Below are 57671 nucleotides of genomic sequence, written 5' to 3'. Positions count from 1 at the left end.
CAGCAACCGCACGCCCTCGACGACATAGTCCGGCTGGTCGATCGGGTCGGCATCGATGAACACCAGGTCATAGGACTGGTCGGCGAGCCGGGTGAGCACCTCCTGGGCGCGGCCGCCGATCAGCCGGGTGCGCGACGGTCCGACGCCGGCGTCGGAGAACGCCTGCTTGGCGATCCGCAGGTACTCGGGCTCGATGTCGATCGTGGTCAGCACGCCGTCGTCGCTCATGCCCGACAACAGCCAGAGCCCGCTGACGCCGGCGCCGGTGCCCACCTCCGCGACGGCCTTGCCGCCGCTGAGCTTGGTCAGCAGGCTCAACAGCGCCCCGACCGCGGGCGTCACCGCCGCGGCGCCGATCTCCTCGGCGCGTTCGCGGGCGGCCGCCAGGAGCGCGTCCTCGGATATCGACGCCTCGGCGTGCGCGACCAGCGATTCGGCTCGACTCGGGGCCGCCGGGGCGGGGGTTTTTTCGTCGGTGCCGTCCATGCCCGCAGCGTATTCCAATTCGCCGCGCACTCGGGCAGGCGCGCCTTAGCCGGGCCGCCCCGACACGCCCGGAGCCCGGGGCGCGACGCAGCTCACTGTCCGACGGATTCGCCCTGCTCAACGCTTGTAACGATATGGTTTCTCAGCCAAACCTCAGATTGCTCCTATGCCCCGCATACGCCGATGGGTGACGGTATGCATATGGAACGCGGGGTGCGGGGGACCGGGAATACAAATCGCCGGAATGGGAATACACGCTGGGAACTCCGCGTTGACGCGGTCGACGAGCTGTCGGACTTCGACGGCAGGCCAATTCTGGAGGATCCAATCACCACAGCGCTTTTGAGCCCGACCACCATGTCGCACGCCCAGGACTGCCGGGACGACGAATGGGTGGAGCCGACGGACGCGTTGCAGGGCACCGCGGTGTTCGACGCGACCGGGGACAAGGCGGCCATGCCGTCGTGGGACGAGCTGGTGCGCCAGCACGCTGATCGCGTGTACCGGCTGGCCTACCGGCTCTCCGGCAACCAGCAGGACGCCGAGGACCTGACCCAGGAGACCTTCATCCGGGTTTTCCGCTCGGTGCAGAACTACCAGCCCGGAACCTTCGAGGGCTGGCTGCACCGCATCACCACCAACCTGTTCCTCGACATGGTGCGCCGGCGCGCCCGCATCCGCATGGAGGCGCTGCCCGAGGATTACGACCGGGTGCCCGCGGACGAACCCAACCCCGAGCAGATCTATCATGACTCGCGGCTCGGGCCCGACCTTCAGGCCGCGCTGGATTCGCTGCTGCCGGAATTTCGCGCCGCGGTCGTGCTGTGTGACATCGAGGGCCTGTCCTACGAGGAGATCGGCGCCACGCTGGGCGTAAAGCTCGGCACCGTGCGCAGCCGCATCCACCGCGGGCGCCAGGCGCTGCGCGACTACCTGGCCGCGCACCCACAACGCGGCGACGCGGCCCAGGCCAAGTCGGCTTAGCGGCCCGCACTTCCAGATCGCAGTGAATTTGGCTGCGAATCGTGGGGTTTTGCGGGCCGTACAGGGGGTGTCGGGGGCCCGGCCGCGCTACATTCGAATTATGCGCGCCTTAGATTTCTTAGAGGTCCTTGAAGGGATGCGGTGATGGTCGACCGCGGAGAGGTGTTCCGCCGCGCGTTCTCCTGGCTTCCCGCACAGTTCGCCTCCCAGAGCGACGAGCCCGTCGGCGCACCGCGCCGGTTCCGTTCCACCGAGCACCTGTCCATCGAGGCGATCGCGGCGTTCGTCGACGGCGAGCTGCGGATGAATGCGCACCTGCGGGCCGCGCATCACCTCTCCCTGTGCCCGGAATGCGCGGCCGAAGTCGAGGATCAGAGCCGGGCGCGGGCCGCGCTGCGGGACTCGCACCCGATCCGCATCCCCAGCAACCTGCTCGGGCTGCTGTCCGAGATCCCGCACTATCCGTCCGACGACGACAAATCCGAGCGTGATACGCGCGAACAGCGTAAGCGCCGATAGTCACCGCACCCGTGGATACTAGGGTGGACATGCACAGTGCCGCCGCGCCGCAGCGCGCCTCGTAAGCGGCCTGTCTCGAGCGCTCGAGAAGAGAATCCAAAGGGGTAACGTGACCTCCGACGGCAACGACACCGGAAACGCGGACAGCAGGGGCGGTAACCGCCTGGCGCCGCGTCCCATCTCACGGCCCCCGGTCGACCCCGCATCGCGTCAGTTGTTCAGCCGTCCCGCCGGGCAGCAGGGTTCCTTCGTCGCCGATCGCGTGCGCCCGTCGAAGTACCGCGACGAGGGCGAATTCGCGCCCCACGAGCAACCGGCCGACCCCGTCCTCGAGGAGGCCTTCAGCAAGCCGGTCGGCACCATGGACACGCTGCAGCGGCACCCGATCGATGCCGGCGCGCTGGCGGCCGAGCAGGACGGCGCCGAGCCGGAGGGCGCCGAAGACCCCTGGCGCGACCCCGCCGCCGGGGCCGCCCTGGGAACCCCGGCGGTGGCGCCGGCGCCGCCGCCGGGCGTGCCGGGTTACACCGGCAAGCTCGGGGTGCGCGACGTGTTGTTCGGGCGCAAGGTGTCCTACCTGGCGCTGGCCGTCCTGCTGTCGATCGCGTTGGTGGTCGGCGTGATCGGCGGCGTGATCGGCCGCAAGACGGCCGAGGTCGTCGAGGCGTTCACCACCTCGAAGGTGAGCCTGGCGACCAACGGCAACGGCGAGTCGCCGGCGGGCCGGTTCGCCAAGGTGGCGGCCGCGACCGCCAATTCCGTGGTGACCATCGAGTCGAAGAGCGACCAGGAGGGTATGCAAGGCTCCGGCGTCGTCATCGACGGCCGCGGCTATATCGTGACCAACAACCACGTGATCTCCGAGGCCGCCAACAACCCGAGCCAGTTCAAGACGACCGTGGTGTTCAACGACGGCAAGGAAGTCCCCGCCAACCTGGTGGGACGCGACCCGAAGACCGACCTGGCCGTGCTCAAGGTCGACAACGTCGACAACCTGACCGTGGCCCGGCTCGGCGACTCCGACAAGGTGCGCGTCGGAGACGAGGTGATCGCCGCCGGTGCGCCGCTGGGGCTGCGCAGCACCGTGACCCACGGCATCATCAGCGCCCTGCACCGTCCCGTCCCACTGTCGGGGGAGGGCTCGGACACCGACACCGTCATCGATGCGCTGCAGACCGACGCCTCGATCAACCACGGCAACTCCGGCGGCCCGCTGATCGACATGGATTCCCAGGTGATCGGCATCGACACCGCGGGCAAGTCGCTGTCGGACAGCGCCAGCGGGCTGGGCTTCGCGATCCCGATCAACGAGGCCAAGCAGGTCGCGCAGACGCTGATCAAGGACGGCAAGATCGTGCACCCGACGCTCGGGGTCAGCACCCGCTCGGTGAGCAACGCGATCGCCTCCGGCGCGCAGGTCGCAAACGTCAAGGCGGGCAGCCCCGCGCAAAAGGGCGGCATCCTGGAGAACGACGTGATCGTCAAGGTCGGCAACCGCAAGGTCGCCGACGCCGACGAATTCGTCGTCGCCGTCCGGCAGCTGACCATCGGGCAGGACTCCCCGGTGGAGGTGGTCCGCGACGGCCGGCACGTCACGCTGACGGTGAAACCGGAGCCGGACTAACGATGTTCTCCAACCTCAGTTGGGAGCACATCCTGGTGCTCGTCGTGGTCGGGCTGGTCATCCTCGGGCCGGAGCGCCTGCCCGGCGCCATCCGCTGGACGTCCACCGCGTTGCGGCAGGCGCGCGACTACCTCAGCGGGGTGACCAGCCAGCTACGCGAGGACATCGGGCCCGAGTTCGACGACCTGCGCGCCCCACTGTCTGAGTTGCAGAAGCTGCGCGGCATGACCCCGCGCGCCGCGCTGACCAAGCACCTCCTGGATGGCGACGACTCGTTCCTGACTGGGAACTTCGACCGGCCGGTGAACGGCGCCCCGCCCGCGGCGGCGCCTGCGCCGCGGCCCGTCGAGGGCCCCGTGCCGTTCGATACCGACGCGACCTGATCCCCTTCGGCGCGAGCGCCCGCAAATGCACGCCTATGACGGCGTGTCGGCGTACAAACACGGTCGCTCGCCGGCAGTGAGTCAGCGGCGCGTGGGGTCCAGCCCCAGCGACACCCCCGCCAGGCCGCGCTTTCGCGACGACAGGGCGTCGGCCACGCCGCGCAGTTCCTTGCCGACCGGGGAGTCCGGCGCGCTCAGCACGACCGGGACACCAGAGTCGCCGGCGGCCACCAGCGACGGGTCCAGCGGGATCTGACCCAGCAGCGGCACGTCGGCGCCGACGGCGCGGGACAACCGCTCGGCGACCTGCCGGCCGCCGCCCTCGCCGAACACCTGCATCGTGGTGCCGTCGGGCAGCGTCAGCCCGGACATGTTCTCCACGACGCCGACGATGCGCTGGCGGGTCTGCAGGGCGATGCTGCCGGCCCGTTCGGCGACCTCGGCCGCGGCCAGCTGGGGGGTGGTCACGACGAGGATCTCCGCGTTGGGGATCAGCTGGGCGACCGAGATGGCGACGTCGCCGGTGCCCGGGGGCAGGTCGAGCAGCAGGACGTCCAGGTCGCCCCAGTACACGTCGGCCAGGAACTGCTGCAGCGCCCGGTGCAGCATCGGCCCGCGCCACACCACCGGGGTGTTGCCCTGCGTGAACTGGGCGATCGAGATGACCTTCACCTCGTGGGCGATGGGCGGCAGGATCATCGACTCGACCTGCGTGGGCCGGTCGGTGGTGCCCATCATCCGTGGGATGGAGTGGCCGTGGATGTCGGCGTCCAGCACGCCGACCGACAGTCCGCGGGCGGCCATCGCCGCGGCCAGATTGACCGTGACGGTGGACTTGCCGACCCCGCCCTTGCCGGACGCGACGGCGTAGACCCGGGTCAGGGAGCTGGGCTGGGCGAAGGGGATGACGGGCTCGGCCGCGTCACCGCGCAGCTGCTTGCGCAGCTCGGTGCGCTGCTCGTCGTTCATCACGTCCAGGCTGACCTTGACCGCGCCGGTGCCCGGCACGTCGGCGACCGCGGCGGCGACCCGCTCGGTGATTTCGGTCTTCTTCGGGCAGGCGGCGGTGGTCAGGTAGATCCCCACGTGCACCGCGCCGTCGGCGTCGACGTCGACGCTCTTGACCATCCCGAGTTCGGTGATGGGACGGCGCAATTCGGGGTCGATCACCTTCCCCAGGGCGGTGCGGATGGCGGCAGCTAGATCGGTGGTCATCACCACCGAGTCTAGGCGTGCGCAGTCGGACCGGTTAGCCGGCCGGACCGGGCGCCCTGGGCGCGCCGGCGGGACCCGGGCCGGCCGGACCGGCGGGCGGGGCCGCGGGCATCGCGGGCGGGGGCGGCGGCGCGAACGCCGGCTGCCCGAAAGGCGCCGGCGCCGTCGGGCTTTGGGGGCCGATGCAGATCACGGTGCAGCCGGGCAGCTGCGTGGGCGCCTGCTGCGGCGCGGGCGACATCCACGGGTACATCGGCTGCTGGCCGGTGGGCGGTGTCCCGCTCAGGTCGATCAGCGGCGTCCGCGCGAAGAAGTCGTCCGACGGCAGGCCGATGACGTTCATCGGCAGGTTGGGCCCGAGGCCCTCCGGGTGGTCGTCGTGCGCGTTGCCGAGCGGCGGCGGCGGTCCGGTCATCGGCGGCAGGTCGACGGGGACCACGCCGGTGGCATAGGCCGCGGCCCAGCCCAGCACGTTCTGCGCGTAGGCCATCGAGTTGTTGTAGCGCAGGATCGCGGACATGACCTGCGCCGGGTCGCGCAGGTTCAGCCCGCCACTGCACAGGTAGCGGGCGGCCGCCAGGGTGGCGTCGAACAGGTTCTGCGGGTCGGCGGTTCCGTCGCCCTTGCCGTCGGCGGCGTAGCGCGCCCAGGTGCCCGGCAGGAACTGCATCGGCCCCATCGCGCGCGCATAGGTGGGGCGGTTGCCGGTGCTGCTTTGCAGGATGACCTCGTTGCCGGGCAGCGTGCCGTCCAGCGCGGGGCCGTAGATCGGGACGACGGCGGTGCCGCGCGCATCGACGGCGCCGCCACTCGCGTGGCCGGATTCGATGCGCCCGATCCCGGCGAGCAGGTTCCAGCTGACGCCGCAGCCCGGGGCGGCGACGGCCATCTTCTGTTCGGCGCTGCGGTACGCGGCGAGCGCGACGGACGGAATGCCAAGCGCGCCGGGCGCACTCACGACCATCGGGGGAGGCGGCGCGGACGGGGCGGCCTCGGCGATGTGGAACGCCGTCGGCGCCCGGTCGATGGCGAAGACGACCGGCCCGGTGGTGTCGGGCACGGTCGGCGACACCGCGGCCACCGGAAAGATCGCGGCGTCGCGCACCGGCATGACCTGGCTGTGCACCGGCGGGGTACGCCCGGGAAGGGTGGGGGCCGCGCCGCCGACCGCTCCGGCGAAGACCAGGGGAGTGATGACGGCAACGCCGAAAGCCGGCGATTTTGTCAGGCGTGCACGCTGCCGCTCGGCCGCGGCGTCGGGGCGTTTACCCCAGCGTGCCCCAATGCGCACTCGACGGTCCTAAGGTCGGGAACTACCTGCTTAGCTTCGTGAACCAGATCACAATACATAACCCCCGTGACGGGAGTGGCGCAATGGGGGATTTGATAATTAGCGGGATTTCTTAGCCGTCGGCTCCCGTTCGTCACCCGCCCCCACGACCTCCCGGTCCGCACCTTCCGGCTGCAACCGCGCAAGCATAGATCGCAGGTCCTCCAGCTCGTCGCGCAGGTAGTCGCGCGTCACGACCTCGCCCACGGCCAGCCGCAGCGCCGCCAGTTCGCGGGCCAGGTACTCGGTGTCGGCCTTGGTCTGGGCGGCGCGCCGACGATCCTCTTCGAGCGCGACGCGGTCCCGGTTCTCCTGGCGGTTCTGGGCGAGCAGGATCAGCGGCGCCGCGTAGGCGGCCTGCGTGGAGAAGGCGAGGTTCAGCAGGATGAACGGGTACGGGTCCCAGCGCAACGCCGCGGCGAACACGTTCACCAAGATCCAGGCAATCACGATGATCGTCTGGATCAGCAGGTAGCGGCCGGTGCCGAAGAAACGCGCGATGGACTCGGTGATCTGCCCGACGGCCTCGGGGTCGACGCGCGGCGAATACCGGCGCGACGTCCGGGGGGTGTACAGCCGTCGCGGTGCCGTGGACTTGCTCACCCGGACCCTCCCAGTCGTCGTTCGATTCGGCCGGTGGTGTCCAACTGCTGCACATCCACTCGCCAGTCGTGCGGGAGCAGATGGTCGAGCAGGTCGTCCACGGTCACCGCGCCCAACAGGTGGTTCTGGTCGTCGAGCACGGGTCCGCACACCAGGTTGTACGCGGCGAGGTAGCGGGTGACCGCGCCGAGCGGGGTCTCCGGCGTCAGCGTCAGCAGGTCGCTGTCGACGATCCCGCCGACCAGCTCGGCCGGCGCCTCGCGCAGCAGCCGCTGCAACGGGATGCAGCCCAGGTAGCGCCCGGTGGGGGTGGCCGTCGGCGGGCGCGCCACGAACACCATGGACGACAGCGCCGCGGTGAGGTCGGGGTCGCGGACCCGGGCCAGCGCCTCGGCGACGGACGTGTCCGGGGTGAGCACCACCGGGTCGGAGGTCATCAGGCCGCCGGCGGTGTCGGGGGAGTGGGTCAACAGCCGGCGCACCGGTTCCGACTCGTCGGGGTCCATCCGGGTCAACAGCATCTCGGCGTCCGTCGGGTTCAGCACGCCCAGCAGGTCGGCGGCGTCGTCGGGATCCATCTCCTCGAGCACGTCGGCCGAACGGTCGGTGCCGAGCTGCGAGAGCACGTCGGCCTGATCCAACTCGGGCAGCTCCTGCAAGACGTCGGCCAGCCGGTCGTCGTCGAGCGCCTTGAGCACCTCGTAGCGGCGCTTGGGCGGCAGCCCGCGGATCGCGTCGGCCACGTCGACCGCCTTACGCCCCTCGAACTGGTCCAGCAGCTGCGCCACCCCCTGGCCCGGCAGCGCCAGCGCCGACGGGGTCAGGCCCTGGACGTTCTGCCAGTCCACGACGTGCACGGGGCCGCGCCGGCCCAGCCGTCGCTGCGTGCGGACGGCGACCCGGGTGACCAACCAGTCGCGCGTGCGGATCTGTTCGATGCCCAGGTCGGTGATGACGACGTCGAGGCCGGCCAGCTCCGGCAGTTCGGGATCGTTGACCTTGACGACGGTGTCGAGCACCTGGCCCATGGCCAGGACCTCGCCCGGCCGCTGTTCGAAGTGGCGCAACGAAACGCTGCCGGTGTTGAGCGTGACGGCGTTGGGCTCGATCGCGGCGACCCGCAGCATCGGGATGAAAATGCTGCGGCGCGTGGCCAAATCGACGACCAGTCCCAGGACCCGGGGCTGCTGGCGGACGATGCTGATGCTGATCACCACATCGCGCACGCGGCCGAAGCTTTCGCCGAGCGGACCCAACACCAGCATTCGCGGGAGCCGCGCGACGTACACCCTGTTGACCGGTCCCATGCCAGAGAGCCTATTCAGGCGCCGCCCGGATGGCAGGCGGCCACGCCCGCTTTTCCGCTGGGCCGCCCTAATGGGAACGGATGCTGAACATCGCGACTATCAAAAACACCACCAGGGTGCCCGCGCCGATCACGATGCCCGTGACGGCCAGGCCGTAGCCCTCCTGGCGGGTCTGCTTGATCTGGCTTAGCGCGACCACGCCCAGCACGATGGCCAGGATCGAGCCGATGCCGCAGCAGAGGAAGCCGGTGAACGACGAGATGAGCGAGGCGATCGCCATGCCGTTGGTCCCGGGCTGGACCCGGTAGTCCGGTGTCGCGTAGTAGCCGCCGGGATAGGATGGCGGCCCATAGCCGGGGTATGGGGGCGGATATGCCGGGGGCCCGTAGCCGGGCGGCGGGTAGGGCGGGGCGCCGTAGCCCGGCGGCATCGGCGGGGGATAGTCGGCGGGATAGGCGGGCGGATAGGCGGGCGGATAACCGGGCGGGTAATCGGGCGGCGAATACGCCGGATAGTCGATCGCGGGCGGATCCCAGGGCGGCGTCCAATCGTCCCGGCCGCCGCCTTGCGGCGTGTTGGCGTCGTCGGCGGGGCCGCCGGGGACTGACATGCTGCTCAACCTAGCAAAACGGCCTCGGGATGAGAGGATGGCCGAGGCGGAGGAGAATGAGCGGCGATGACTAGTCCTTTCCAGCCCGGACAGGTTCCCGGCGCCACGCCCACGGGCGCGGCGGCCGGTCGGCGCGGCGTGCCCTCGCTGCCGACACCGCCCAAGGGCTGGCCCGTCGGCTCCTATCCCACCTACGCCGAGGCGCAGCGCGCCGTGGACTACCTTTCCGACCAACAGTTCCCGGTGCAGCAGGTGACCATCGTCGGCGTCGACCTCATGCAGGTCGAACGCGTAACGGGTCGGCTGTCGTGGCCCAAGGTGCTCGGCGGCGGGGTGATCAGCGGGGCCTGGCTCGGTCTGTTCATCGGGTTGGTGCTCGGCTTCTTCAGCCCCAATCCCTGGGCCGCGCTGGTCACCGGTCTGGTCGCCGGGGTGTTCTTCGGCTTGATCACCTCCGCCGTCCCGTACGCAATGGCCCGTGGCACAAGGGATTTCAGCTCCACCATGCAGTTGGTGGCCGGCCGCTACGACGTGCTCTGCGATCCGCAAAACGCAGAGAAGGCGCGGGATCTGCTGGCGCGCCTGGCGATCTGAATTGGTGGTGAGTCGTCGTGGGCGCGCACGCCGACTAGGCGCAGTCGTCCTGGCGTCGCTCACCGTCGCGTCGTCGGCCTGCGGGGCGCCCGGCTCCGGGCTGGTGGTCAGCTTCTACACGCCGGCCACCGACGCGGCGACGTTCACCGCGGTCGCGCAGCAGTGCACCGCGCAATTAGGGTTCACGGTCCGGCACGTGAGCCTGCCCAGGGGGCCCGGCGAGCAGCGGGTGCAGCTGGCCCGGCGCCTCAGCGCGCACGACCGCGGCCTGGACGTGATGGCGCTGGACGTGGTGTGGACCGCGGAGTTCGCCGAGGCCGGCTGGGCGCTGCCGCTGTCCGACGATCCCGCGGGGCAGGCCGAGACCGACGCCACCGTCGACACCCTGCCGGGTCCGCTCGCGTCGGCGCGCTGGAAGCAGCGTCTCTACGGCGCACCCGTGACGACCAACACGCAATTGCTTTGGTATCGACCGGATTTGGTGGCGGCGCCGCCGGACACCTGGGACGGGATGGTGACCGAGGCCGCCCGGCTGCACGCCGCGGGCCAGCCCGCGTGGATCGCCGCGCAGGCCAACGAGGGCGAGGGCCTGGTCGTGTGGTTCAACACGCTGCTGGTGAGCGCCGGCGGACAGGTGCTCTCCGAGGACGGCCGGCGGGTCACGCTGACCGACACGCCGGCGCACCGGGCGGCCACCGTCGACGCCCTGCGGGTCCTCAAGTCGGTGGCCACCGCGCCCGGGGCCGACCCGTCGATCAGCCGGACCGACGAGGGCACCGCCCGGCTGGCGGTGGAGCAGGGCAAGGCCGCGCTCGAGGTCAACTGGCCCTACGTGCTGGCGTCCCTGCTGGAGAACGCGGTCAAGGGCGGGGTGCCGTTCCTGCCGCTGAACCGCGATCCGGCGCTGGCCGGCAGCATCGACGACGTCGGCACGTTCGTACCCACCGACGAGCAATTCCGCATCGCCTACGAGGCAAGCCGGCAGGTGTTCGGTTTCGCGCCGTACCCGCGGGTGGCGCCGGGCCGGCCGGCCAAGGTGACCATCGGCGGGCTGAACCTGGCGGTGGCCAGCACCACCCGCCACCGCGCGGAGGCGTTCGAGGCGGTGCGCTGCCTGCGCAGCCTGCAGAGCCAGAAGTACGTGTCGATCCAGGGCGGCCTGCCCGCGGTGCGGACGTCGCTGTATTCCGATCCGCAATTTCAGGCCAAGTATCCGATGTACACCGTGATCCGCCAGCAGCTCACCGACGCGGCCGTGCGCCCGGCAACGCCGGTGTACCAAGCGTTGTCGCTGCGGCTGTCGGCGGCGCTGAGCCCGATCACCCGGATCGACCCGGAGCGCACGGCCGACGAACTCGCCGCGCAGGCGCAGCGGGCCATCGACGGCAAGGGGCTGCTGCCGTGACCGCAACCGCTTCGGAGCGGCGGCTGGCCTTCGCTCTGGTGGCGCCGGCGGCGATCCTGATGCTCACGGTGACGGCGTACCCGATCGGCTACGCGGTGTGGCTTAGCCTGCAGCGCAACAACCTTGCCACGCCGGGCGACACCGCCTTCGTCGGGCTGGGCAACTACCAGACGATCCTGACCGACCGGTACTGGTGGACGGCGCTTTCGGTGACGCTGGGGATCACGGCGGTTTCGGTGTCGATCGAGTTCGTGGTGGGGCTGGCGCTGGCCCTGGTGATGCACCGCACGCTGGTCGGCAAGGGCCTGGTGCGGACCGCGGTGCTGATCCCGTACGGCATCGTCACCGTCGTCGCGTCGTACAGCTGGTACTACGCCTGGACGCCGGGGACCGGCTACCTGGCCAACCTGTTGCCGCAGGGCTCCCCTCTTACCCAAGCGCCGCTGACGCAACAGATTCCGTCGCTGGGCATCGTGGTGCTCGCCGAGGTGTGGAAGACCACTCCGTTCATGGCGCTGCTGCTGCTGGCCGGGCTGGCGCTGGTGCCCGAGGACCTGTTGAAGGCCGCGCAGGTCGACGGGGCGGGCGCGTGGCGCCGGCTGACCCGGATCACCCTGCCGATCATCAAGCCGGCGATCGTGGTCGCGCTGCTGTTCCGCACGCTGGACGCCTTCCGCATCTTCGACAACATCTACGTGCTGACCGACGGCGCCAACAACACCGACTCAGTGTCAATCCTGGGCTACGACAACCTGTTCAAGGGCTTCAACGTGGGCCTGGGCTCGGCGATCAGCGTGCTGATCTTCTGTTGCGTGGGCATCATCGCGCTGGTGTACATCAAGGTGTTCGGCGCGGCCGCGCCCGGTGGTGGCGATGGCCGCTAACCCGATGGCGGCTAACCCGCGCGCCGTCCTGTGGGCCGTGATCGACACGCTGGTCGTGGTGTACGCCCTCGTCCCGGTGCTGTGGATCGTGTCCCTGTCGCTCAAACCGTCGTCAACGGTCAAGGACGGCAAGCTGATTCCGTCGTCGGTCACCATGGAGAACTACCGCGGCATCTTCCGGGGCGAGTTCTTCAGCTCGGCGCTGATCAACTCGATCGGGATCGGGTTGATCACCACGGCGATCGCGGTGGTGCTGGGAGCGATGGCGGCCTACGCCGTTGCGCGGCTGGACTTTCCGGGCAAACGGCTGCTCATCGGCGCCACCCTGCTGATCACGATGTTCCCGGCCATCTCGCTGGTGACACCGTTGTTCAACATCGAACGCGCGCTCGGCCTGTTCGACACCTGGCCCGGCCTGATCCTGCCGTACATCACTTTCGCTCTGCCCCTTGCCATTTACACACTGTCGGCGTTCTTCCGGGAGATCCCGTGGGACCTGGAGAAGGCGGCCAAGATGGACGGTGCCACGCCGGGCCAGGCGTTCCGCCGGGTGATCGTGCCGCTGGCGGCGCCCGGGCTGGTGACCGCGGCGATCCTGGTCTTCATCTTCGCCTGGAACGACCTGCTGCTGGCGCTGTCGCTGACCGCCACGAAGGCGGCCATCACCGCGCCGGTGGCGATCGCGAACTTTTCCGGCAGTTCGCAGTTCGAGGAGCCGACCGGCTCGATCGCGGCCGGTGCCGTCGTGATTACCGTCCCGATCATCGTTTTTGTTCTAATTTTCCAACGACGGATTGTCGCCGGGTTGACCTCTGGCGCTGTGAAGGGATAGCGCGATGGCCGAGATTGTGTTGGAAAACGTCAACAAGAGCTACGCCGACGGCGCCGCGGCGGTGAAGGACCTGAACATCACCATCGCCGACGGCGAATTCCTGATCCTGGTCGGCCCTTCCGGCTGCGGCAAGACCACGACACTGAACATGATTGCCGGGCTTGAGGACATCTCGTCGGGCGAGCTGCGCATCGACGGTGTACGGATGAACGAGAAGGCGCCCAAGGACCGCGACATCGCGATGGTGTTCCAGTCCTATGCGCTCTACCCGCACATGACCGTGCGGCAGAACATCGCGTTTCCGCTGACCCTGGCGAAGATGAAGAAGGCCGAGATCGCGCAGAAGGTGGAAGAGACGGCCAAAACCCTTGACCTGACCGAGCTTTTGGACCGCAAGCCGTCCCAGCTTTCGGGCGGGCAGCGGCAGCGGGTCGCGATGGGCCGGGCGATCGTGCGCCATCCCAAGGCGTTCCTGATGGACGAGCCGCTGTCCAACCTGGATGCCAAGCTGCGGGTGCAGATGCGCGGCGAGATCGCCCGGCTGCAGCGGAGATTGGGCACCACCACCGTCTACGTCACCCACGACCAAACCGAGGCGATGACGCTGGGGGACCGGGTGGTGGTGATGCACGGCGGGGTGGCGCAGCAGATCGGCGCCCCCGACGAGCTTTACGAGCGTCCCGCCAATCTTTTCGTCGCGGGGTTCATCGGCTCGCCGGCGATGAATTTCTTCCCCGCCGACCTGACGCAGAACGGGCTGAACCTGACGTTCGGCGAGGTGATGCTGGCGCCCGAGGTGCAGCAGGTGATTTCAAAGCACGACAAGCCGGCGAACGTCATCGTCGGGGTGCGGCCCGAGCACCTGGCAGACGCGGCGTTGATCGACGGGTACCAGCGCATCAGGGCGCTGACCTTCGAGGTCAAGGTCGACATGGTCGAATCGCTGGGCGCCGACAAGTACGTGTACTTCACCACCGCGGGCCCTGCCGTGCGCTCCGCCCAGCTGGACGACCTCGAGGCCCAGGGCGAGGTGCACGAAAATCAGTTCGTCGCAAGGGTTCCCGCGGAGTCGAAGGCGACCATCGGGCAGTCGATCGAGTTGGCCCTCGACACGACGAAGGTCGCCGTATTCGACGCCGACTCCGGGGCGAACCTGACTCTGGCGCCTGCCGAGTGACCCTGGAGCTCGTGCGCGCTCACCTGCGCGACCACTTCTCCGGCGCGGAGCCGGACTCGGCGAGCGTGACGTTCCTGGGCACCGAACCCATTGAGGTGCTGCGCTTTCGCAGTGGTGGACTGGTTCACTACGTGTCGCTGGGCTGCTCGCGCCACCCGATGACCGACCCCTCCGAAGTTGTCGCCGACCCGTTGCGCGGCCCGCGCGCCGAGATCGTCTTGCCGCTGCGGGATCCCGGGCCGGTGACCGGCATTGCCCGCAGTGTGGCGGTGCTGGCGGCGACGCCGGCCGTCGACGGGGTGGTGCTGGTCGCCGACGCCCTGATCGACCTCGGTTCGCCGCTGTGGGCATGGCCGTCGGGCCGGGTGCCGTTCACCGCGGTCTTGTTGGGCGACAGCGGTATTCCCGATCTGTCGCTGGACCCGCCACGCGAACCGGTTCGTTTCCTGTCGGCCACCCCGATCACCGCGACCGAGGCCGCCTGGGTGCGGCTCAAGGGCGCCGAGGCGATGCGGCAGGCCTGGAGCAACGACGGCGTCGACGTGCTGGATCCCAAACGCCCAGCGGCGCAACCCGACTGATTGCTGCCGCCAGCTCGCGAGACAGAGGTTACAGCCAGTTGTTGCGGCGGAATTGGAAGTACAGGACCAGACAGACGACCGCCATGCCGGCCATCACCCCGGGGTACCCCCACGTCCAGTTCAGCTCGGGCATGAAATGAAAGTTCATCCCGTAGATGGCGGCGACCATGGTGGGCACGGCCAAGATACCGGCCCAGGCCGCCATCTTGCGCATGTCGTTGTTCTGCTGCATGCCCACCCGGGCCAGGGCGGCCTGGATCAGCGAGTTCAGCATGTCGTCGTAGCTGTTGATGTGGTCGGCGGCCTCGGACTGGTGGTCGGAGACGTCGCGCAGGTAGCGCCGCACCTCCTTGGAGATCACGTCCTTGTTTTCGATCTGTATCCGATGGAACGCGGACGACAGGGGGTTGACGCACCGGCGCAGTTCGACGACCTCGCGCTTGAGCAGATAGATCGGTTCGACGTCGATCTTGCGCCCGGGGGCGAATGCCACTTCCTCGATGCTGTCGATGTCCGACTCGATCAGGCTGCTCACCTCGAGGTAATGGTCGACGACGTTGTCGGCGATCGCGTGCATCACCGCGTACGGGCCGAGGCGCATCTGCACGGGGTCGGCGTCCAGGCGCTTGCGCACCTCGGACAGCCCGCCGTGCTCGCCGTGGCGGACGGTGACCACGAAGTCCTTGCCGACGAACACCATGATCTCGCCGGTTTCGACGATCTGGCGGGCCGCCGCCACCGATTCATGCGGGACGTAGTTGACCGTCTTCAGCACCAGGAAGAGCGTCTCGTCGTATCGCTCCAGCTTGGGCCGCTGGTGCGCGCACACCGCGTCTTCGACGGCCAGCGCGTGCAGCCCGAAGACGTCGGCCACGTCCTGCATCTCGGTCAGGCTCGGCTCACGCAAACCCACCCAGACGAACGCCTCCTGCCCGAACGCCACGCTCTGCCGCACCCGGGTGAGCGCGGCGGCGTAGGTGAACTTGCCCGGCAGCCGATTGCCGTCGGCGTAGACGGCGCAGTCGACCAGGGTCTCGATGGGCGGTTGCTCGACGGGCTGGGTGCGCGGCTCGCGGGGCTCGTTCGCGAGCGGTCGCAGCACTTCGGGCAGTGCGTCAGGTCCGGGAAACACCTTCACCTCCGATCGCGGCGCGGGGTCGGGAAAGCGGTGCTTAATGCTACGCGTCCTGGTGAAACGCGGCGTGACGACTCCGCGCGCCCCGTGGACCGGAGATTTCGCGCCGACGGCGGTGCGCTAGTTTCGACGTCGACCGCAACTGTCCCGAGGAGTAAATCGACGTGAGCGCAAGTCCTGTCAAGGTCGCCGTCACCGGCGCCGCCGGCCAGATCGGCTACAGCCTGTTGTTCCGCCTGGCCAGCGGGGCGCTGCTGGGCGCCGACCGCCCGATCGAGCTGCGGCTGCTGGAGATCGAGCCGGCGCTCAAGGCGCTCGAGGGTGTCGTGATGGAGCTCGACGACTGCGCGTTCCCGCTGCTGTCGGGCGTCGCAATCGGCGCCGACCCGAACAAGATCTTCGACGGCGTGAACCTCGCCCTGCTCGTCGGCGCGCGGCCGCGCGGCCCGGGCATGGAGCGCGGCGACCTGCTGGAGGCCAACGGCGCGATCTTCACCGCGCAGGGCAAGGCGCTCAACTCGGTCGCCGCCGACGACGTGCGCGTCGGCGTCACGGGCAACCCGGCCAACACCAACGCGCTGATCGCGATGACCAACGCGCCTGACATCCCGAAGGAGCGGTTCTCGGCGCTCACCCGCCTCGACCACAACCGGGCGATCACACAGCTGGCCAAGAAGACCGGTGCCGCCGTCACCGACATCAAGAAGATGACGATCTGGGGCAACCACTCGGCCACCCAGTACCCCGACATCTTCCACGCCGAGGTCGGCGGCAAGAACGCGGCCGAGGTCGTGGGCGACCAGGCCTGGATCGAGAACGACTTCATCCCGACCGTCGCCAAGCGCGGCGCGGCGATCATCGACGCGCGCGGCGCCTCGTCGGCCGCGTCGGCCGCGTCGGCGACCATCGACGCCGCCCGCTCCTGGCTGCTGGGCAGCCCCGAGGGTGACTGGGTGTCGATGGCTGTCGTGTCCGACGGTTCCTACGGCGTGCCGGAGGGGCTGATCTCGTCGTTCCCGGTGACCACCAAGGACGGCAACTGGTCGATCGTGCAGGGCCTGGACATCGACGAGTTCTCCCGCGGGCGGATCGACAAGTCGACCGCGGAGCTGGCCGACGAGCGCAACGCGGTCACGGAGCTTGGGCTCATCTGAACCGATCCAGCAGAAATTAGGCCTACTAATGGGTAGCCCTTACCCTGGTGCGATGCCCGAAACCGCGCACCGGCAGCTGGCCATCGGAGACGACGAGATCTTCGACGCGCACGTAGGCGGGAAGCTTTCGGTGGCGCTCAGCGCGCCGCTGGACACCCAGCGCGCGTTGTCGATCGCGTACACCCCGGGCGTGGCGCAGGTCAGCCGCGCGATCGCCGCGGACCGCACCCTGGCGGCCCGCTACACCTGGTCGAACCGGCTGGTGGCCGTCGTCAGCGACGGCAGCGCGGTGCTGGGCCTGGGCGACATCGGGCCCGCGGCGTCGCTGCCGGTGATGGAAGGCAAGTGCGCCCTGTTCCAGGCGTACGGCGGGCTCAATGCGATCCCGATCGTGCTGGACACCAAGGACCCCGACGAGATCGTCGAAACGCTGGTGCGGCTGCGCCCGACGTTCGGCGCCGTCAACCTCGAGGACATCGCCGCCCCGCGCTGCTTCGAGATCGAACGGCGGGTCATCGAGGCGCTGGACTGCCCGGTGATGCACGACGACCAGCACGGCACCGCGATCGTCGTGCTGGCCGCGCTGATGGGCGCCAGCAAGTTGCTGGGCCGCGATATGTCCTCGCTGCGCGTCGTCGTCTGCGGCGCCGGCGCCGCCGGCGTGGCGTGCACGAACCTCCTTCTGACGATGGGTGTTTCGGACATCACAGTGGTCGACTCGCGCGGCATCCTGCACACGGGCCGCGACGACATGAACGGCGTCAAGGTCGATCTCGCGCGGCGGACCAATCCCGACGGCCTGTCCGGCGGCCTGGTCGAGGCGCTCGAGGGCGCGGACGTGTTCCTCGGCCTGTCGGGCGGCGTCGTCCCCGAGGAGCTGGTCGCCACGATGGCGCCGGGCGGGATCGTGTTCGCGCTGTCCAACCCGGACCCGGAAGTCGATCCGGAGGTCGCGGCCAAGTACGCGGCGGTGGTGGCCACCGGCCGCAGCGACTTCCCGAATCAGATCAACAACGTGCTGGCGTTCCCTGGCGTGTTCCGCGGCGCGCTGGACGCCGGGGCGCGCCGCATCACCGAGAAGATGATGGTGGCCGCCGCCGAGGCGATCTTCTCCGTCGTCAGCGACGACCTCGCGGTCGACCGGATCGTCCCGAGCCCGCTGGACGCCCGGGTCGGGGAAGCCGTCGCCGCCGCCGTCGCGATCGCTTCCGACTCTTCCGTGTGACCAGGCTCGCCGCCGCGCTGCTGGCCGCGCTGCTGGCGCTGGCGGGCTGCGGCGAGCGACGCCCGGCTCCCGAATTGGTGGTCGGGTCCCGGTCGTCGCTTTTGGCCGCCGTCTACGCGGCGGCGCTGCGGTCCTACGGCTTTGCGGCCCGGCCCGAAACCGTTCCCGACCCCATGGCCAAGCTGGATTCGGGCGCGTTCACCGTCGTGCCCGCGTTCACCGGCCAGACGTTGCGGCTGCTGCAGCCCGGTGCGACGGCGATGTCCGACGCGCAGGTCTACCGCGCGATGATCGCGGCGCTGCCCGAGGGCGTGCTGGCCGGCGACTACACCACCGCGGCCGAGGACAAGCCCGTGCTGCTGGTCACGCGGGCCACCGCCAAGGCGTGGGGCGGCCACGACCTCACCGCGGACCTGAGCGCGCTGCCGGCGCATTGTGACGGGCTGGCCGTCGGGGCGGTCGCGGGGTTTACCCCTCCCGCGGCGGTGGGTTCCTGCCGGCTGCCTATGCCGCGCCAATTCGCGTCCGAGGCAGCGCTTTTCGACGCCGTGCGGGGCGGGCAGCCGGCGGGGGGGTGGACCACCACCGCCGACCCGGCGAGCCCGGGCGACCTGGTCGCGCTGGCCGATGGCAAGCCCGCGCTGATCCAGGCGGAGAACGTGGTGCCGCTGTATCGACGCAACGCGCTGAGCGATCGGCAGCTGCTGGCGATCAACGAGGTGGCCGGCGTGCTGGACACCGCGGCGCTGGCCGACATGCGCCGGCAGGTGGCCGGCGGCGCCGACCCGCAGGCGGTGGCGGGCGGGTGGCTGGCCGAACACCCGCTGGGCCGCTAGGGCTTGGGCATCAGGCGGCCCATCACGGGGCCGAACAGCTGCTGGTAATACGGGCCGGCGACCCGCACCATCACGTCCAACAGCTTGGCGTCGGTGCCGACCAGCACCCGGGCCTTCTTCTTGCGGACCGCGTCCAGGATGACCTTGGCGGCGCGTTCCGGACTGGTCCGGGCGAGCCGCTTGTCGAACAGCTTGGCCAGTTGCTCGGGGTCGAGTCCCTCGGCGGCGGTCGCGTTGCGGGCGATCGCGGTCTGGATGCCGCCCGGGTGCACGGTGGTCACCGCGACCGGGTGACGGGCCAGCACCATTTCCTGCCGCAGCGCCTCGGTGAAGCCCCGGACGGCGAACTTGGCCGCGTTGTACGCCGCCTGCCCGGGCACCGAGAACAGCCCGAACACGCTCGAGACATTGATCACATGGCCGTCGCCGGAGGCGATCAGGTGCGGAAGGAACGCCTTGGTGCCGTTCACGACGCCCCAGAAGTCGACGTCCATCACCCGCTCGATGTCCTTGAACTGGCTGACCTCGACGTCCCCGGTGAACGCGATGCCCGCGTTGTTGTAGATCTGGTTGACCTTGCCGAAGTGTTCGGCGACCGAGTCGGCGTAGGCCAGGAAGGCCTCCCGCTCGGTGACGTTGAGCCGGTCCGCCTTGACCGGCGCGCCGATCGCCTTCAGCTTCTCCTCGGTTTGCGCCAGGCCCTCGGTGTCGACGTCGCTGATCGCCACCTTGGCGCCCGAGCGGGCCAGCTCGATCGCCAGCGCCCGCCCGATACCCGAACCGGCGCCCGTGACCACGGCGACCTTCCCCGCGAATCCCTGCATGAGCACCCTCCTCGTGTCGGCTCTCGTCGAGGCTAGACGGTACCCGGGGTTACGGATTACCCCGGCCCCGCGGGGCCGACGGCCGATAACGCTGCCCCTGAACGGCTCCTAAGCGCGAGCGTGCGCAAAATGCCGGCCAAAGCGGCGTGTCGCCGTACAGACATGCACGCTCGCCGTCGAAGGCGGCGAAGGCGGTCGAAGGCGGCGTCAGCGGAACGCGGTGTCCAGGATCTCCTGCTGCTCGACGGCGTGCACCTTCGATGAACCCGACGACGGCGCCGACATGGCCCGCCGCGAGATGCGCTTGAGCCCGGTTAGCTTGTCCGGCAACAGTTCTGGCAGCTCCAGCCCGAAGCGCGGCCACGCGCCCTGGTTGGCCGGCTCCTCCTGCACCCAGAAGAACTCCTCGGCCGCCGCGTAGCGGTCCAGCGTCTCGTTGAGCCGGCGCTTGGGCAGCGGGGCCAGCTGCTCTATGCGCACGATCGCGACGTCGTCGCGGTTGTCCTTGGCCTTGCGCGCCACCAGCTCGTAGTAGATCTTCCCGCTGGTCAGCAGGATCCGCCGGACCGCGCTGCGGTCGCCGATGCCGTCCTCGTAGGTGGGTTCCTCGAGCACCGAGCGGAACTTGATCTCGGTGAAGTCCTTGATGTCGCTGACGGCGGCCTTGTTGCGCAGCATCGACTTCGGCGTGAACACGATCAGCGGGCGCTGGATGCCGTCCAGCGCGTGCCGGCGCAACAGGTGGAAGTAGTTGGACGGTGTCGAGGGCATCGCGATGGTCATCGAACCCTCCGCCCACAGCTGCAGGAAGCGTTCGATGCGCCCGGAGGTGTGGTCGGGGCCCTGCCCCTCGTGCCCGTGCGGCAGTAGCAGCACCACGTTGGACAGCTGGCCCCACTTGGCCTCGCCCGAGCTGATGAACTCGTCGATGATCGACTGCGCGCCGTTGACGAAGTCGCCGAACTGCGCCTCCCACAACACAAGCGCGTCCGGGTTGCCCACGGTGTAGCCGTACTCGAAGCCGACGGCGGCGTACTCCGACAGCGGCGAGTCGTACACCAGGAACTTGCCGCCCGTCGGGGTGCCGTCGAGGTTCGTCGCCAGCAGCTGCAGCGGCGTGAACTCCTCCCCGGTGTTGCGGTCGATGATCACCGAATGCCGCTGGGAGAAGGTGCCGCGCCGGGTGTCCTGCCCGGACAGCCGCACCAGCTTGCCCTCTGACACCAGCGATCCCAGCGCCAGCAGCTCGCCGAACGCCCAGTCGATCTTGCCCTCGTAGGCCATCTCGCGGCGCTTTTCCAGCACCGGCTGAACCCGCGGGTGCGCGGTGAAACCGTCTGGCACGGAAAGGAAAGCGTCGCCGATGCGGGCCAGCAGCGACTTGTCCACCGCGGTGGCCAGCCCCGCGGGCACCGGCTGGTCGGCCTCCACCGACGCGCTGGGCTGCACGCCGTGCTTCTCCAGGTCGCGGACCTCGTTGAACACCCGCTCCAGCTGGCCCTGGTAGTCGCGCAGGGCGTCCTCGGCCTCCTTCAGCGAGATGTCGCCTCGGCCGATCAGGGCCTCGGTGTAGCTCTTGCGCGCCCCGCGCTTGGTGTCGACGACGTCGTACATGTACGGGTTGGTCATCGACGGGTCGTCGCCCTCGTTGTGGCCACGGCGCCGGTAGCACAGCATGTCGATGATGACGTCCTTGTGGAACCGCTGCCGGAAGTCGACGGCCAGCTTGGCCACCCACACGCACGCCTCCGGGTCGTCGCCGTTGACGTGGAAGATGGGCGCCCCCACCATCTTTGCGACGTCGGTGCAGTATTCGCTGGAGCGCGAGTACTCCGGCGCCGTGGTGAAGCCGATCTGGTTGTTGACGATGATGTGGATGGTGCCGCCGACGCGGTAGCCGGGCAGGTTCGCCAGGTTCAGCGTCTCGGCGACAACCCCTTGGCCGGCGAAGGCGGCGTCGCCGTGCATCATCATCGGCACGACGGAGAAGGCCTTTTCGTCGCCCTGGTCCTCGGCGCCGTGGCCCAGCAGGTCCTGCTTGGCCCGGACGAGGCCCTCCAGTACCGGGTCGACGGCCTCCAGGTGCGACGGGTTGGCGGTCAGCGACACCTGAATGTCGTTGTCGCCGAACATCTGCAGGTACACGCCGGTGGCGCCCAAGTGGTACTTGACGTCGCCGGAGCCGTGCGCCTGCGACGGGTTGAGGTTGCCCTCGAACTCGGAAAAGATCTGCGAGTACGGCTTGCCGACGATGTTGGCCAGCACGTTGAGCCGGCCGCGGTGCGGCATCCCGATGACCACCTCGTCGAGGCCGTGCTCGGCGCACTGGTCGATGGCCGCGTCCATCATCGGGATCACGCTTTCCGCGCCCTCCAGCGAGAATCGTTTCTGCCCAACGTATTTGGTCTGCAGGAACGTCTCGAATGCCTCGGCGGCGTTCAGCTTGCTCAGGATGAACTTCTGCTCCGCAACGGTCGGTTTGACATGCTTTGTCTCGATCCGCTCTTCCAGCCACCGCTGTTGTTCGGGTTCGAGGATGTGGGTGTACTCCACGCCGATGTGGCGGCAGTAGGCGTCGCGCAGCAGGCCCAGCACGTCGCGCAGTTTCTTGTATTCGCAGCCGGCGAAGCCGTTGACCTTGAAGATGCGGTCGAGGTCCCACAGCGTCAGGCCGTGGTTGAGGATTTCGAGGTCGGGGTGGCTGCGGAACCGGGTGCTGTCCAGGCGCAGCGGGTCGATGTCGGCCATCAGGTGCCCGCGGTTGCGGTAGGCCGCGATCAACTCCATCACCCGGGCGTTCTTGTCGACGATCGAGTCCGGGTTGTCGGTGCTCCAGCGCACCGGCAGGTACGGGTTGCCCAGCTCGCGGAAGATCTCGTCCCAGAAGGCATCCGAGAGCAGCATCTCGTGGATGGTGCGCAGGAAGTCGCCGGACTCGGCGCCCTGGATGATGCGGTGGTCGTAGGTCGAGGTCAGGGTGATCAGCTTGCCGATGCCCAACTCGGCGATGCGCTCCTCGCTGGCGCCCTGGAACTCGGCGGGGTACTCCATGGCGCCGACGCCGATGATGGCGCCCTGGCCGGCCATCAGCCGGGGCACCGAGTGCACGGTGCCGATGGTGCCCGGGTTGGTCAGCGAAATCGTCACGCCCGCAAAGTCTTCCGCGGTGAGCTTGCCGTCGCGGGCGCGGCGAACGATGTCCTCATAGGCGGTGACGAACTGCGCGAACCGCAATTCCTCGCAGCGCTTGATGCCCGCCACCACCAGGGAGCGCTTGCCGTCCTTGCCCTGCAGGTCGATGGCCAGGCCCAGGTTGGTGTGCGCGGGCGTGACCGCGGTCGGCTTGCCGTCGACCTCGGCGTAGTGCCGGTTCATGTTCGGGAACTGCTTGATCGCCTGCACCAGTGCGTAGCCCAGCAGGTGGGTGAAGGAGATCTTGCCGCCGCGGGTGCGCTTGAGCTGGTTGTTGATGACGATCCGGTTGTCGATGAGCAACTTGGCCGGGACGGCGCGGACGCTGGTCGCCGTCGGCACGTCCAGCGACGCGGACATGTTCTTGACGACGGCGGCGGCCGCGCCGCGCAGCACCTGCACCTCGTCGCCCTCGGCCGGCGGGGGAGCGGCGGACTTGGCCGGCGCCGCGGGTGCCTGCGCCGCCGGTGCGCCGTTGCCCGCGGTGGGCGCGGGCGGTGCCGGCTTGGTCTCGGCGGGCTTGGCCGCCGGGGCCGCGGCCTGTCCGTCGGAGGGGGCCGCGGGGGCGCTCGGGGCCACCTCGGTGGCGGGCTCGGGGTTGTAGTCGACCAGGAACTCGTGCCAGCTCGGGTCGACCGAGGAGGGGTCATCGCGGAACTTGCGGTACATCTCCTCGACCAGCCATTCGTTTTGCCCGAATGGTGAAATGTTGCTCACGGCCCGTGTTCGCCTCAATTCTTTTGTCCTGCAGGCGCGCTGTACGCGTTGCTAGCGGGGCACCTCACTCCCGCGATGGTCCTGGAACGTTTCCGCCCCAATAAAGGCTAACCGTTCGCGGGAGATTCGCGAGAGGGACCGGGTCAGGCGGCCGTTAGCCGGCTTCGTGGATCGGCGGCAACAGCCGCAAGGTGCTCGGCCAGCGCGAGGGCGGCAGGCCGAACGCGTGGCTGGCGTTGCGGACGATCTTCCTGCCCACCATCCGGTTGCCGGCGCCGCCGACCACGGCGCCGATGCCGACGGGCAACGCCTTGCCGAACATCAGGGCGCCCTTGCGCACGGTGTAGCGCTTGACGAAGTAGCCGAGCATCCGGGTGTTCAGCCGCGACAGCGTCGGCAACGGCAGCGAGGCCATGCCCTCGGCCAGCCAGCCCCCGTTGGTGCGGCCGGGCCCGATCAGCTCGCCGATGGCGCGCTGGCTGTCGTCGCCGACCAGGACGGCAAGGACCAGCGCGCGGCGCCGTTCGCGGTGGTCGGCCGGGACGTTGTAAACGACGGCCTTGGCCAGCACGAACAGCGCGGTGGCCTCGATGAAGAAGACGGTTTCCCCGGCGCCGGCGGACACCGCCGTCAACGTGCCGACCCCGGGAAACGTCGCGGCCGAGCCGACCGCGGCGCCGCTGGCCGTCAGCGCCGCCAGGAAGCGCTTCTCCAGCTTGGCGTCGATTTCGGCGGGGCCGGCGGCGGGGTGTGCGCGGCGCAGCCTCGACACGTAGGCCTCCGCGGCGGGTCCGTGTATCCGGGTGCTCCGCTCGATGACCTGCGCCAATGCCCGCGCCGACGCCTTCGGCCGGCCGCCCTGGCCGGCCGGCGCCTGCTCCGGCGTCGACATGGGTGACGTTCTGTTCCGTCGGGCCCGCATCCTGCCTCGCTTCCACATGTCCTTCCAGGCTAACGTGCGCTCACCGATCCGCGGCCGAGCGGCGCATTTGCCCACGCGGGATAATGCGGGCTGGGTGGCGATTCACGCCAAGGGTGTGAGGGGGTTTAGGTCAGATGAACGCGGCGACGCCTCGGTCGCCGGGGGAGAGCCGGCGCGCGGGGCCGAGTCGCGCCGAGTTCGTGAAGCGCTGGAACTCCCTGCTCGCGTCCGGCCCGCGGAACCCGTGGAACGCGCTCTTCGCGATGATGATCGGCTTCTTCATGATCATGGTCGACTCCACCATCGTGGTCATCGCCAACCCGACCATCAAGATCGACCTGCACACCGGGTACGCCACCGTGGTCTGGGTGACCAGCGCCTACCTGCTGGGGTGCGCGGTGGTGTTGCTGGTTGCCGGGCGGCTCGGCGACCGGTTCGGCACCAAGAACCTCTATCTCATCGGGCTGAGCCTGTTCACCGTCGCGTCGATCGGGTGCGGGCTGTCGGGCAGCGTGGCGGTGCTGATCGCCGCCCGAGTGGCCCAGGGGGTCGGCGCCGGCGTGCTGACCCCGCAGACGCTGTCGATGATCACCCGGGTCTTCCCGCCGGAGCGGCGCGGTGTCGCGGTCAGCGTGTGGGGCACCACCGCCGGCGTGGCCACCCTGGTCGGGCCGCTGGCCGGCGGCGCGCTGGTCGACGGGCTGGGCTGGCAGTGGATCTTCTTCGTCAACGTCCCCATCGGCGTCGCCGGGCTGGCGCTGGCCGCGTGGCTGGTGCCCGTGCTGCCCACCCAGGCGCAGCGCTTCGACCTGGTGGGCGTCGCGTTGTCCGGGCTGGGCATGTTCCTGATCGTCTTCGGCCTGCAGGAGGGCCAGGCCGCTCACTGGCAGCCGTGGGTCTGGGCGATGATCGTCGCCGGTGTCGGGTGCATGTCGATGTTCGTGTACTGGCAGGCCGTCAACACCCGCGAGCCGCTGATCCCGCTGCGCATCTTCGCCGACCGCGACTTCGGCCTGTGCAACGCCGGGGTCGCGGTCACCGCGTTCGCGATGACGGCGATGATGCTGCCGCTGCCGTTCTTCCTGCAGGCCGGGTGCGGGCTGTCGTCGACGCGTTCGGCGCTGGTGATCGCGCCGATGGCGGTGGTGGGCGGTGCGCTCGCGCCGTTCGTGGGCATGATCGTCGACCGGTACCACCCGGGGCCGGTGCTCGGCTTCGGGTTCTCGACGATGGCGATCGGGCTCACCTGGCTGTCGTTCGAGATGTCCCCGTCGACGCCGATCTGGCGGCTGCTGCTGGCGTTCGCCGTGATCGGGGTGGGCAGCGCGTTCGTGTGGGCGCCGCTGACGGCGACCGCGACGCGCAACCTGGCCCCCGAGCTGGCCGGGGCGGGTTCGGCGGTCTTCAACTCGGTGCGGCAGCTCGGGGCGGTCCTCGGCAGCGCGGGCATGGCCGCGTTCATGACATGGCGGATCGGGTCCGAGATGCCGTCGGCCGCCCCGTCGGCCACGGCGGAGGACGCCACCGCCGTGCAGCTTCCCGAGTTGCTGCGCGAGCCGTTCGCGGCGGCGATGGCGCAGTCGGTGTTGTTGCCCGCGTTCGTCGTGCTGTTCGGCGTCGTCGCCGCGCTGTTCGTGCTCGGGTTCGCGCCGTCGGCGGACGCGGCCGGCGAGCTGCCGGATGAGGGCGACGATTACGACGACTATGACGACGACGACTATGTCGAGTTTCTGCTGGTTCGTGAACCGGACGTGGCGCCCCCGCCGCCGCGCGCCCGGGCGGCGCCGGCGCACAAGCCGGTCCCGTCCGGACCGATCGGCTTCGCGCACAACGGGTCTCGCGTCGAGGGCGGGAAGCGGTTCCGTCCGATGGCCTCACCGGGCCACCGCTACCGCGCCGATCCCGACGACGACCCCGCCGGCTACGGCCGGCACTCGGGGGGGAAGTAGTCGCAAGGCGGTCGTTGCTCACTTGAGTGTGCATTTGGGGCTTTGATTGTGCGTCCTGGGAGGGGAATTCGCCGAGATCTCGCCGTGGCTTCACGCGCAAGGCCCTCAGTGCACATGGGAGGCCCTCAGCGCACACTCAACGGTGGCGGGGACGGCATTTGGGTTGGAGAGTGCGCGACCACACTCGGCGGACGAGCCCTGCGTCAGCGCCAGGAACGCGCCCAGGTCGACCAGGCCGCCCGGCGTGCCGGGGAGAAACTCCGTGAGCAGCCGCGACCGCACGATCACCGCCGCGTACTGCGCCCTGCTGATGGCGACGTTGAGCCGATTCCGGTTGAGCAGGAACGAGATCCCGCGTGGCACCACGTCGATCGACGATGCCGTCATCGACACGAACACCACCGGTGCCTGGCCGCCCTGGAACTTGTCGACGGTCCCGACCCGGACCGCGCCGAGCCCGGCCTCGCTGAGCCGACGTCGGATCAGGGTCACCTGGGCGTTGTAGGGCGCCAGCACCAGCACGTCGGGGGCGGCCAGCGGCCGGGTGCCGTGCTCGTCGGTCCACGCCCGGCCCAGCAGCGCCTCGATGTGGGCGGCGATCGCGTGGGCCTCCTCGGGGCTCTCGGTCGAATTGCCGTGGTGTTCAACGACGCTCACGTGCACGCCGGGGCTTTGCCCGTCGAGGCGGCGCGCCTCGGTGCACTCGTGGGAATGCAGCCGGCCCTCGTAGGACAGCGCGGAAACCGCGGCGCAGACCGCCGGATGCATGCGGTAGGAACAGTCCAGGAAGTAGCCGCGCTCGTCGGGCAGGGTGCGCCGGCCGTCCACCAGCCAGTCCAGCGCCGACGTGTCGACCGGTTCCGGATGCGTTCCCTGGCTGACCTGTGGCAGCTGCTGCGGGTCGCCGAGCAGCAGCAGGTTGGCGGCCGCCGGCGCCACGGCGATGGTGTTGGCCAGGCAGAACTGGCCCGCCTCGTCGATCACCAGCAGGTCCAGGCTGCCCGGCGGCACCCGGCTCGGGTTGGCGAAATCCCAGGCGGTGCCGCCGATCACGCAGCCTTTCGTGTTCGCGATGAAGGCCGCGTACTCGCCGGAGTCGATCTCCTGCCAGCGGGGGGCGTCGTGCCCGGCGGGTTTCTTGGCGACCCGGGCCGGATCCAGTCCGGCGTCGATCACGCAGCCCAACAGGTTCTCCACGGTGGCGTGGGATTGCGCGACCACGCCGACGCGCCAGCCATGTTCGGCGACAAGGGTTTTGATCACCCGGGCGGCGGTGTGCGTCTTGCCGGTGCCGGGCGGGCCGTGCACGGCGAGGTAGGACGAGTCGAGATCGAGTGCGGCGGCGCTGATGTCGTCGATCGTGTCGGCGCCGCGCGGCAGCGGGGCGCCGCTTTTCGTGCGGGGCGCGCGGCGCAGCAGGACGTCGATCACCGCGGCGGGCGGCAGAGTTGGCAGGCCGGCGGCGAGGGCGGCCGCGGTCGTCTCGATCGCCTCCCGTAACGCCGTCGTGGCAATCGGCGGCCCCGGGGTGAGCGCGAACGGCAGCTGGTCAAAGGTGCTGCCGTCCTTGCCGACTCGCTCGGCGATGACCACCGTGGTGGGCACCGCCGGGTCATCGACCGACACGACCTCGGCGCGGCCCGCGGCGCGCCGGTCGGGGTTGTCGGTCATGCCCGGCGGGGCGGGGGGCTCGTAGAGCGCGAAGACCTCGGTCATCAGGTCGCCGCGCGCCAGCTCTCCCTCCAGGCGCACGTGTCGCCGCGGCTTGCGCGCGCGGGGCGGGGTGTGCCAGTCAGCGTCCACCGACGCCGTCTCGGCGAGGAAGACATCGGTGTCGTCGGACCACTCCTCGACAGGGAAGTTCAGCCGGTCGAAATGCGCCCACCAGAACGGCTTGTCCTCGCGCCGGTGGTAGCCGCGCGCCGCGGCCACCAGCGCCACCGCCGTCTGCTCCGGCGTGCGGTCGGCGACGCCGGCGTCGCCGGTGAACGCCGACAACGTCATCGCCAGCTGGTCGCGGTCCTCGACCCGGTTTCCTTCCGGAACCGGTTGCGCGCCAATCGGTACGACGCCGGACTCGTAGGCGCGCAGCATCAGCCAGTTGCGTAAAGCCTGTGTCGACCGGCAGTCGTAGTGGTTGTAGTCCTCGATCTCCTTAAGCACCGACGCGGCGCCGTCGAATTCGCCGGCGGCCCGTAGCTCGCAGTAGCGGGCGTAGGAGGTGATCGACTCGGTGGCCGTCGTGACGTGGCCCGCGCGCAGCTGTGAACCCATGTACAGCGGCTCGAGCGCCTTGAGGCCGAACGACTCCGCGCCCACCCGAATGCTCTTGCGCACCACGGGGTACAGGTCGACCAGCGTGCCGCTGCGCAGCAGCTCGTCCACGTCGTCCTCACCGACCCCGTACCGCCCGGCGAGCCGCAACAGCGCGGCCTTCTCGTAGGGCGCGTAGTGGTAGATGTGCATGTTGGGGCGGCGCTTGCGGCGCTTTTTCACCATCGCGAGAAAGTCGGTGAGCGCCTTGCGCTCGTCCACCCGGTCGTGCGCCCACAGCGGGTGGAAATTCCCGGCGGCCTCCAGGACGCCAAACAGATATTCCAGGCCCCAGTCGCGCCCGTCGGCCGTCCACAGCGGGTCGCCCTCGAAGTCGAAGAACAGGTCGCCGGGGTCGGGCTCGGGCAGCAGGGTCAGCGGCTGCGGGTCGACGATCTCGAATTGCGGGGTTTCGGTGTCGCGTTGGCGCACTTGCAGTTTGGCCTGCGCGGTCAGTTTGTTCAGCGCGCTCGGCGCCAGGTCGGCGACCGGCTTGGTGCCCTCGGCCAGCTCGGCGACGGTGGTGATGCCGGCGTCGATCAGCTTGTCGCGCTGGGTGACTCGCATCCCGGCGACCAGCAGCAGGTCGTCGGTGGCGCGCAACTGTTCGGTGCACAGCGGGCAGTGGAAGCACGCGCCGACGTGTTGGTTGTCCCAGCGCACCGGGGTGCCCGCGGCGAAATGCTCGTCGAGTAGCCGCTGCAAAAGCGCGCGCTGGGAACGGTAGACCGGGATCAGGTCGCCGATGCGGTAGCGCACGACGGCGCCGTCGCCCAGCGCCAGCTCCGCCTCCGGCGACACCGGGATGCCCGAGGCGCGCAGCGTGTCGGCGTAGGCGGCCAGCTGCAGCAGCGCGGGCACCTTGGGCGAGCGGGCCAGCTTGGTGTCGGTGACGCGGTACCGCTCGCCGTCGAGCACCAGAAAGTCGGCGAATCCGACGAACCGCCCGTCGAACATCGCGGCCTGATACACCACCGGGGCGCGGTTGGCGATCGCGCGCCGGGTTGCCTCGGCTGCGGCCGTCAGCCCGGCGAGCGTGTAGGCCGGGCGGCCGATCGCCGCGACGCCGTCGCCGAGTTCGGCGCGGTATCGGTCGAGGCGGCGTTGTTCGAGCTCGGTGCCGAGGGCGGAGGTTCGCGCGAGCAGGTCGTCCTCGACGGCGACGGCGGGGCCGCGGCCGAGTTTCGCGTCGAAATCACGCAATAGGGCGTATTCGCACCGGGCGGCGGACGCGAGGTCCGACGCGCTGTAGACGACGGTTTCGTCGGTGACGAACACAGCTGCAACTGTAGGTGAGGGGGCCGACACGGCTCGGTTGGGTCGGGCCCGCGGGCGGGTCGGCCGCTGAGGGTATTTGGTTGACACCGCGTGTGAAATGCATTGTTCGGCAAGGTAATCAGCGACCTCGGTGGGCCGCGTGCTACGGCGCCCCGGCCAGGCGGTAGCTTCGGCAGGTGATCGTCACGGGGGCCTTTCTCGCCGAAGCGGCAGAGGTGGTCGACAACAAGCTCGACGTGCGTGGCGGCGTGCTGTCCCGATTCGTCGTCGGGCCAGACCGGTTCGCCACCTTTCTGCTCGTGGTGCTGACCCAGTCCGAAGCCGACGATGGGGACGGGCGGGTCGACGTCGAGATCTGGCCCCCGACCGGTGACAAGCCCCTTCAGGTCGCCTTCGAGCTGCCGCCGGCGGCCACCGTCGGTGAAATCGGGTTCGCCTTCTTCCCGGTCTCGGTGGCCATGCCCGTCGATGGCCGGTGGGTGATCGTCGTCGCCGGCGGCCCCGGCGTGATCTCGCTTCCGCTCATTGTCAGCAGCTGACGCGGGGCCGCCCCCGGGTTCAGTGGCCGGGGCCGTTACCGATCAGCTGGACACCGTTGCCGTCCCAATGGAACCGCACGTCGGTGTTGAGGCCGTTGACCCCGCCGGGGTAGGTCAACGCGACCGTGTCGCCGGTGGTTTGCGCGGCGTCGATGCCGTTGAACCCGTAGGTGTCGGGCACCCCCTGCGGAATGAACTGGCCCAGGTGGAACAGCACCGCGCGGGTGGTCGGATTCACGGCGTTGGTGTTGGCCTTGATGATCACCGCCGACAGCTGCGCGCACTCGTTGTAGTTGCCGGCCACCGGTTCGGGATTCCAGGGCTGCTGGCTGCGCGGGTCTTTCGGCAGTTCGGAGACGACCTTGGCGATGGTGGGGGAGGCCAGGTTCACCGCGCACGGGTCGGGCGCCGCGCTGCTCGGCGGGGCGGCGGTCCCGGACGTCGGGATGGGCGTGGCGGGGGCGGTTATCGACGCGGTCGAGGTCGTGGTGGCCTGCGGCGTCTTGGCGACGGTGGAATCTCCCGAACCGCATCCGGTCAAAGCGATGGAGGCCGACGCGAGAACGGCTACGCCCGTCAGCGCGCGGCAGGGTAGCGAGCACACATCGCGCAACCTACCGTCATCCGGGCCGGCGTTGTGGCAGGTGTGCCAGCGTGCCGTAGGAGCGACCGCCAATCGCACTGGTCCCGATGGTGGCGACCCGCAGCGCCCAGCTTCGCTGGCCTCGCGATCGCACTGGTCCCGATGGTGGCGACCCGCAGCGCCCAGCTTCGCTGGCCTCGCGATCGCACTGGTCCCGATGGTGGCGACCCGCAGCGCCCAGCTTCGCTGGCCTCGCGATCGCCACTAGACTCTTGACACGATGACCCTTCCGGACAGCCCGCCCGAGGCTGCCTCTCCCACGTTCGCGGACCTGCAGATTCACCCTGCGGTCCTGAAGGCGACCGCCGACGTCGGCTACGAGACGCCGACGGCCATCCAGGCGGCGACGATCCCGCCGCTGATGGCCGGGTCCGACGTCGTCGGGCTGGCGCAGACCGGCACCGGCAAGACGGCGGCGTTCGCGATCCCGATCCTGTCCAAGATCGACGTCAAGAGCACCGCGACGCAGGCGCTGGTGCTGGCGCCCACCCGCGAGCTGGCGCTGCAGGTGGCCGAGGCGTTCAGCCGCTACGGCGCGCACCTGCCGCAGATCCACGTGCTGCCGATCTACGGCGGTTCGTCCTACGGCGTGCAGCTGGCCGGGCTGCGGCGCGGCGCGCAGGTGGTGGTCGGCACCCCGGGGCGCGTCATCGACCACCTCGAGCGCGGCACGCTGGACCTGTCCCACATCGACTACCTGGTGCTCGACGAGGCCGACGAGATGCTCACCATGGGCTTCGCCGAGGACGTCGAGCGCATCCTGTCCGAAACCCCGGAATACAAACAGGTCGCCCTGTTCTCGGCGACCATGCCGCCGGCGATCCGCAAGCTCACCAAGAAGTACCTGCACGACCCGTTCGAGGTCACCGCGAAGGCGAAAACCGCCACCGCCGAGAACATTTCGCAGCGCTACATCCAGGTCGCGGGGCCCCGCAAGATGGACGCGCTCACCCGCCTTCTCGAGGTGGAGCCGTTCGAGGCGATGATCGTGTTCGTCCGCACCAAGCAGGCCACCGAGGAGGTCGCCGAAAAGCTTCGGGCCCGAGGGTTTTCCGCCGCCGCCATCAACGGCGACATCCCGCAGGCGCAGCGCGAGCGGACCATCGCCGCCCTCAAGAGTGGCAGCATCGACATCCTGGTCGCCACCGACGTGGCCGCAAGAGGCCTTGATGTGGAACGCATCTCGCATGTGCTGAATTACGACATCCCGCACGACACCGAGTCCTACGTGCACCGCATCGGGCGCACCGGGCGGGCCGGGCGCTCGGGCACCGCGGTGTTGTTCGTGTCCCCGCGCGAGCGCCACCTGCTCAAGGCGATCGAAAAGGCCACCCGGCAAACCCTCACCGAGGCCGAGCTGCCCACCGTCGAGGACGTCAACACCCAGCGCATCACGAAATTCGGCGACTCCATCACCGACGCGCTCAGCGCCCCGGAAATCGACTTGTTCCGCAAGCTGGTGCAGGACTACGAGCGCGAGCACGACGTCCCGATGGCCGACATCGCCGCGGCGCTGGCGGTGCAGTCCCGCGACGGCGAGGCGTTCCTGATGGCGCCCGAACCGCCGCCGGAACGCCGCGAGCGTCAGGAGCGCCAAGAACGCCCCGAAAGGCCAAGGCAGCAAAGAAACTTCGCCACCTACCGGATCTCGGTGGGCAAGCGGCACAAGATCGGCCCCGGCGCGATCGTCGGCGCCATCGCCAACGAGGGCGGCCTGCACCGCAGCGACTTCGGCCACATCGCCATCGGGCCCGACTTCTCGCTGGTGGAACTGCCGGCCAAACTACCCAGGGCGACGCTGAAAAAGCTTGAGCAGACCCGCATCTCGGGCGTGCTGATCGACCTGCGGCCGGACCGCTCACCGGGCAAAACGAAACCACGCCGGTGACGCTCTCCGAGGAACGCGACGCCCAGGGCGGGCTCGAGCAGGTCTCGCACGTCGACCGCGTCGCGTCGCTGACCGGCATCCGCGCCGTCGCCGCGCTCACCGTCGTCGGCACCCACGCCGCCTACACCACCGGCAAGTACACCCACGGCTACTGGGGACTGGTCGGCTCCCGGCTGGAGATCGGCGTCCCGATCTTCTTCGTGCTGTCGGGCTTCCTGCTGTTTCGCCCGTGGGTGAAGTCGGCCGCCACCGGCGGCCCGCCGCCGTCGCTGAGTCGCTATGCGCGGCACCGGGTTCGGCGCATCATGCCCGCCTACGTCATCACCGTGCTGCTCGCCTACGTGCTCTACCACTTCCGCGAGGCCGGCCCGAACCCCGGGCACACCTGGCTGGGGCTGGTGCGCAACCTGACCCTGACGCAGATCTACTGCAACGGCTACCTCGGCAAGTACCTGCACCAGGGCCTGACGCAGATGTGGAGCCTGGCTGTGGAGGCCTCGTTCTACGTCGTGCTGCCGCTGCTGGCCTACCTGCTGCTGGTCCTGATCACCCGGCGGCAGTGGCGGCCGAAGTTGGTGCTGGCCGCCCTTGGCGCGATGGCGCTGATCAGCCCGGGCTGGCTGGTCCTGGTTCACACCGACCACTGGTTCCCCGACGGCGCCCGGCTCTGGCTGCCGACCTACCTGGCCTGGTTCCTGGCCGGCATGGCGCTGGCCGTGCTGCAGGCGATGAAGGCGCACTGCTACGCATTCATGGCCATCCCGCTGGCGGTCATCTGCTATTTCATCGCCTCCACCCCGATCGCCGGCGCACCCACGACGTCACCGGCGACGCTGAGCCAGGCCGTCTGCAAGACCGTCTTCTACGCCGTCATCGCCGCGCTCGCGGTGGCGCCGCTGGCGTTGGGAAATCAGGGCACGTACGCGCGGCTGCTGGCCAGCCGGCCGATGGTGTGGCTGGGCGAGATCTCCTACGAGATTTTCCTGATCCACCTCATCACCATGGAATTCGCGATGGTCTACATCGTCCGCGCGCACGTCTACACCGGCTCGATGGGCTACCTGTTCGTCGCGACGCTGGCCGTGACGATCCCGCTCGCCTGGCTCCTGCACCGCTTCACCCGGGTCAAGGACGGCTAGGTGGCCGACGACGGGGACGGCGCGACGGCCGTTCACCCCGCTTGACCCTGCTCGCGGTGTGCCTCGCGGTGTTCATGTTGCTGCTCGACATGACCATCGTCTCCGCCGCGCTCGCCAACATCCAGGCGTCCCTGGATGCCGACCTCAGCGGCCTGCAGTGGGTGGCGGAGCCGCCCACGGGTGATGGTCGTGCCGGGAGGCTGGTGTGCCGGAAGTGACGAACTAGCCTCGGGCGCCGACCGGCGCCACGGTCGGGACGACGAACTCCCCGAGCATCGCCCGCTCGTCGGCCTCGTCCCGGCCGGGGTAGGTCAGCAGCGACGTGAGCACCCGCACCACCCAGCGCGCCCGGCGCTGCACGACGGCGGGATCCTCCGGGCCGAGCGAGCCGACGAACGCCGCCGCCAGCGCCGTGATCACCTCCGACTGCGCCAGCTCGCCGCCGATCGGCGGTCGGCTGGCGGCGAACCACGCTGACAGCGCGGGGCTTTCGCGCACCATCCGCAACGCGGCGATCATGCTCGCCACCAGCCGTTCGCGCGGGTCCTCGATGGCTCGGATCTCGTCGGCGATCGCGCGGCCGAGCCGGCGCGCCTCGCGGTGCACGTACGCGGTGCGCAGCGCCTCGCGGTTCTCGAAGTAGCGGTACAGCGTCGCGCGGGAACAGCCTGCGGCCCGGGCGATCTCGTTCATGCCGATGGACGCCTGGTCGCGGCGCGTGTAGAGCCGCTCGGCGGCGTCGAGTATCCGGTCCGCAGCCGCCTCCCCGCGGTGCTCGGCCAACCAGTCGGGCATCAGGCGTTCACCCGGATCGGCACGCACAGCGGGCGGCGCACGTAGCTGCCGCCCGACCACACGATGCCGGACTCCTCGACCTCGAAATCGGGGCAGCGGGACAGCAATTCGGTCAGCGCGACCCACGACTGCATGCGGGCCGCCGCCGCGCCCAGGCAGTGGTGCGCGCCGTGGCTGAACGTCAGGATGTTGCGCGGGCAGCGGGTCACGTCGAGTTCGCCTGCGTCCGGCCCGTATTGGCGTTCGTCGCGGTTGGCCGACCCGTAGAGCAGCAGGACCTTGCGGCCCGCCGGGATGGTGGTGCCCTCGATGGTCACGTCGCGGGTGGTGGTGCGCGCCAGGCCCTGGACCGGCGAGGTCAGCCGCAGCAGCTCCTCGACCGCGTCGGGGATCAGCCCCGGGTCGTCGACCAAACGCCGGCGCTGGTCCGGCCGCTCGTGCAGCAACGGCATTGACCCGCCCAGCATTCCGGTGACCGTGTCGTTGCCGCCGGTGACCATCGTGAACGTGAACGCCAGTACCGACAGCGTCCCGGCGATGTCCCCGTCGGCGCCGACTCCGGCCGCCACCAGATGCGAGATCGTGTCGTCCTCGGGTTCGGCCCGGCGCCGCTCGATCAGGGCAGTGAAGTAGGCCATCATCGAGCCGACCGCGTCCAGCGAAGTGCCGATTCCCCCTTCGGACGTGTTGGCCGCGACGATCGCCTGCGTCCAGCCGTCGAACTGTGCGCGGTCTTCCTCGGGGACGCCGAGATAGTGCGCGACGACCATCGAGGGCAGCGGTTTGAACAGGTCGGTGACGATGTCGCCGCCGCCGTCGGCGCGGATTTTCTCGATGCGCTCGACGACGAACTCGCGCACCTTGGGCTCCACCGCCTCGACCTGTCGCGGCGTGAAACCCCGCGACACCAGTTTGCGAAACTCGGTATGCACCGGGGGATCCTGCATCACGAACGGCGGATTATCCTGCAGTCCAATCAGTTCCAGCTCACCATACTCAACGGTCAGGCCCTGCGCCGAGGAGAACGTCTCGTGGTCGCGCGCGGCCGCCCAGACGTCGGCGTGGCGGGCCAGCACGTAGTAGTCCCGGTCGGGCCGGGTCTCGGGGACGACGTGGTGCACCGGGTCGTGGTCGCGCAGCGCCCGGTACATCGGCCAGGGGTTGGGCCAGGTCTCGGCGGTCGCCAGCCGAAATCTGTGAGACATCACCGGGGACATGTCTCATTTCTAAGGCAGTTGGGCGAACATGTCAATTGTTGTACACTTTGTTCAGTCCGTACTGAACGAACCAGAGGAACCTGATGTCCCCGGAGGAAGCCGAGTTCGTCGACCGCATCGGGCTGTTCTTCGAGCTCCTCGGGGCGACCCGCACCATGGGCCGGGTCTATGGGTGGCTGCTGATCTGCCATCCGCCGCAGCAGTCGCTGACCGAGCTGGCCGGCGCGCTGTCGGTGAGCAAGGCCTCGATCAGCACCGTCGCCCGGCAGCTGCTGGAGGGCGGCATGATCGAGCGGCTGCCGAGCCCCGACCGGCAACACCTCTACCGCGTCACCCCGGGCGGGTTCACCAGCGTGCTGGAGACGCAGCTGTCGCTGATGCGCCTGGGCATCGAGCCCGCCGAGTTCGCCCTGTCGGTGCTGGGGGAGGACCGTGCCGAACAGCGCGAGCGCATCGAGGACTTCCGCGACTTCTGCGAGTTCTGCACCCGGGACTACCGAGAGCAGCTGATGCGGATGTGGACCGAATACCGGGAGGGGAAGCGACAGCGATGACGATGACGGACAAAGTCGACTTCGGCGACGTGGCGTGGGGGTCGGTGGAATGGACCAACCTGTGCACGCTGTACCTGCGGGCCTACGAAAGCCGCTCGCCGGCACCGATTCTCGATGACAAGGCCGCCGCCGAGGCGGTGGATCGCATCGAATACGACTGGGCCCGCATGCGGCGCGCCATGCGGCCCGGATCCAACCAATATCTGGTCGCCGTGCGCGCCAAACAGCTCGACGAGTGGAGCGCCGGCTTCCTGCGCCGCCACCCGGACGCGGTCGTGCTACACCTCGGGTGCGGCATGGACACCCGGGCGTTCCGGCTGCGCCCGCCGGACACCGTGCAATGGTTCGACGTCGATCAACCGGATGTAATCGCCTTGCGGCGCAAGCTTTATGACGACCGCGACGGCTACCGGATGATCGGGTCGTCGGTGACCGACGAGGCCTGGCTGCCCGAGATCCCCTCCGATCGCCCCACGCTCGTGGTCGCGGAGGGACTGGTCATGTACCTCGTCGAGCCCGAGGTGCGCGCGCTGCTGCCGCGCCTCACGGATCGGTTCGCCGGCGGCGAGATGCTCTTCGACACGACGTCGCCGCTGGGGCCGCGGCTGTCCAGGGTCCTCACCAAGGGCATCACCAAGTGGGGCATCGGCGACATCCACGAACTGGAGCGCTGGAATCCGCGGCTGCGCTTCCTCGAGCAGGTTCCGGTGACCGCGCTCTACGAGCGTGTCCCTTCGGCGCCGGTGCGGCTGCTGTGGCGGCTGGTCAACGCCACGCCGATGCGAAATTTCGACGTGCTCAACCGCTTCGAGTTCTAGATCGCCGCGCCGGGGTTGAGGATCCCGAGCGGGTCCAGCGCCCGCTTGATCCGCTGGTTCAACTCCATCACCTCGGGGCCGAGGTAGCCATCCAGCCACGGCCGCTTCAACCGGCCGACGCCGTGCTCACCGGTGATCGTGCCGCCCAGACCGACGGCCAGGTCCATAATCTCGCCGAAGGCCAGGTTGGCGCGCTCGGTCATGGCGGCGTCGGCGGGGTCGTACACGATCAGCGGATGGGTGTTGCCGTCGCCGGCGTGCGCGATCACCGAGATCATCAGATCCCGTTCCGCTGCGATGCGCTCGATCCCGGCGACCAGCTCACCCAGCGCGGGCAGGGGCACCCCGACGTCCTCCAGCAGCAGCGAGCCCTTGGCCTCGACCGCGGGGATGCAGAACCGGCGCGCGGCCACAAAGGCCTCGCCCTCGTCCGGGTCGTCGGTCGAAAAAACCTCTGTGGCACCGTTTTCCGCGAACACCGCGGCCATCACCGCCGCGTCCTCCCCGGACGAGCGCCCCCTCTCGTCGGAGCCGGCCACCAGCATGGCGGCCGCCGAGCGATCCAGGTCCATGCGCAGGCTGTCTTCCACGGCATTGATCGCCGCCGAGTCCATGAACTCCAGCATCGAAGGCCGCAGCCGCGCAACGACTCCCAGCACCGCGTCGACGGCCGCGCCGACCGAGCCGAACGTCGCGACCACCACGCTGGACACGTTCTGGGCCGGCAGCAGCCGCAGCGTCACCTCGGTGACGACACCCAACGTGCCCTCGCTGCCGACGAACAGCTTGGTCAGCGAGAGCCCCGCGACGTCCTTCAGCCGCGGCCCGCCGAGGCGCACCGCGGTGCCGTCGGCCAGCACCACCTGCATGCCCAGCACGTAATCGGTTGTGACGCCGTACTTTACGCAACACAACCCGCCGGCGTTGGTGGCGATGTTGCCCCCGATGCTGCAGATCTCGAACGACGACGGGTCGGGCGGATACCACAGCCCGTACTCGGCGACGGCCTTTTTCACCTCCGCGTTGAACAGGCCCGGCTGGCATACCGCGGTGCGGGTGACGGGGTCGACGGTGATGTCGCGCATCTTCTCCGTCGACAGCACGATGCCGTCGTCCAGCGCGGTGGCCCCGCCGGACAGGCCGCTGCCGGCGCCCCGGGTCACCACCGGCACCCGGTGGGCCGAGGCCCAGCGCATCACGGTCTGCACCTCCTCGGTGCGCCGCGGCCGGACCACCGCCAGCGGCTTGCCGGCCGACGGGTCGAAGGCGCGGTCCTGGCGGTAGCCCTCGGCGATGGTGGGGTCGGTGACGACCATCCCGTCGGGCAGCTTGGCGATCAGCTCGGCCAGCGCGTCGGCGTTCACGATCCGATCCTACGGGCCAGGTAGCTGTACAGTTGGCGGATCTCGGAAGGGGCACGATGTTCGGGCGCAGAGATCTCAGCAAAGTCGGCGTCCGCGCGTTCGCGGACGTCCTCGCGGCGGAGCAGTCGGCGATTTCGGTCACCGTCGGCAACCCGAATCTGGTCGGCAACACCGAGGTTCGCTGGAAGCTGCGGCTGCGCGTCACCCCCGACGCCGAACCGCCGTTCGAGGCCAGCGTCACCGCGCTGCTGCCCCAGCTGAGCCCGCCGCGCCCCGGCACCCGGCTGCCCGTGCTCTACGACCCCAAGGACCACGGCCGCGTCGAGATCGACCACCGGCCGGCCGCCACGCCCGACGTGGCGATCGACGCCGTGACCGCGGCCCGCCCCGACCTGGCGGGCGCTCAGGTGATGGGGATGCCGATGGGCGATGTGATTCGCCGGGCCATCGCCGATCCCACCGGATTCCGCGACGAGATGATGCGGCGCGGCGCCGAGATGCAGCAGCAGATGCTCGGCGCGGCGCAGCCGGCGCAAGCCCACCAGGATCCGATCGATCGGCTCGAGCGGCTGGCCGCGCTCAAGGACCGCGGGCTGCTCACCGACGAGGAATTCGAGCAGCAGAAGCGCAAGATCCTCGGCGACTGACGGATCAGCGCGGCGTATCCGCGGCGAGTTCCGGCACCGGACGGTCCAGCTCCCGCAGCGACGGCAGGCCGCACGCGACGAGGCCGACCAGCAGGATCGGCACCGCCAACGCCAGGAACGTAGTCCGCAGCCCGGCCGCGTCGGCCAGCGGACCGGCCACCAGCAATCCCAACGGACCGGCGGCGTACATCAGCCCGGTCATCACCCCGACCACCCGGCCGCGGAGGTGGTGCGGCGCCCGGGTCTGCATCACGTAGTTGTAGATCGGCTGGGTGGGCCCATAGACCAGGCCGGTCACCCCGCACAGCACCAGGATCACCGGCAACGGCGGCAGGAACGCGATGCCGATCGCGGCCACGCCGAAGGTGAGCGTCGCCGCCAGCACCACCGTGCGCCGCGGCGTATATCTCGAGAGCACCGCGTAGCCGAGCGCGCCCACCAAGCCGCCGACCCCGAGCGCCATCAGCACCCAGCCCAGCTGTGCGGGCTGGTGATGGTCGCTGAAGTATTTGGGAAACAGCACGCTCTCCATCGGCAGGTACAGCGCGGTCACGACCAGGTCGATCAGCCCCAGCGTCCGCAGCACCCGCAGGTTCCAGACGAATCGCAGGCCTTCGGCGATGCCGGACACCAGCCCCTGGGGTCGCGTCGCATGGTGCGGCTTGCCGACGCCCTCGAGCCGCAGCCCGCTAATTGCCAAGAAGGACAACCCGAATAGGCCCGCAGTGACCCACATCGTGTTGACGCCGCCGACCGCCGCGATCATCAGACCGCCGACTCCCGGGCCCACGATGTAGGCCAGGTTGAGGATCGCCTCGTAGACGCTGTTGGTGCGGTCCAGCGACCAGCCGGCCCGGGCGGCGGCCTCGGGCAGCATCGACTGGCGCGCCGTGGTGCCGGCCGGATCGAACGCGGCCGAGAAGAAAGCCAACACGGCCAGCTCGGCGACGTTGATCGCGTCGGCGCCGAAAAACCAGGCGGTCAGCGGCACGGCGGCCACCGCCGTTCCGGACAGCGAATCGGAGACCAGCGACACCCGTCGCCGCCCGAAAAAGTCGACCGCGGTCCCGGCCACCAGCGTGGACAGCACCAGGGGCAGCGTCATCGCGGCCGCGACGACGGCCGCGTCGCGCGCGCTGTCGCGGTGCTGCAGCGCCAGCCATGGGAACGCAACGATCGAGATGCCGGTACCCGCCGTCGCCGTCAGCGTGGCGAACAGGATCAGAACCGCTGGGCCGCTGCTTTTCATGGGATATCGCCGCTGAATTTATGCCAACGCCGTGATACGCGGCCACCGATTTTTCGGCTCATGCAGGATGTTCATGTGCTTGCCCATCCACGTAGCGGCCAGGCATTCGCGTCTCCGGTGGTGCCCGGCAGCGGATGGCCGGGCGATCCGGCCACACCGCGGACGCCGGTGGCCGCCGACGCGGCCCGCGTGGTCGCGCTGAGCGACGGGGCCCGGTCGATCGCGGAACTCGACGCCGCGATCAGCGTGTGCCGGGCCTGCCCGAGGCTGGTGACCTGGCGCGAAGAGGTCGCCGCCAGCAAGCGCCGGGCGTTCGCCGACCAGCCCTACTGGGGGCGGCCGGTGCCGGGCTGGGGATCGGAACGGCCCTGGCTGCTGATCGTGGGGCTGGCGCCCGCCGCGCACGGCGCCAACCGGACCGGGCGCATGTTCACCGGTGACCGCTCCGGCGACCAGTTGTACGCGGCGCTGCACCGGGCGGGGCTGGTCAACCAGCCGACCAGCGTGGACGCCGCGGACGGCTTGCGCGCCAACGGGATTCGGATCTCCGCGCCGGTGCGTTGCGCGCCACCGGCCAACGCGCCGACGCCGGCCGAGCGCGACACCTGCTGGCCGTGGCTTCAGGCCGAATGGCGGCTGGTGTCCGGCGACGTCCGGGTGATCGTCGCCCTGGGCGGGTTCGCCTGGCAGATCGCGCTGCGGCTGGTGTCCGGGGCGCCCAGGCCGCGCTTCGGGCACGGCGTCGTCGCGGAGCTGGGATCCGGCCTGCAATTGCTCGGCTGCTACCACCCCAGCCAGCAGAACATGTTCACCGGTAGGTTGACTCCCGTAATGCTCGACGACATCTTCAGCGACGCAAAGAGGTTGGCAGGTATCACGTGACCGACATTTTGGTTTCCGGTGCCAGCGTGGCCGGCATAACGGCTGGGTATTGGCTTGCCCGCCAGGGCTATTCGGTCACCGTGGTGGAACGGTATCCGGGGTTGCGGCCGGGCGGCCAGGCGATCGACGTGCGGGGCCCGGCTCTCGGGGTGCTGGAACGCATGATGTTGCGGGCGGCCGCCGACCACGTGCGGACCCGGATCCGCGGGGCGTCCGTCGTCGACCGCGACGGCAACGAACTGTCCGAGGACACCGAATCGACGCCGACCGGCGGGATCATCGCCAACCCCGACATCGAGCTGTTGCGCGACGACCTCGTCGAATTGCTCTACGACGCAACCAAACTCAACGCGGAATTCGTGTTCGACGACAGCATCGCCGCGTTAGAGGACGACGGCACCGCCGTCAAGGTGACCTTCGAGCGCGCCGCGGCGCGCAGCTTCGATCTGGTGATCGGCGCCGACGGGTTGCACTCCAACGTGCGACGGCTGGTCTTCGGCCCCGAGGCGCAATTCATCGAGCGGCTGGGCACCTACGCGGCGATCTTCACCGTGCCCAACTTCCTGGACCTGGACTACTGGCAGACCTGGCACTACGGCGAGAACACCATGGTCGGCGTCTACAGCGCGCGCAACAACACCGAGGCCCGGGCCATGGTGGGCTTCATGGAGGCCGACCTGCGGATCGACTACCGCGACACCGAGGCCGTATTCGCCGAGCTGGAACGGCGGATGGCCGACGACGGCTGGGTCCGCCCGCAGCTGGTGCAGTACATGCGGACCGCACCCGACTTCTACTTCGACGAGATGTCGCAGATCAAGATGGATCGCTGGTCGAAGGGCCGCGTGGCGCTCGTCGGCGACGCCGGGTATTGCTGTTCTCCGCTCTCGGGGCAGGGGACCAGCGTCGCGCTGCTGGGCGCCTACGTCCTGGCCGGCGAGCTCGGTGCGGCCGGTGGTGACTATGAAAAGGGCTTCGCCAGCTATCACGCCGAGTTCCACGACTACGTCAAGCGCAACCAGTGGCTGGTGATCGACAACATCCCCGGGGGTGCGCCGATCCCGCAGGAGGTGTTCGACCGCATCGTCAACTCGATCACCCTCAAGGACTACTGAGCTCGGCTTTGCGTGTGAATCCTCGGCTTTGTGTGTGAAGCCTGGGCGGAAAATCGGCCGAAATCCCGCCCTGTGTTCCCACGGAAAGCCGTGAGCGCTCACTCGACGCGCTGTGTTGGCGGGAACGTTCGCTCCACCGAAAGCGTTGACGCCGTCGTGCGACTTTCCGTCCTTGACCTCGTGCCGGTGCGCAGCGACCAGACCACCCGCGACGCGCTGGCGGCCACCGTGCAGCTGGCGCAGGCCGCCGACCGGCTCGGCTTCACCCGCTACTGGGTCGCCGAGCACCACAACATGCCGTCCGTGGGCGCGACCAGCCCGCCGGTCCTGATCGCCCACCTGGCCGCGCACACCACCCAGGTCCGCCTCGGCTCCGGCGGTGTGATGCTGCCCAACCACGCGCCCCTGGCGGTGGCCGAGCAGTTCGCGCTGCTGGAGGCGGCCGCGCCGGGCCGCATCGACCTCGGTATCGGCCGCGCGCCCGGCTCCGACCCGGTGACCTCGTACGCCCTGCGCGGCAGCCGCGGCGACGAGGACATCGAACGCTTCCCCGACTACCTCGACGACGTGGCCGCGCTGATGAGCGCGCGCGGCGTGATCGTGCCGCTGCGCTCTGGGGACTACCGGCTCAAGGCCACCCCGGCCGCGGCGAGCGAGCCGAGGCTGTGGCTGCTGGGCTCGTCGATGTACTCGGCGCATTTGGCCGCGGCCAAGGGGCTGCCGTATGTGTTCGCGCATCACTTCTCCGGTCAGGGGACCGAGGAGGCGCTCGCGGTCTACCGGTCTCGCTTCAAGCCGAGCAAGCAGACGCCCGAGCCCGTGACGTTCCTGACTGTCAACGCCGCGGTGGCCGAAACCCGCGACGAGGCGACGGCTTTGATGCTGCCCAACCTGCAGGTGATGGCGCGGCTGCGCACCGGCCAGCCGCTCGGGCCGGTGCCGCTCGTCGAGGAGGCCGAGGTCGCCCAGCTGACCGACCAGCAGCAGCACATCGTGGAGAGCGGGCTCAAGCGCGCCGTCCTCGGCACCCCGGAAGAGGCCGCCGAGCAGGTGCGGGCGCTGGCCGAACGGTTCGGCGTGGACGAGGTGATGGTCCACCCGGTCGCCTCGGCCCACCTCGGCACCGATCCCGCCACCGGGCCCGCGCGGGTCGCGACGCTGGAGCTGCTGGCCAAGGAGCTGTTCTAGTCAATCCGTCACGCCAGCCTGAGACTTGGTGGTCGGCGCGTGCTGGCAGATCCAGTGCAGCAGGTCATCCGCCGGCAGCGGCGGGCTGTGCACGAAACCCTGGGTGATGGTGCAGCCGTAGCGGCGCACCGCGCGCAGGGTGACCTCGTCTTCGACCCCCTCGGCCACCAGGTCGGCGCCCAGGCTGCGCGCCAACGCCACCGTGGACCGCACGATGGCGACCGACCGCGGGTCCTCGGCCAGCCGCGCCACGAAGATCCGGTCGAGCTTGAGCTCGTCGACCGAAACGTCCTGCAGCCGCGCCAATGACGACCACCCGGTTCCGTAGTCGTCGAGCGAGATCCGGACGCCGAGGCGCTGCAGCGCGGCGACGGTGTTGCGCGAGCGCGCCGAGTCGACCAGGGCGCTTTCGGTGATCTCGACGATCAGCGAGTCGGGGGGCAGGCCGTGCGTCTGCAGCAGCCGCTCGATCGTGCTCACCAGGTCCAGGTCGAGCAGGTTGGTGGTCGACAGGTTCACCGCGACGGTCAGCGGCATACCCTGGTCGCGCCAGGACCGGATCTGCTCCAGCGCGACGTTGATGGCGCGGTTGGCCACCTGACGCATCAGCCCTGCGCGTTCGGCGGCGTTCAAAAATTCCTCGGGGAGCAGCAATCCGCGGCTGGGATGCCGCCAGCGCAGCAGCGCCTCGACGCTGTGCACGCTGCCGTCGCTCGCGTTGATCTTGGGCTGGTAGTGCACCGTCAGCTGGTCGTCGTCCAGCAGCGCGACGCGCAGTTCCTCGATGAGGTTGGGGTCGTTGTCGCGGTACATCTCGTAGGCCGAGTCGTACACCGCGATCCTGCTGACGGCGGATTTCGCGTGGGGGATCGCCATCTCGGCGCGGGTGAGCAGCTCCTGCGGATGATCGCAGTGGTCGGGGCAGAGCGCGATGGCGATGCGGGCATCGACCTGCACGGTGATCGGATCGAGCGCGAACGGCTCGCTCAGCGCCTCGAGCAATCGGCCCGCCTGGGCGCGCGCGGCGATCAGGTCCGACCCCTCACCCAGCAGGATCGCGAATTCGTCCTCGCCCACCCGCGCGAGCAGATCCTCTTGGCGCACGCAGAGCGAGAGCCGGTGCGCGACATGGCTCAACAACTCGTCGCCGAAGTGCTGGCCGACGGAGTCGTTGATCTCGTCGAACTCATACAGGTGCAGCAGCAGCAGCGCCCGGCGCGACGGGGTCCCGGGGATCGACAGCGGTCCCGCCGGCACCACATCGGACAGCCCGGTCAGGGCGGTCGCCAGCGACCGCCGATTGGGCAGGCTGGTCACTTCGTCGGTCATGGCCTGCTTGTGGATTTCGGCCAGCAAGCTGACGTCGCGGAAGGCGACCGAGAGTCGCGCGGCGACCGCGACCAGGCTCAACGCGGCGAGAATCGTTGCCAGCCTTGAGTTGTGACCCACGACGACGGCCAGCGCGACGACGGTGCACGCCACCGGCACCGCGTAGAAACCGAGCCCGCGTTTCGGTACGGGCGGCGTCGACGACCACGGCGCCCAGCTGGCGATGGCCACCAGGAGCGACGCCGCGGGCCAGAGGGTGTCCAGCGTGGTGCCGACCCGGTAGCTGCCGTCGGCGGTCTCGAAGAGGTACGCCGTGTCCGCGACGGCAAAGGCGACGAATCCCACCACAAGCAAGACCCAACGGAATCCCTTGCGCCAGCCTAGGATTGGCAGCATGCCGGCGGTCAGGGCCACCAGGACCAGGTCGCCCCACGGGTAGACGAGTCCCACCAGCACGGTCGCCGGCGCGCGGACCGCGGCCGCGTGCATGGGCCCCGCGCGCAGCGCCACGCCCACCGCGGCCGCGGCCAGCGCGCATACCAGGGCATCGAGCCGGATCGGAATTGGCACCACCTTCAGCCGCGACCGCATGACCAGCAGGAGCCCCGCGTACAGGAGCGGGTAAAAGGCCAGGTACTCCGGGTCGGCCGCGGACGGCGACTGGCCCGCGGGCACCCACGTCACGTAGACGATGTCACCCGCCGCCGACACGGCCATGCCGGTCGCGATCAACGCCCACGCGAGACGGTCTGCCCGCACCCGGTAGGCGCGAAACGCGATCAGCGCCGCGGCGGACAGGTTCAACGCCGGGTACAGGAATTTGGCGAAGAACGCGTTGCGCGCGGCACCGGGGTCCACCAGGCTCGTCACCGCGAAGGTGGCCACGCCAATCCCCAACGCCGCCAAAGCGATCCGAATCGCCATCGGGGGCCACCGCATGCCGTCGGGGCCGTCGTGCGATCGCTCCCGCGGTGCCGTTGCGGCCGCGGCGATCGGTGCCAGCGAGCGCGCCAGCCTCGTCTCCTTGCCGAAGGCGCCCGCCGGGGTTGCGGCGGCGCCCCGGTCCCCACCCGCCGACGCCGACTCGGCCGACTCGGCCAACTGAGGGAACGTGTATGGGAACGGCAGGTCGGGCAGGAAACCCCGAACACATTGCCCGCCTTCGCGTTTGGCGGCGTACATGGCCAGGTCGGCGTGCTGCAGGAACTGGTCGACGGTGCAATTCGACGTTGCCGTGGCGACCGTGTAGCCGATGCTGGGCCTGACCTCGATGGGGACACCTTCGATCACGATCGGCGTCCCGAACGCGTCGAGCACGCGGTCCGCGGCCTCCTTCGATTCATCGACCGAAGCCTCGATGAGGACGGCGAACTCGTCGCCTCCGAGGCGCGCCACGGTACCGATGTCGCCCAGCGCGGCGGTGAGCCGGCCGGCGACCCGGACGAGGAGCTCGTCGCCGGCGGGATGCCCCAGAGCGTCGTTGACCGCTTTGAAGTTGTCCAGGTCGAGGCACAGCACCGCGATCGGCCCGCCCTCGAGGCGCTGTCGGGCAACGGCCTGCTCCAGGCGGTGCAGGAAGTGCGCCCGGTTGGCCAGGCCGGTCAGGCTGTCGCGGAACGCCTCCCGCGCGACCTCGGACAGCAGGCCCTGGTTTTCCATCAGCACGATGAACTGGCGGGTGAGCACCGCCGCGACGAGGATCCCCAGCGCGGCGAGCAGCGGTCCGTGTGCCATCAGGCTCACCGCCTGACCCAGGCCGACCGCGGCGGCCAGCATCAGCGGCAGGTAGGGCAGCCAGAGCAGGGCGGGGGACATGATCTCGGTCCGCGCCTGGTCCGTGGCGGTCTCGTGGACGCTGGCCAGGCCGGCCAGCGAGAGCAGCGCGAATCCGGCCACCCGCCCCAGATCCGCCGGGCCGCCCAGGTGATAGGTGCCCACCCCGGTCTGGAAAACCATCGCGATATCGGCGACCGCGGTGGTCGCGACCCCGGCGGCCAGCAGGCCCCGGCTCGGCAGGTCGTTGGAGCGGATCCGGGACAGCATCAGGATCGCCGTCGTCAGCATTACGACGTCGACGAAGACCTCCTCGAGCGTGGCGAGGCGCCAGCCGGTGTTCGCGCGCAGCTGTTTGTCGAGAACGAACACCCAGGAGATGACGAACAGCGAGGTCGCCACGATGAGACCGTCCAGCACCAGGCGCCGGGGGCTGTGGCGCGACAGGTGGGACAGCAGCGCCAACGCCAGCATGGCGCCGATCGGCCACAAACTCAGCACGGCCTCGGCCACCGCGGGGTGGGTGGCGTGCTCGATTCCCGGGCGCGCGTAGTACACCGACCACAGGACCTCACCCACCGCCCAGCCCAGCAGGCCGATCACCAGCGCCAGCCAGCCGAATTTGCGGCGCCCGGTCGAAAAACGGGCCGCATAGCCGGCGGACACCGCGGCGAACACCAGGCACGCCGCCATCACGACCTGATCGACCGGCCGGGTCGCGTCGGCGCCCCGCGACCGGAAGATCGAGGACGCGACGACCAGCACCGCCGCCGTGCTGTAAAACCCGACGAGCAGCCAACCCGCTCGTGCGGACAGCCCGAACCGCCGCCACGGATTTCCCGCCCAGCGTGTCATACCCGCTCCAGCCGATCCCGCACCCTTGCGGCGAACTACTTCACCGCGCGTGTCAGGAGAATAGACCGCTGCGCGGCTATCCGGGCCTACCTGGCAATATTCAACGAGGAGTCAATAAAAAGACGGGGATGGGCCGCGAAGTCCGGCTCTGGTAGCCGCTGTAGCGGTTGGCGTTGATCTTGTTGACCAGTTCCCACAGCCGCGGGTAGTCGGCGTCGTCGGGGCCCACTTTCCTGGCGGTCACCGGGATGCGCTTGGCGCCGACGTTGATCTCGCAGTCGGGCCGCTTCCGCAGGTTGTGGTACCACCCGGGGTTGTGGTCGTCGCCTCCCTTGGACGCGACGATGACGTACGAGTCGCCGTCCTTGGCGTAGGTCAGCGTGGTGGTGCGCTGCTGGCCGGTCTTGGCGCCGATCGTGTGGAGCAGCAGGCTGGGCGGCATCCCCGGTATCTGGTGACCGACGCGGCCGTCGGTCTTGCGGTAGATCGTGTCGTGCAGGCGCAGGAACGGTACGAGCACGAATTGTTCTAGCGGAGTCAGATTGCTCATGGTTTCAGTCTGGCTGACTCCCGTTGAGCCGCGACACGGCCTCCCGCAGGATCTGCGCGGTGGACTCCCGGTCCGGGTCCCGGCGCAGCAGCATGCCCTTGGCGAAAGACAGCTTGTCGCCCTCGCGCCGCGGCAGCACGTGCAGGTGGATGTGCATCACCGTCTGGAACGCGGGGCGGCCGTCGTTGATCGCGATATTCGTCGCGTCGGCCAACTCCGTCGTGCGGGCGGCGCGCGCGATCCGCTGGCCGATGGTGGCCATGGCGGCCAGCGTCTGCGGCGGGGTGTCGGTGAGGTCGACGGTGTGTTGTTTGGGGATCACCAGCGTGTGGCCGCGGGTGAACGGGCGGATGTCGAGGATCGCCAGGTACCCGTCGTCTTCGTAGATCCGGTGGGCCGGGGCCTCGCCGGCGACGATCGCACAGAACACGCAGGGCATGTCGCCCACGGTACTGATCGCCGGATACGCTGCGGCGGTGGACGCTCGCGACGTCGCCTTCGCCGGCGCGGCCGAACAGGCCCGGATGTTGGCCGACGGTGAACTGACCGCGCCGGAGCTCCTCGAAATCTATCTGGAACGGATCGCGCGGCTGGACAGCGAGCTGCGCTGCTATCGCGTCGTCCTCTCCGACACCGCGCGCTACGAGGCCGCCGCGGCGCAGGACCGCCTCGACGCGGGGGAGCGGCTGCCGCTGCTCGGCGTGCCGATCGCGATCAAGGACGACGTCGACGTCGCCGGCGAGGTGACGGCGTGCGGCAGCGGCGGGCACCGTCCCGCGGTGACGTCCGACGCGGAGGTGGTTCGGCGGCTGCGTGCCGCGGGGGCGGTCGTCATCGGCAAAACCAATGTGCCCGAGCTGATGATCTTTCCCTTCACCGAGTCGCTGACCTTCGGCGCCACCCGCAACCCGTGGGACCTCAGGCGCACCCCGGGCGGCAGCAGCGGCGGCAGCGCGGCCGCGGTGGCCGCCGGGCTGGCGCCGCTGGCGCTGGGATCCGACGGCGGCGGCTCGATCCGCATCCCGTCGTCGTGGTGCGGGTTGTTCGGCGTGAAACCGCAACGCGATCGGGTGTCGCTGGAGCCGCACGACAACGCGTGGCACGGGCTGAGCGTCAACGGCCCGATCGCCCGGTCGGTGCGCGACGCCGCGACGTTCCTGGACGCGACCTCGACCGTGCCCGGTCCTGAGGGCGAGTTCGTCGCCGCCGCTTCCCGTTACCCCGGCCGGCTGCGAATTGCCTTGAGCACCAAGGGCCCAATGCCGGTTCCCGTCCGGGTCGGTAACGCGCAGCTGGCGGCCGTGCACGAGGCCGGCGCGTTGCTGCGCGACCTGGGGCACGAGGTCATCACCCGCGACCCCGAGTACCCGCCGGCGGCGGTACTGACGAATTACCTGCCCCGCTTCCTGCGCGGCATCAGCGACGACGCGGACGCGCAGGCCCACCCCGAACGCCTCGAAGCGCGCACCCGCAACCTGGCGCGCGCCGGCGCGCTCTTCTCGGACCGCAGGATGGACGCGATCCGTGCGGCGGAGCCGGCGGTGGCCGCCCGGATCCAGGCGATCTTCGACGACGTCGACGTCGTCGTCACGCCGGGCAACGCCACCGGCCCGTCCCGGATCGGCGCCTACCGCCGCCGCGGCGGCGTCTCGACGCTGCTGCTGGTGGCGCAGCAAGTCCCCTATTTCCCGATCTGGAACCTGACCGGGCAGCCCGCAGCGTCCGTGCCGTGGGACCTCGACGGCCACGGCCTGCCGATCGCCGTGCAGCTGGTCGGCCGGCCGTACGACGAGGCGACCCTGCTGTCGCTGTCGGCGCAGATCGAGGCGGCCCGGCCGTGGGCCCACCGGCGACCGCCGGTGTCATGAGCCCGGTGTCATGAACATCGACGATCTGCTGGAGGGGCTCGAGGGCGACGCGCGCGCCGAGCGGGCCGAACTGGTGAAGTGGTTGCTGGATCAGGGCATCACCCGCGACGAGATCCGCAGCACCAACCCGCCGCTGCTGCTGGCCACCCGCCACCTCGTCGGCGACGACGGCACCTACGTCTCCACCCGCGAGATCAGCGAGACCTACGGCGTCGACCTGGCGCTGCTGCAGCAGGTGCAGCGCGCCATCGGCCTGGTCCGGGTGGACGACCCCGACGCGGTCGTGCACATGCGAGCCGACGGCGAAGCCGCCGCCTTCATCCAGCGGTTCGTGGAGCTGGGCCTGGACCCGGAGCAGCTGGTGCTGGTGGTCCGGGTGCTGGCCGAGGGCCTGTCCCGCGCGGCCGAGGTCATGCGGTACACCGCGCTTTCGTCGATCATGCGCCCGGGGGCCACCGAGCTGGACATCGCCAAGGGGTCGAAGGCGCTGGTGTCCCAGCTCACGCCGGTGCTCGGCCCGATGATCCAGCACATGCTGTTCATGCAGCTGCGCCACATGATGGAGACCGAGGCCGTCAACGCCGCCGAGCGGGCCGCGGGCCAGCCGCTTCCCGGCGCGCGGCAGATCACTGTCGCGTTCGCGGACCTGGTCGGCTTCACGCGGTTGGGCGAAGTGGTATCGGCCGAGGAGCTGGGGCACCTGGCCAACCGGCTGGCCCACCTCGCCCGGGACGTGACCGTCCCGCCGGTGCGGTTCATCAAGACCATCGGCGACGCGGCGATGTTCGTCTGCCCCGAGCCGGCGCCCATGCTCGACGTCGTGCTGAAGCTCGTCGATGCCGTCGACACCGACAACGACTTCCCCCGGTTGCGGGCGGGCGTCGCCTCCGGCATGGCGGTCAGCCGGGCCGGCGACTGGTTCGGCAGCCCCGTCAACGTGGCGAGCCGGGTAACCTCCGTGGCGCGCCCGGGCACCGTGCTGGCGGCCGATTCGGTCTGGGAGGCGCTCAGCGCCGCCGGCTACGACGGGAATTTGCAAGGCTCGTTCGCCGGTGCCCGCCGCCTCAAGGGCATCAAGAACGAGGTCAAGCTGTTCCGGATCCGCCGCGGCAACGCATAGGCAGGCCCGGGCGACTCTAGGGGGCGTTTGACGCTTAGGTCGTACGCGGCTGGTTTCCTACCCCGTTTCCCAGCGCTTCGAATCGGTCGCTTCCGGGCCTGCTTCGCTACCAAAAATACAACTCCGAACAGCCCATATCAACGGTTTTTCCGCACCAGCAGGACTCGACGCGCCCCCGCGAGTTCGCTCCCGGTGAAACGTCATTCCATTACAGATGTAACGGTGTAATCATGTAATCATGAAAACCCACCACACCCACGGGCGGCGCTACGGCCGCCCCGGCGGCTGGCAGCAGGCCCAGCAGCCCGACGCGAGCGGCGCGGCGGAATGGTTCGCCGGACGCCTACCGGAAGCCTGGTTCGACGGCGACCCGACGGTCATCGTCGACCGCGAAGAGATCACCGTCATCGGCAAGCTGGCTGACGGCACGGAAGAGAGCGAGGAGCGCGCGGAAGGCCGCGTGTCACGGTTCCGCGAGGAAACCCGTTCCGAGCGAATGCGCATCGCCGACGAGGCGCAGGATCGCTACGGGCGCAAGGTTTCCTGGGGCGTCGAAGTGAAGGGCGAGCGAATCCTGTTCACCCACATCGCCGTACCGGTGATGACCCGCTTGAAGCAACCCGAGCGCCAGGTGCTCGACACGCTGGTCGACGCCGGCGTCGCGCGGTCCCGCGCCGACGCGCTCGCGTGGACGGTCAAGCTGGTCGGCGAGCACACCGAGGAATGGCTGGCCAAGCTGCGCGACGCCATGTCGGCGGTCGACGACCTGCGCGCCGAGGGGCCCGACCTCCAGCCGTAAAGCCGCAGTGCGCCTTGGCTATTCGTTGCCGACCTTGGCGACGATCTTGTCGATGATCTGCCCACCCTGATCGGTGATGTGGTAACCGCACGCGTTGACGTCGACGATGACGTTGTTCGCCACGCCCATCGCCCGCTGGCACGCCCAGCCGTCGGCGCCTTCCTGCGTCTCCATCATGGTGATCTTCGGCGGGCCGCCGTTGAGTTGGGCGAACGTCCACCTGTACTGCTTGCTCTTGTTGGTCACCGTCACCGTCTTGCCCGCGCAGCCCTTCCACTTGTCCGCCGACGTCTGCACGAACGCCTTGGCCTTGTCGGCGGACGGAAACGCGACGACGGCCTGGTTGACCCAGTGGTCGTTGTTGTCGCCCGGTTCCGAGGACACCAGCCCGCTAATTCCGCTGTAGCCGGTGCCCGTGTACACAGGGTCCTGGCTGGTGTAGAGCGCACCCTGGCAGTTCGGCAACGACAGCGTCACCGAGGACGTATCCATCGACGTGATTGGCTTGCCCGGCGTCATTTCGGAGGAGCCCATGACGTTGTTGATGTCCGACGGGTCCAGCAGCAGGGCGCTGAGCCGGTCCGGTGACACGGGCTCCGGCGGCGGCGCCGCCGGCTTGGGCTTCAGGATCAGCCACGCCCCGACCGCGCCGACGGCGAGGACGATCACGACAGCGACGGCGGCGACGATGGGCCACGGGCTGCGCTTGGGCTTGGGCGGCGGCTGGTTCCACCCCGCTTGCGCCGGGCCGGTGAATTGTGCGGGCGGCGGGGCGCCCCAGCTGCCGCTGCCGCCCTGGTAGTACGGCGCGCCGGGTTGGCTCGCGGCGGGAATCGGCCCACTGTCGGGCGCCCAGGGCCGGGGCGTTTGGCCGGCCTGCGGAATGGGACCGGACGCGGGATAACCCGGCACGGGCGCCGGCGGCGGGGTGGTGACCTGTGGTTGGGGCGGGGTCACGGGCGGGGCCGCCAGGGTGGGGCCGGGCACGTCCGCGGTGCTGGCCTGGGCGGTCGCGGGCAGGGTGGCTTCCTGGCTGCGGCGCACGATGTTGTTGGCGTGGTCCTGGTCGGGGTCGCTGAGGGCCTCGTGCGCGGCCAGGGCCAGATCGCCCGCGCTGGCGTAGCGGTCCTCGGGTTTCTTCGCCATGCCGCGCGCGATCACCACGTCGAACGCCTTGGGCACGCCGGAGCGGACGTCGCTCGGCTTCGGGATGGGGTCCAGCAGGTGGGCGGTCACCAGGGTGCTGGCGCTGTCGGCGCGATAGGGCGGCGATCCGGTCAGGGCCTCGTGCAGCACACAGGCCAGCGCGTAGATGTCGGCGCGGTAGGTGACCTCGTCGTTGGAAAACCGTTCCGGCGCCATGTATTTCCAGGTGCCCACCGCGGTGCCCAGCTGGGTCAGCTTTTCATCGGTGGTCGCGCTGGCGATGCCGAAGTCGACCAGGTAGGCGAAGTCGTCGCGGGTGACCAGGATGTTGGGCGGCTTGACGTCGCGGTGCATCACCCCGGCGGCGTGCGCGGCGTCCAGGGCCGAGGCGATCTGGGTGATGATGGCCACCGCCCGCGGCGGGGTCAGCGGGCCGAACCGCTTGAGCAGGGTGTCCAGGTCGACGCCCTCGATCAGGCGCATCTCCATGAACATCTGGCCGTCGATCTCGCCGTAGTCGTGGATGGGCACCACGTGCGGCTCCTGCAAACGGCCGGCGATGCGGGCTTCGCGCTTCATCCGCTCGCGGAAAACCGGGTCCTTGCTGAACGTGTCGGACATCAGCTTGACGGCGACCGTCCACTCCTTGACGGTGTGCTCGGCCTCGTAGACCTCGCCCATCCCACCGCGGCCCAGCAGCCGTTTCAGGTGATAGGGCCCAAACATCGAGCCCACCCGTGAGGCCTGCGCGTCGCTCATCCCTGACCCTCCAAACCAACCCCGGACCCGCCGACCATATCAACACCGTCCGGCCCGAGCGGCCGACCGCGAGCCCCCGGCTCAGCAATCATTGTTACCGCGGGCGACGCCACAGCAGGAGATAACGCCAAAACAGCAGCCGGCGCACGCGGGGGCGCGGCAGGGCGGCGGCCGCGACCGCACGGGCCTGCCGGGTCGTCAGCGGCGCGTCGACGACCTTCGGCATCGCCTCATCGACCGGGTCCAGCCCGTACCAGCCGCCGGAACCCGTCGCCCGCAGCGCGGCGAAGAGCGCGCCCAACGCCCGATTGCCCACCGCCGCAAGTACTTCGATGGGCGCCTCGCGGGGCAGGTCGACCCGCGGCAGGACGATCGCGGCCAGCACGCCGCCCGGCCGCAGCGCCGGCGCCAGGTGCCGCAGGGCCTCGTCGAGCGGCAGGTGATGCAACGCCGTGATCGACACGATCGCGTCGTAGTGATCCGCCGGCAACGGCAGTTCCAGCACGTCGGCGAGGATGGGGGTGACGTTGGCCGGTGCGCGTCGCCGGGCCGCCTCGATCATCGGCGCCGACCTGTCGACCGCGTCGACGTGCCGGGCGATTCCGGCCAGCCGCGCCGCGAATGCGCCCGTCCCACAACCGACGTCGAGCACCCGCTCGCACGGCCGCGGCAGCTGGTTCAGCAGCACCCGCTGGTAATACGCGTTGTGATCCCAGTCGAGTTTCACTAGGAGTGGGCGGCCCACCACTTGTACAGCTGGTCGAGGTTCGGTCCCTGCACATCCCCGCCGACGACCGCGAGCACCATGGTCTGCTGGTTGGTCCACATCACCTGCGGCTCATCGCCTTTGTATTTTCCGCACCCGATCTGACCGAGGATGGTATTCGGGTCCTTGTTGTGCCACCAGGTGCCCGGTGAGGCCTTGTCCCCGGGGCACTTGACGGTCGTGTCGGCCTCCATATAGCCGTTGAACGCGTCCTGCAGCCCTTTGAGATCGGTGAACAGCCCGTATTCCCCGACGTTGGGGCCGTTGGGTTCGGTGTTCTGTCCGCACATGACCGAGACGCTCGCGCCCGGCATCGGCTGGCCCTCCAGCTTGCAGGTGCCGGGCGGGTAGCCCGCGGGCAGCAGGCCCAGCAGCTTGGTCGCGGCCCCGGGCGGCGGGGTGGACGTCGGCGCCGTCGTCGTGCGGGTGGTCGTCCTCGTCGTGGTGGTGGTCGTCGTGGTCGTGGTGGCCGCGTTGGGCGTGTCGCTGTCGTCGTGCCCGACCGCCATCGAGATGCCGATCGCCGCGGCGACGAGGACGACGACGGCGGCGGCCGCGCCGGCGACGATGACCCAGGGGTTGCGCCCGCGCGGTGGCGGCGGCGGACGCCCATGGCCGTAGGGGGGCGGCCCGGCGAACTGTGGTGGCGGACCGGCCCACTGGGGTTGGCCGGGCGCGAGATTGGGCGCGGGAGGGGCCGCGCGGGGAATGGGTCCGCTGTCCGGCGCCGGGTTCCGGGCCGGTGCGGGCCGCGCGGGCGGAACGACGCCCGGGCCCGCCTTCAGGCCCGGCAGGGTGGATTCCTCGCCGTGGCGCAGGATGTTGACCGCCTGGGTCTGATCGGGGTTGGTGAGCGCGTCGTGGGCGGCGCGGGCCAGGTCGCCGGCGCTGCGGTAGCGGTCCTCGGGCTTCTTGGCCATGCCCCGGGCGATCACCCCGTCGAAGGCCCGCGGGATGCTCGAACGCTTGGCGCTGGGATGCGGGATGGGCTCCATCAGGTGGGCGCTGACCAGCACCCCGGCGCTGTCGGATTCGTAGGGCGGCGACCCGGTCAGGCATTCGAACAACACACACGCCAGCGAGTAGATGTCGGCGCGGTAGTCCACCTCGTCGTTGGAAAACCGTTCGGGCGCCATGTATTTCCAGGTGCCCACCGCGGTCCCGAGCTGCGTCAGCTTCTCGTCGGTCTTCGCGCTGGCGATGCCGAAGTCGACCAGGTAGGCGAAGTCGTCGCGGGTGACCAGGATGTTGGGCGGTTTGACGTCGCGGTGGGTCACCTCGGCGGCGTGGGCGGCGTCCAGGGCGGAGGCGATCTGGGTGATGATGGCCACCGCGCGCGGCGGGGACAGCGATCCGAACTGTTTGAGCAAAGTGCCGAGATCGGTGCCCTCGATGAGGCGCATCTCCAAATACATTTGGCCGTCGATCTCGCCGTAGTCGTGGATGGGCACCACGTGGGGTTCCTGCAAACGGCCGGTGATGCGGGCCTCGCGTCGCATCCGCTCGCGGAACACCGGGTCGCTGCTGACCGATTCCGACATCAGCTTGAGCGCCACGGTCCACCCCTTGACGGTGTGCTCGGCCTCGTAGACCTCGCCCATCCCGCCGTGGCCAAGGGCCCGCTTGAGCTCGTAGGGGCCGAACATCGACCCCACCCGCGAGCCCGGCGCCCCGCTCATCGTTCCTCCCAACAACCGCGACCCGCCGACCCTATCAATCCGTTCAAATCGGGTCTGCCCGTCGCAGTGCGTCAGGTGGTGACGACGATCAACTGGTCGCTGGTGTCCCAGGCCTTGAGGAAGAGCGCCATCGGGATCTGCTCGTCGCGGCCCTTCGGATCACCGCTGTCGTTGAGATGGACGATGCCGTAGCCGGTGTCGACCCCGGTCACCACCACGGCGTGGTCACCCTGCGGGTTGCCGTATTCGTCCTTCGTCTCGACGGGGACGTTCCAGATCATTTCGCCGTTGACGCTGACGATGACCTTGTGCCCGGTGCCCAGTTCCTGCTCGATCCCCGAGATGCCGGCGGGGATCCCGGCCGCCGCCGCGTGCTGCCGGTCGGCGACAGCGGCGCTGACCTTGTACTCGGCCAGCAGCGTCGGGAGATCGGCGAACATGGTGCCCTGGCCCGAATTCGGGTGTTTGGTGTCGGACGGCTTGATGTAGATCGACCCGGGGTGGATCGTGCTGGGGGTGGACTGCGCCTTCTTGATGATGGCCTCCTCCGAGGGCTCCTTGCCGGTCACCTGACCGACCACATCCGCGGCGGCCATCAGCAAGCAATCGTCGTATTTCTGGTAGCGCCACCACTTGGCGGCGGCGTCGGGGTCGCCGTAGGTGGCGCCCGATGCGGCGCCGGCCGGTGCGGCCACCCCCAGCGCGACGGCGACGGCGGTCACCGCGAGGGTCGCGGCCTTGGCGAAGTTGATGATCTGACTGGTCTTCACTGCTTGTTCCTTTTCCTCGTTCCGCTGTGTTGCGGTTTGGTTGAGAAAAGGTTCCAATGTCGGCCTACTCGTTATCTCAATAGATTCTTGAAATTTACTGTGCGGCAATATTTTTCGTGCGAAATGAAGAATGAGGGACC

50 protein-coding genes (1 of these 50 only partly in view) are annotated in these 57671 nt (G+C 69.6%); 27 read left to right on the top strand and 23 right to left on the bottom strand.

The features are described from left to right. On the bottom strand, positions 1–486 hold the 5' portion of the coding sequence (locus AC5Y2S_RS15205; protein WP_499904634.1) for an O-methyltransferase. It extends 183 nt beyond the left edge of the window; 486 of the gene's 669 nt are visible here — the first part of the coding sequence; its start codon is at positions 484–486; its stop codon lies off the left edge, out of view. Between the two features lie 201 nt (positions 487–687). On the opposite strand from AC5Y2S_RS15205, the gene sigE reads away from it, so the two are divergent. From sigE to tatB, 4 genes are all read left to right on the top strand, one after another. Next, positions 688–1470 carry an RNA polymerase sigma factor SigE gene (gene sigE, locus AC5Y2S_RS15200; protein ID WP_499957063.1) on the top strand — a complete coding sequence of 261 codons (783 nt, stop codon included), beginning with the start codon at positions 688–690 and terminating at the stop codon, positions 1468–1470. Positions 1471–1614: 144 nt separating this feature from the next. After that, positions 1615–1989, top strand: a complete 375-nt coding sequence (gene rseA, locus AC5Y2S_RS15195) for an anti-sigma E factor RseA (RefSeq protein ID WP_499956913.1) — start codon at positions 1615–1617, stop codon at positions 1987–1989. Between the two features lie 109 nt (positions 1990–2098). After that, entirely contained in the window at positions 2099–3613 is a 1515-nt protein-coding gene (gene htrA / locus AC5Y2S_RS15190; RefSeq protein ID WP_499956912.1) for a serine protease HtrA, read from the top strand. Between the two features lie 2 nt (positions 3614–3615). After that, entirely contained in the window at positions 3616–3996 is a 381-nt protein-coding gene (gene tatB, locus AC5Y2S_RS15185) for a Sec-independent protein translocase protein TatB (RefSeq protein WP_499882593.1), read from the top strand. Positions 3997–4077: 81 nt separating this feature from the next. Here the strand turns inward: tatB and AC5Y2S_RS15180 are convergent, their stop codons facing one another. The 5 genes from AC5Y2S_RS15180 to AC5Y2S_RS15160 form a co-directional block, all read right to left on the bottom strand. Then, a complete protein-coding gene (locus tag AC5Y2S_RS15180) occupies positions 4078–5211 on the bottom strand; it encodes an Mrp/NBP35 family ATP-binding protein (RefSeq protein WP_499904630.1) in 1134 nt (377 codons plus the stop codon). Between the two features lie 34 nt (positions 5212–5245). Beyond that, entirely contained in the window at positions 5246–6502 is a 1257-nt protein-coding gene (locus AC5Y2S_RS15175) for a lytic transglycosylase domain-containing protein (protein WP_499956911.1), read from the bottom strand. A 99-nt stretch (positions 6503–6601) separates the two neighbouring features. After that, a complete protein-coding gene (locus AC5Y2S_RS15170) occupies positions 6602–7144 on the bottom strand; it encodes a DUF1003 domain-containing protein (RefSeq protein ID WP_499956910.1) in 543 nt (180 codons plus the stop codon). Next, positions 7141–8451 (bottom strand): magnesium transporter MgtE N-terminal domain-containing protein, encoded by a 1311-nt coding sequence (locus AC5Y2S_RS15165; protein ID WP_499956909.1) that lies wholly within the window; start codon positions 8449–8451, stop codon positions 7141–7143. The genes AC5Y2S_RS15170 and AC5Y2S_RS15165 overlap by 4 nt, the downstream gene beginning before the upstream one ends. Before the next feature lie 67 nt (positions 8452–8518). Next, positions 8519–9061: a DUF4190 domain-containing protein gene (locus AC5Y2S_RS15160; RefSeq protein ID WP_499956908.1), complete on the bottom strand. Its 543-nt coding sequence runs from the start codon at positions 9059–9061 to the stop codon at positions 8519–8521. Between the two features lie 66 nt (positions 9062–9127). On the opposite strand from AC5Y2S_RS15160, the gene AC5Y2S_RS15155 reads away from it, so the two are divergent. From AC5Y2S_RS15155 to AC5Y2S_RS15130, 6 genes are read left to right on the top strand one after another with little or no spacing between them, the layout of a single operon-like run. Then, a complete protein-coding gene (locus tag AC5Y2S_RS15155; protein WP_499904622.1) occupies positions 9128–9655 on the top strand; it encodes a YflT domain-containing protein in 528 nt (175 codons plus the stop codon). A 4-nt stretch (positions 9656–9659) separates the two neighbouring features. Beyond that, the gene (locus AC5Y2S_RS15150) at positions 9660–11060 is read left to right on the top strand and encodes an extracellular solute-binding protein (protein ID WP_499956907.1); all 1401 of its coding nucleotides are present in this window, start codon (positions 9660–9662) and stop codon (positions 11058–11060) included. Continuing rightward, positions 11057–11944: a carbohydrate ABC transporter permease gene (locus tag AC5Y2S_RS15145; protein WP_499956906.1), complete on the top strand. Its 888-nt coding sequence runs from the start codon at positions 11057–11059 to the stop codon at positions 11942–11944. Before AC5Y2S_RS15150 ends, AC5Y2S_RS15145 begins: the two co-directional genes overlap by 4 nt. 4 nt (positions 11945–11948) lie before the next feature. Further along, on the top strand, positions 11949–12776 hold the full coding sequence (locus AC5Y2S_RS15140; protein WP_499957062.1) for a carbohydrate ABC transporter permease: 828 nt from the start codon (positions 11949–11951) through the stop codon (positions 12774–12776). Between the two features lie 4 nt (positions 12777–12780). Then, a complete protein-coding gene (locus AC5Y2S_RS15135; RefSeq protein ID WP_499956905.1) occupies positions 12781–13953 on the top strand; it encodes an ABC transporter ATP-binding protein in 1173 nt (390 codons plus the stop codon). 2 nt (positions 13954–13955) lie between these two features. After that, complete coding sequence (locus tag AC5Y2S_RS15130) at positions 13956–14534, top strand: suppressor of fused domain protein (RefSeq protein ID WP_499957061.1); 579 nt, start codon at positions 13956–13958, stop codon at positions 14532–14534. Between the two features lie 28 nt (positions 14535–14562). On the opposite strand, the gene corA is transcribed toward AC5Y2S_RS15130, so the two are convergent. After that, on the bottom strand, positions 14563–15666 hold the full coding sequence (gene corA, locus AC5Y2S_RS15125) for a magnesium/cobalt transporter CorA (RefSeq protein WP_499956904.1): 1104 nt from the start codon (positions 15664–15666) through the stop codon (positions 14563–14565). A 167-nt stretch (positions 15667–15833) separates the two neighbouring features. On the opposite strand from corA, the gene AC5Y2S_RS15120 reads away from it, so the two are divergent. The 3 genes from AC5Y2S_RS15120 to AC5Y2S_RS15110 are packed head-to-tail and all read left to right on the top strand — an operon-like array spanning position 15834 to position 18884. Then, positions 15834–16823: a malate dehydrogenase gene (locus AC5Y2S_RS15120; protein WP_499956903.1), complete on the top strand. Its 990-nt coding sequence runs from the start codon at positions 15834–15836 to the stop codon at positions 16821–16823. Between the two features lie 52 nt (positions 16824–16875). Beyond that, positions 16876–18048: an NAD(P)-dependent malic enzyme gene (locus tag AC5Y2S_RS15115; protein WP_499956902.1), complete on the top strand. Its 1173-nt coding sequence runs from the start codon at positions 16876–16878 to the stop codon at positions 18046–18048. Then, entirely contained in the window at positions 18045–18884 is an 840-nt protein-coding gene (locus AC5Y2S_RS15110; RefSeq protein WP_499956901.1) for a glycine betaine ABC transporter substrate-binding protein, read from the top strand. Before AC5Y2S_RS15115 ends, AC5Y2S_RS15110 begins: the two co-directional genes overlap by 4 nt. Here the strand turns inward: AC5Y2S_RS15110 and AC5Y2S_RS15105 are convergent. The 3 genes from AC5Y2S_RS15105 to AC5Y2S_RS15095 all read right to left on the bottom strand — a co-directional run bounded on the left by AC5Y2S_RS15105 (position 18881) and on the right by AC5Y2S_RS15095 (position 24539). Next, positions 18881–19708, bottom strand: a complete 828-nt coding sequence (locus AC5Y2S_RS15105; protein ID WP_499956900.1) for an SDR family NAD(P)-dependent oxidoreductase — start codon at positions 19706–19708, stop codon at positions 18881–18883. The genes AC5Y2S_RS15110 and AC5Y2S_RS15105 overlap by 4 nt on opposite strands. Before the next feature lie 207 nt (positions 19709–19915). Continuing rightward, entirely contained in the window at positions 19916–23617 is a 3702-nt protein-coding gene (locus AC5Y2S_RS15100; RefSeq protein ID WP_499956899.1) for a multifunctional oxoglutarate decarboxylase/oxoglutarate dehydrogenase thiamine pyrophosphate-binding subunit/dihydrolipoyllysine-residue succinyltransferase subunit, read from the bottom strand. Positions 23618–23771: 154 nt separating this feature from the next. Further along, positions 23772–24539, bottom strand: coding sequence for a hypothetical protein (locus AC5Y2S_RS15095; RefSeq protein ID WP_499956898.1), 768 nt, complete (start codon positions 24537–24539; stop codon positions 23772–23774). A gap of 134 nt (positions 24540–24673) precedes the next feature. Here AC5Y2S_RS15095 and AC5Y2S_RS15090 point away from each other — a divergent pair, with 134 nt between their 5' ends. Continuing rightward, entirely contained in the window at positions 24674–26488 is a 1815-nt protein-coding gene (locus AC5Y2S_RS15090; RefSeq protein WP_499956897.1) for an MFS transporter, read from the top strand. 105 nt (positions 26489–26593) lie between these two features. Here the strand turns inward: AC5Y2S_RS15090 and AC5Y2S_RS15085 are convergent, their stop codons facing one another. Then, a complete protein-coding gene (locus tag AC5Y2S_RS15085) occupies positions 26594–30079 on the bottom strand; it encodes a TM0106 family RecB-like putative nuclease (RefSeq protein WP_499956896.1) in 3486 nt (1161 codons plus the stop codon). 179 nt (positions 30080–30258) lie between these two features. Here AC5Y2S_RS15085 and AC5Y2S_RS15080 point away from each other — a divergent pair, with 179 nt between their 5' ends. After that, positions 30259–30618 carry a hypothetical protein gene (locus AC5Y2S_RS15080; protein ID WP_499905023.1) on the top strand — a complete coding sequence of 120 codons (360 nt, stop codon included), beginning with the start codon at positions 30259–30261 and terminating at the stop codon, positions 30616–30618. 19 nt (positions 30619–30637) lie between these two features. Here AC5Y2S_RS15080 and AC5Y2S_RS15075 read toward each other — a convergent pair whose 3' ends face one another. Then, the gene (locus tag AC5Y2S_RS15075; protein WP_499957060.1) at positions 30638–31231 is read right to left on the bottom strand and encodes an LppP/LprE family lipoprotein; all 594 of its coding nucleotides are present in this window, start codon (positions 31229–31231) and stop codon (positions 30638–30640) included. A 250-nt stretch (positions 31232–31481) separates the two neighbouring features. Between AC5Y2S_RS15075 and AC5Y2S_RS15070 the strand changes: the two genes are divergently transcribed. The 3 genes from AC5Y2S_RS15070 to AC5Y2S_RS15060 are packed head-to-tail and all read left to right on the top strand — an operon-like array spanning position 31482 to position 34506. Beyond that, a complete protein-coding gene (locus tag AC5Y2S_RS15070; RefSeq protein WP_499956895.1) occupies positions 31482–33149 on the top strand; it encodes a DEAD/DEAH box helicase in 1668 nt (555 codons plus the stop codon). Next, a complete protein-coding gene (locus AC5Y2S_RS15065; protein ID WP_499956894.1) occupies positions 33146–34288 on the top strand; it encodes an acyltransferase family protein in 1143 nt (380 codons plus the stop codon). Before AC5Y2S_RS15070 ends, AC5Y2S_RS15065 begins: the two co-directional genes overlap by 4 nt. 41 nt (positions 34289–34329) lie before the next feature. Next, the gene (locus AC5Y2S_RS15060; protein ID WP_499957076.1) at positions 34330–34506 is read left to right on the top strand and encodes a hypothetical protein; all 177 of its coding nucleotides are present in this window, start codon (positions 34330–34332) and stop codon (positions 34504–34506) included. Between the two features lie 4 nt (positions 34507–34510). On the opposite strand, the gene AC5Y2S_RS15055 is transcribed toward AC5Y2S_RS15060, so the two are convergent. Both AC5Y2S_RS15055 and AC5Y2S_RS15050 read right to left on the bottom strand, forming a co-directional pair. After that, positions 34511–35083 (bottom strand): TetR/AcrR family transcriptional regulator, encoded by a 573-nt coding sequence (locus tag AC5Y2S_RS15055; protein ID WP_499956892.1) that lies wholly within the window; start codon positions 35081–35083, stop codon positions 34511–34513. Beyond that, entirely contained in the window at positions 35083–36300 is a 1218-nt protein-coding gene (locus AC5Y2S_RS15050) for a cytochrome P450 (protein ID WP_499956891.1), read from the bottom strand. The genes AC5Y2S_RS15055 and AC5Y2S_RS15050 overlap by 1 nt, the downstream gene beginning before the upstream one ends. Before the next feature lie 83 nt (positions 36301–36383). Between AC5Y2S_RS15050 and AC5Y2S_RS15045 the strand changes: the two genes are divergently transcribed. Beyond that, a complete protein-coding gene (locus AC5Y2S_RS15045) occupies positions 36384–36854 on the top strand; it encodes a GbsR/MarR family transcriptional regulator (protein ID WP_499956890.1) in 471 nt (156 codons plus the stop codon). A 2-nt stretch (positions 36855–36856) separates the two neighbouring features. Then, the gene (locus AC5Y2S_RS15040; RefSeq protein ID WP_499956889.1) at positions 36857–37672 is read left to right on the top strand and encodes a class I SAM-dependent methyltransferase; all 816 of its coding nucleotides are present in this window, start codon (positions 36857–36859) and stop codon (positions 37670–37672) included. On the opposite strand, the gene AC5Y2S_RS15035 is transcribed toward AC5Y2S_RS15040, so the two are convergent. Further along, on the bottom strand, positions 37669–39036 hold the full coding sequence (locus tag AC5Y2S_RS15035) for an FAD-binding oxidoreductase (protein WP_499956888.1): 1368 nt from the start codon (positions 39034–39036) through the stop codon (positions 37669–37671). The two genes, AC5Y2S_RS15040 and AC5Y2S_RS15035, sit on opposite strands and share 4 nt — an antisense overlap. Before the next feature lie 56 nt (positions 39037–39092). Between AC5Y2S_RS15035 and AC5Y2S_RS15030 the strand changes: the two genes are divergently transcribed. Beyond that, positions 39093–39683, top strand: a complete 591-nt coding sequence (locus AC5Y2S_RS15030) for an SHOCT domain-containing protein (protein ID WP_499956887.1) — start codon at positions 39093–39095, stop codon at positions 39681–39683. A 4-nt stretch (positions 39684–39687) separates the two neighbouring features. Here AC5Y2S_RS15030 and tap read toward each other — a convergent pair whose 3' ends face one another. Then, positions 39688–40932 (bottom strand): multidrug efflux MFS transporter Tap, encoded by a 1245-nt coding sequence (gene tap, locus AC5Y2S_RS15025; RefSeq protein ID WP_499956885.1) that lies wholly within the window; start codon positions 40930–40932, stop codon positions 39688–39690. Positions 40933–40992: 60 nt separating this feature from the next. Between tap and AC5Y2S_RS15020 the strand changes: the two genes are divergently transcribed. From AC5Y2S_RS15020 to AC5Y2S_RS15010, 3 genes are all read left to right on the top strand, one after another. Next, positions 40993–41814, top strand: a complete 822-nt coding sequence (locus tag AC5Y2S_RS15020) for a uracil-DNA glycosylase (RefSeq protein WP_499956884.1) — start codon at positions 40993–40995, stop codon at positions 41812–41814. Next, positions 41811–42929 carry an FAD-binding protein gene (locus AC5Y2S_RS15015; RefSeq protein WP_499904583.1) on the top strand — a complete coding sequence of 373 codons (1119 nt, stop codon included), beginning with the start codon at positions 41811–41813 and terminating at the stop codon, positions 42927–42929. The genes AC5Y2S_RS15020 and AC5Y2S_RS15015 overlap by 4 nt, the downstream gene beginning before the upstream one ends. Before the next feature lie 156 nt (positions 42930–43085). Further along, positions 43086–44117, top strand: a complete 1032-nt coding sequence (locus AC5Y2S_RS15010; protein WP_499957059.1) for an LLM class flavin-dependent oxidoreductase — start codon at positions 43086–43088, stop codon at positions 44115–44117. On the opposite strand, the gene AC5Y2S_RS15005 is transcribed toward AC5Y2S_RS15010, so the two are convergent. From AC5Y2S_RS15005 to AC5Y2S_RS14995, 3 genes are all read right to left on the bottom strand, one after another. Beyond that, on the bottom strand, positions 44118–48074 hold the full coding sequence (locus AC5Y2S_RS15005) for a diguanylate cyclase domain-containing protein (protein ID WP_499956883.1): 3957 nt from the start codon (positions 48072–48074) through the stop codon (positions 44118–44120). A gap of 100 nt (positions 48075–48174) precedes the next feature. Next, entirely contained in the window at positions 48175–48624 is a 450-nt protein-coding gene (locus AC5Y2S_RS15000) for a nitroreductase family deazaflavin-dependent oxidoreductase (RefSeq protein WP_499956882.1), read from the bottom strand. 4 nt (positions 48625–48628) lie between these two features. Beyond that, entirely contained in the window at positions 48629–49063 is a 435-nt protein-coding gene (locus AC5Y2S_RS14995; RefSeq protein ID WP_499956881.1) for an HIT family protein, read from the bottom strand. A gap of 37 nt (positions 49064–49100) precedes the next feature. On the opposite strand from AC5Y2S_RS14995, the gene AC5Y2S_RS14990 reads away from it, so the two are divergent. The 3 genes from AC5Y2S_RS14990 to abmR all read left to right on the top strand — a co-directional run bounded on the left by AC5Y2S_RS14990 (position 49101) and on the right by abmR (position 52411). Next, on the top strand, positions 49101–50492 hold the full coding sequence (locus AC5Y2S_RS14990) for an amidase (protein WP_499956880.1): 1392 nt from the start codon (positions 49101–49103) through the stop codon (positions 50490–50492). Positions 50493–50502: 10 nt separating this feature from the next. Then, entirely contained in the window at positions 50503–51612 is a 1110-nt protein-coding gene (locus tag AC5Y2S_RS14985; protein WP_499956879.1) for an adenylate cyclase regulatory domain-containing protein, read from the top strand. 238 nt (positions 51613–51850) lie between these two features. Further along, positions 51851–52411 carry an ATP-binding transcription factor AbmR gene (gene abmR / locus AC5Y2S_RS14980; RefSeq protein ID WP_499956878.1) on the top strand — a complete coding sequence of 187 codons (561 nt, stop codon included), beginning with the start codon at positions 51851–51853 and terminating at the stop codon, positions 52409–52411. Between the two features lie 18 nt (positions 52412–52429). On the opposite strand, the gene AC5Y2S_RS14975 is transcribed toward abmR, so the two are convergent. From AC5Y2S_RS14975 to AC5Y2S_RS14960, 4 genes are all read right to left on the bottom strand, one after another. Next, entirely contained in the window at positions 52430–54316 is a 1887-nt protein-coding gene (locus AC5Y2S_RS14975) for a serine/threonine-protein kinase PknH/PknJ (protein WP_499956877.1), read from the bottom strand. Positions 54317–54410: 94 nt separating this feature from the next. Continuing rightward, positions 54411–55043, bottom strand: coding sequence for a class I SAM-dependent methyltransferase (locus AC5Y2S_RS14970; RefSeq protein ID WP_499956875.1), 633 nt, complete (start codon positions 55041–55043; stop codon positions 54411–54413). Then, positions 55043–56761, bottom strand: coding sequence for a serine/threonine-protein kinase (locus AC5Y2S_RS14965; protein WP_499956874.1), 1719 nt, complete (start codon positions 56759–56761; stop codon positions 55043–55045). The genes AC5Y2S_RS14970 and AC5Y2S_RS14965 overlap by 1 nt, the downstream gene beginning before the upstream one ends. A 71-nt stretch (positions 56762–56832) precedes the next feature. Next, positions 56833–57531 carry a C39 family peptidase gene (locus AC5Y2S_RS14960; protein WP_499956873.1) on the bottom strand — a complete coding sequence of 233 codons (699 nt, stop codon included), beginning with the start codon at positions 57529–57531 and terminating at the stop codon, positions 56833–56835. Positions 57532–57671 lie beyond the last annotated feature (140 nt).

It is taken from the genome of Mycobacterium sp. NGS69, assembly GCF_059812165.1.
The sequence above is the reverse complement of the archived record's forward strand: the minus strand, read 5'-3'. Positions and strand labels throughout refer to the sequence as shown.

Coding starts and splice junctions, on each gene's coding strand:
- sigE (WP_499957063.1), top strand. CDS start 688: ATGGAACGCGGGGTGCGGGGGACCGGGAATACAAATCGCCGGAATGGG.
- rseA (WP_499956913.1), top strand. CDS start 1,615: ATGGTCGACCGCGGAGAGGTGTTCCGCCGCGCGTTCTCCTGGCTTCCC.
- tatB (WP_499882593.1), top strand. CDS start 3,616: ATGTTCTCCAACCTCAGTTGGGAGCACATCCTGGTGCTCGTCGTGGTC.
- AC5Y2S_RS15180 (WP_499904630.1), bottom strand. CDS start 5,211: ATGACCACCGATCTAGCTGCCGCCATCCGCACCGCCCTGGGGAAGGTG.
- AC5Y2S_RS15165 (WP_499956909.1), bottom strand. CDS start 8,451: ATGGGACCGGTCAACAGGGTGTACGTCGCGCGGCTCCCGCGAATGCTG.
- AC5Y2S_RS15160 (WP_499956908.1), bottom strand. CDS start 9,061: ATGTCAGTCCCCGGCGGCCCCGCCGACGACGCCAACACGCCGCAAGGC.
- AC5Y2S_RS15155 (WP_499904622.1), top strand. CDS start 9,128: ATGACTAGTCCTTTCCAGCCCGGACAGGTTCCCGGCGCCACGCCCACG.
- AC5Y2S_RS15140 (WP_499957062.1), top strand. CDS start 11,949: ATGGCGGCTAACCCGCGCGCCGTCCTGTGGGCCGTGATCGACACGCTG.
- AC5Y2S_RS15135 (WP_499956905.1), top strand. CDS start 12,781: ATGGCCGAGATTGTGTTGGAAAACGTCAACAAGAGCTACGCCGACGGC.
- AC5Y2S_RS15115 (WP_499956902.1), top strand. CDS start 16,876: ATGCCCGAAACCGCGCACCGGCAGCTGGCCATCGGAGACGACGAGATC.
- AC5Y2S_RS15105 (WP_499956900.1), bottom strand. CDS start 19,708: ATGCAGGGATTCGCGGGGAAGGTCGCCGTGGTCACGGGCGCCGGTTCG.
- AC5Y2S_RS15095 (WP_499956898.1), bottom strand. CDS start 24,539: ATGCGGGCCCGACGGAACAGAACGTCACCCATGTCGACGCCGGAGCAG.
- AC5Y2S_RS15090 (WP_499956897.1), top strand. CDS start 24,674: ATGAACGCGGCGACGCCTCGGTCGCCGGGGGAGAGCCGGCGCGCGGGG.
- AC5Y2S_RS15070 (WP_499956895.1), top strand. CDS start 31,482: ATGACCCTTCCGGACAGCCCGCCCGAGGCTGCCTCTCCCACGTTCGCG.
- AC5Y2S_RS15055 (WP_499956892.1), bottom strand. CDS start 35,083: ATGCCCGACTGGTTGGCCGAGCACCGCGGGGAGGCGGCTGCGGACCGG.
- AC5Y2S_RS15050 (WP_499956891.1), bottom strand. CDS start 36,300: ATGTCCCCGGTGATGTCTCACAGATTTCGGCTGGCGACCGCCGAGACC.
- AC5Y2S_RS15045 (WP_499956890.1), top strand. CDS start 36,384: ATGTCCCCGGAGGAAGCCGAGTTCGTCGACCGCATCGGGCTGTTCTTC.
- AC5Y2S_RS15040 (WP_499956889.1), top strand. CDS start 36,857: ATGACGGACAAAGTCGACTTCGGCGACGTGGCGTGGGGGTCGGTGGAA.
- AC5Y2S_RS15030 (WP_499956887.1), top strand. CDS start 39,093: ATGTTCGGGCGCAGAGATCTCAGCAAAGTCGGCGTCCGCGCGTTCGCG.
- tap (WP_499956885.1), bottom strand. CDS start 40,932: ATGAAAAGCAGCGGCCCAGCGGTTCTGATCCTGTTCGCCACGCTGACG.
- AC5Y2S_RS15020 (WP_499956884.1), top strand. CDS start 40,993: ATGCAGGATGTTCATGTGCTTGCCCATCCACGTAGCGGCCAGGCATTC.
- AC5Y2S_RS15005 (WP_499956883.1), bottom strand. CDS start 48,074: ATGACACGCTGGGCGGGAAATCCGTGGCGGCGGTTCGGGCTGTCCGCA.
- AC5Y2S_RS15000 (WP_499956882.1), bottom strand. CDS start 48,624: ATGAGCAATCTGACTCCGCTAGAACAATTCGTGCTCGTACCGTTCCTG.
- AC5Y2S_RS14995 (WP_499956881.1), bottom strand. CDS start 49,063: ATGCCCTGCGTGTTCTGTGCGATCGTCGCCGGCGAGGCCCCGGCCCAC.
- AC5Y2S_RS14985 (WP_499956879.1), top strand. CDS start 50,503: ATGAACATCGACGATCTGCTGGAGGGGCTCGAGGGCGACGCGCGCGCC.
- abmR (WP_499956878.1), top strand. CDS start 51,851: ATGAAAACCCACCACACCCACGGGCGGCGCTACGGCCGCCCCGGCGGC.
- AC5Y2S_RS14975 (WP_499956877.1), bottom strand. CDS start 54,316: ATGAGCGACGCGCAGGCCTCACGGGTGGGCTCGATGTTTGGGCCCTAT.
- AC5Y2S_RS14965 (WP_499956874.1), bottom strand. CDS start 56,761: ATGAGCGGGGCGCCGGGCTCGCGGGTGGGGTCGATGTTCGGCCCCTAC.